Source organism: Acetitomaculum ruminis DSM 5522 (assembly GCF_900112085.1).
GTDB lineage: Bacteria > Bacillota > Clostridia > Lachnospirales > Lachnospiraceae > Acetitomaculum > Acetitomaculum ruminis.
Map to the genome: position 1 here is coordinate 1 of NZ_FOJY01000007.1, position 57,671 is coordinate 57,671.

A 57,671-nucleotide genomic window follows, 5' to 3' on the forward strand; every position below is an offset into this window, starting at 1 on the left:
CGTCGTGAGACAGTTCGGTCCCTATCCGGCGCGGGCGCAGGATATTTGAAGGGGGCTGTCCCTAGTACGAGAGGACCGGGATGGACGGGCCGCTGGTGCACCTGCTGTCATGCCAATGGCACAACAGGGTAGCCAAGCCCGGAAGGGATAAACGCTGAAGGCATCTAAGCGTGAAGCCCGCCTTAAGATGAGATATCCCCTGCGAAGCAGGTAAGACCCCTTGGAGAACACGAGGTAGATAGGACAGAGGTGGAAGCACAGTAATGTGTGGAGCTGACTGCCACTAATAGGTCGAGGGTCTGACCAAGAAAAAGATGTTGACGGTAAGATGATTATATGTATGTGGTTTTTAGGGTATGTAATATAGGGGCTTGGTATAGTGGTAGTACAGCAGTCTCCAAAACTGTTAGTGGGAGTTCGATTCTCTCAGCCCCTGTTAGAGTTTAATTCAAATATTAATAAAAAATATTAATTGTATTTTATTGGTCATAACTTATGGTTATGGCTTTTTTGTTATATTGCTCAAGACATAGTTTATATGAAACTATTAAATAAGGAAAAACATTTATAGATATAGCTAGTATAAAACAAGATAAATAAGTAATATCATATACAGCACAAAAAACAATTTAAAATATAGTTTATCTGAAGCAAGGAAAACATTTAATGACAAAGCTCGAATAAAACAAAAAAATAAAATGACATAGTTCATTTGATACAAAGAAAAATTAAGGATACAGTCAGTATAAAACAAGAAAAAATTTAAGGACATAGCTCGCGTAAAACAATATAAAACAACTACAAAACAAAGTTCATATCAAACAAAAAAATAATGACATAGTTTGTATAAAACAAGATCTAAACATTAAATGACATAGTTTATATTATACAAAAAAACAATTATGGCTAAAGCTTACGTAAAACATGAAAAATCAGTTAAAGGCATAGTTCAAATAAGAATAAGATAAAACAGTTATTACCATAAGAATTGTATTACTTCTAAAATGTATCATTTAGTAAATCTTTAAATCGAGGGTTACATGATTAAGTTGAGATATTTTCTGTATAGGCAAGATTTTTCATGTAGAGAAATTTTGTTATGTTATAATAATTTTGTATTTCCCAGATAAAAATAGTAACTGGATTAGGCTATTAGGGTTATCTGAATTGGAATCGGCAATATTCCCAAAAATTTCAAATATCGTTAAATAACATTGTTTATTCTTGACAAAGATAATGTGCTTATTTATAATAAAAATTGCAAAAGAATTTGACTTGTCAAATAAATTGGAGGGGTTTGTTTGGAATTTGATGCAATTGCAATGTCAGAAATGATAACAATGGTATACAAACAAAAACAAAGATTTAAAATGGAGTTTATGCAAAAGTATAGGCTTTCTTCGTCTTGCTATAGTATTCTGGTTTTACTTTCTCAAAGCGATGGAATAACCCAAAGAATGTTATGTGCTGAATTAAATATTGATGACGGTATGGCAACAAGAAGTATTAGGCTATTAATGGAAAAAGAGTATGTCTATAGGCAGAAAAACTGCAATGATGCAAGGTCTTTCTATATTTATTTAACAGACAAAGGGAGAAATTTTGTTCCATTAATGATTGACGAATATTCCATATGGTGGAAAGAAAAAACAAATAACTGTACAGAAGACGAACTGAAAAATGTGATACACGTTCTTAAAAAAATATCTGAAACAAGTGTACAAAGTTTTTGGTGAAAGCATAATTAAGGATTATTTAGTGAAAAGGATGGAGATGTTATGAGTAAGATTACATTTAAGTTTGAAAATGGAGATGTTAACGAAGTTTTTGCAAACGAAGGAGAGCAGATTTTAGATCTTGCAAAAAAGGCAAACGTCGTTATTGATGCTCCATGTTCGGGTAATGTTTCTTGTGGAAAATGTAAGGTGAAACTACTTGAAGGTTCTGTAAAATCAGAAATTACAAGGCATATTACTGAAGAAGAATATGCAGATGGATGGAGATTAGCGTGTAATAGCGAGGTTGATGGAGATGCTGTTATAGGTGTTCCGGATATTGCATCCGCTTTCAAAAACAGAATGAAAGTTGCAGACTTAAGTACAGGTGAAGAAGTTAAGATCTTTAATAAAACAATTGAAGATATCAAAGCAACCGGTATTAAAGTTGGCAATGATATGGAAATATTGGAAATTGAGCTGGCAGAACCTACTTTAGATGATACTACTCCGGATAATACAAGATTAACTGACGCTATAAGAGAAAAATATCATGTTAGTTTTGTAACTCTTTCATACAATGTTTTAAAAGATTTGTCTAGTGTTTTAAGAGAGAATAATTTTAAAGTAAAGTGTGTTGTGGGATTAAAAAATGACAGAACAGTTGTATATCGTATATGTTCACCAGATGACGATCCGATATTAGGAGGGCTAGCAGTAGATATAGGAACAACAACGGTATCAGCTTTGCTTGTTGATATGAAAGATGGAAAGATATTGTCTAAGGCATCTGCAGGTAATGGACAGATTAGATATGGCGCAGATGTTATCAATAGAATTATTGAAGCAGAAAAACCGGGAGGAAAAGAGAAACTTCAAAGTGCGATTATCGATGAAACAATAAAACCACTGATTCAAAATATGTGTACTCATGCAAACATTGATCCAATAAATATATATAGAATGACTGTTTCTGCTAATACAACCATGAACCATCTTTTTGCTGGTGTTGATGCGGGAAGTATTAGGATGGAACCTTATATTCCAGTTTTCTATACAACAATGGCTTTACATGGCGGTAATTTAAATCTTGGTATACATCCTGACGCAAAAATAATAATAACTCCTAATGTTGGAAGCTATGTAGGAGGAGATATTACTTCTGGAGTTTTAGCTAATACTATGTGGAACAGCGAGGAGCTAACATTATTTGTTGACCTTGGTACAAATGGAGAACTTGTATTTGGCTCATCAGATTTTTTGATGACCTGTGCATGTTCAGCAGGACCGGCTTTTGAGGGTGGAGATATTAGTTGTGGAATGAGGGCAACAGATGGAGCTATAGAGGCTTGTGAAATAGATGAAGAAACAATGGAGCCTACTTTTAAAATAGTAGGTGAAGAAGGAACAAAACCTATTGGTCTTTGTGGTTCAGGTCTTATAGATGTTATAGCGGAGTTGTTTAGATGTAAGATTATAAACCCAAAAGGAAAATTCGTTCGTGAAGGTGAGCGAATTCGTCACGATAAATTTGGAATGGGAAGTTATGTGCTTGCATTTAAAGAAGACGCAGGTTCAGTAAAAGATGTTGAAATAAATGAAGTTGACATTGATAATTTCATAAGAGCAAAAGGAGCAATTTTCTCTGCAATTAATCTTATGCTTAGTTCCCTTGACTTTGATCCTTCCGTTTTAGATAGAGTATTTGTTGCAGGTGGTATTGGAAGTGGTATTAACATGGAGAATACTATTAGAATAGGTATGTTCCCTAATATTCCGGTTGAAAAGTACTTTTATATTGGAAATTCTTCTCTTTCAGGAGCTTATGCAACACTTGTTTCTAATGAGGCTGAGGAAAAAGTATATGAAATAGGAAGAGGAATGACATATATGGAATTAAGCACAAATCCAAGTTATATGGATGAATTTGTGGCAGCTTGTTTTATTCCTCACACAAATAGTGCTTTATTTCAATAAAGTGTTGAAGGCAGTGTAAGTAATTCATTTCCCACTGCTTCAAAAGCGTATGCTTTAAGTAGGGGAAATAAGTTATTTAATTATCTCCCAAATAATTCTTATGTAATGAAGAAAAATTCAATTTTATAATATTTAACAAAAGAAACCATAAATCTCAGACGGCTTATTTATACCGTCTGAGATTTGTGAATTAATACCCTTAATTCACTAAAATATTAATTTTTGTGTTTATCTAAAAAAGACATATCAGGTAATAATTTATCTTCTGTTATGCGCAGACGTGCTGTAGGTTATAAAAATATAACTTTCTTCGTCAACTAAGGAGTTTGTAAGACTATATTTAATAAAAATTTATTTCTATGGATAAATTGAGTGCGAAGGAATATAAAGACAATTTTAATGGAAAAAGTATTTGTTTTGTATTACCTCTTTAGGAGTATCAATTAGACAAAAGCAATGCGATTTGAATTAAGATGAAGTATTTTACATAAAATTCTTATGTCTTATAAAGAGAAAGTTAATATATTATGTAACTGTCAGTCAGACATTAGTTATTTACATTTATTTGGTTAAGCAAGATATTTAGATTGATGGATACAAGATTTTCTTTAGATTTCGAAAATTTTACTTGTATCATATTACTATATTACCAGCAAAATGTATGATATAATGTAAAATAGGGATATGTATTCTTCATTCTATAGAAAAATGAGCGTATCTTGTATTATAATACTTACCGCTAAATGAGTAGTAAATATAATGGCTAATGATTAATGAAAATGATTAATATTTTCCGTTAATTATTAAGATATGGTATAAAGGAGGGATAAACACAAAATTTCTGTTTAGAAAGCTGATTATTCAGAAATGTATTTGTCTGGTGGTAAGGAATTTAAAAAATGATTTATAAAACAGTAATAGAATCAATGCTGATATAAAAGAGCACTGAATATAGTGTGTAAAAGTACATTATTATTTTAAAGCAATATATGGTTAATATGATGCAAACATACCTGATAGAGTTGGGATTTTATGATGACAGGTGGAAATATAAAAGGTAAATATTAATAAATGCATTGAGAGAATTTTTATTAGTTCTCAACACTTAAAAGATATTTAGATTCTAAAAAAGCTCTTATCAGGTCAGTTTACTATCATTTAGTATTATTAAAACAAAAACGTAAATGAAAGGAAAAAAACAATGAATGTAGATGAAAAGAATAACAAGGAGAGATTACCATTTGAACATTATTTAGGATTATATAAGCAGTTAGATCCTTTGGAAGTATCAAAAAGATGCAAGGTTCCTTATGATGAAGAAAAAAAAGAGTTTCATTTAACTATGATTAATCAGGAATATATAATAACTTTTCCAGATTATAAAATAACTGTTGTCAATGACGATGGTTCATATCACGCCCTTACGGAATACAATGCATCTGAGATTTTGATTCTCAGGTATTTTATTGAATCTAAAAATACTGTATCTACCGGTATAAGAAAGGCTTATAGGGATATGCCATGGGGAGAAGTATACTTTAAGCAGTTTAATGGAAGATGTATCTTAAGATTATGTTATGGCTTTGGAAATAAATTAGATGTATTTGCAAAAGTAATGGAAAAAATGGGTGCAGTAAAAAAGGATATGGGTGATTGTTCTTATGAATTGGAATTTTTACCAAATCTGTTTATTGATTATATACTTTGGGCCGGAGATGATGAATTCCCACCATCATCACAAATTTTGTTTTCAGAAAACTTTACAGATGCTTTTCAGGCTGAAGATATGGCTGTAATAGGAGATATTACAATTGGGGCTATGAAAAAAATAGCTGCCAGTTTATAAATATAAAAGGTATTTCTAACGAATGGAGGAATTATAATGAGTCAATTTAATGTAGTTTTTATGCCTCAGAGACTATCCGTTACCGTTGAAGAGGGAACGAATCTCTTAGACGCACAGATTAAAGCGGGACTGATTCCTGATGCTCCTTGTGGAGGAAAAGGGACTTGTGGAAAGTGCCTGGTAAATGTTTTAAAAGGTGGCAACGAAACCGGCGTTGTAAAAGCTTGTCAGACTCTGGTAACTGATGATATGGAAGTAGATATTATTAATGTACCAAAAGGTTATCATCTGTTAACAACAGGTATAGAAAGACAGATAGACTTTTTACCGCTGATAAAAAGCTTTAACATTTCCGTTGAAAAGTGTGAAATGGGAGATAGTCGTTCAGACTGGAAACGATTGAAAAAAGCAGTATCTGAGGTAAGTGGAATAGATGAGAAAGATATTCCACTTAATATAAACCTTGTAAAAGAATTGAATGGACTATTGAAGGAATGCAATTATATTGTCAATGTTGTAATGTACAAAAATGAGATATTACAGATTAGAAAAGAAGATGGTCCTGTTTATATAATGGCCTTTGATATTGGAACTACTTCAGTTGTAGGATATCTTTTAGATGGAAAAAATGGAAAAGAGATAGCTGTTGACAGTATGCTTAATCCACAGTCACAATATGGAGCAGATGTTATCCAAAGATCAAATTATTCAATGGAAAATAGCGTAGAACCATTGACAATTGCTATTAGAAATGCTATGAAAAAGCTTGTTGAAAATAACTGTAAAAAGGCAAAAATAAACCCATGTGATATTTATTTGGTTAATATTGTGGGAAATACATGTATGCATCATTTATTTATGGGAATAGTTCCAAGTGCATTGGTTCTTGCACCATATAATCCATCAGTCAGTGAGCCCGTAATAGATAATGTCAATTCTTATGATTTAGGTGTAAATCCAAATGGAAAATTACAGGTGTTATCAAATATTGCAGGATTTGTGGGTGCTGATACTGTAGGAGTTTTAGTGGCTACAGGTTTTGATAGAATCGATAAGCTTACCCTTGCCATTGATATTGGAACAAATGGAGAAATGGTGCTTGGTAATAAACAAAGAGCAATTACCTGTTCTACTGCAGCAGGACCAGCTTTTGAAGGTGCTAAAATTGAATGCGGTATGAGAGGAAGTGCCGGGGCAATAGATCATTTAAAGGTAGAGGGAAAAAGGATAGTATATTCCGTTATTGGAGATGAGAAGCCTATTGGAATTTGCGGTTCAGGATTAATGGATATTGTTTCGATAATGTTAGAAAACGGAATAGTTGACGAAAGCGGAAGAATATTAGACCAGGATGAAATGGAAACAGATGTTGCTAAGGAAAATGCTTTTCGAATAGTTCCAAACGGAAATAATAAACATTTTGTCCTTGCAACAAAAGAAGAAAGTGGAGAAGGGAAAGCTGTTTATATTAGCCAAAAAGACGTTAGAGAAGTACAACTTGCTAAAGGAGCTATGGCAGCCGGTATAGAATTAATGTCGAAACAACTTGGAATTGATATATCTCAGATAGAACAGGTAATGATAGCAGGGGCATTTGGAAATTATATGTCACCTCACAGTGCGTGTGCTATCGGACTCATCCCGAAAGAATTAGAGAAAAAAATAATTCCTATTGGTAATGCTGCAGGAGAAGGCTCTAAGATTGCATCATTAAATGTTGAGGAATTTAACAGAAGTGTTGCTATGGCAGAAAAGATAGAATTTTTAGAGTTGGCAACAGATCCTGATTTTCAGGATACTTTTGTAGACCAGTTGGAGTTCCCGGAATATTAGGAGGTGTTTTAATTATGGAGGAAGCAGTAAAAATTGCATTAGAAAGTGGTTTTTCCCATGCAGGACCACTAGACTGTTCAACTATTGAATTAAAAGAAGAGGTAAGAAAACTTTGCGAAGTAAATACATGTCAGCAGTATGGAACAAATTGGGCCTGCCCACCGGCATGTGGTTCCCTGGAAAAATGCACAGAGGATATAAGGCAGTATAAAGAAGGAATAATTGTTCAAACTACAGCAGAACTTGAGGATAGTTTAGATTTTGAAGGAATGCAACAACTTGGTATTGACCATGAGGAAAATTTTAAAAGGGCAACAGAGGCACTTCGTGAAAAATATCCTGATATGCTTATTTTAGGTACCGGTGGATGTAATATATGCAAAGAGTGCACATATCCTGATAATCCTTGTAGATTTCCTGATAAAAAAGTATCATCTATGGAAGCATATGGAATGATTGTGAATGATGTCTGCAAAGCAAATAACATCCCATATTACTATGGGTCTAACACTCTAACCTACGTAGGATGTTTTTTACTGAAAAAGTTATAAAAAATGTAGGGAAAAATATATAAAAATTTGGCAAAAATAATATTGTTTAATTTTAGAATAATATTCATTGACACAGATAGAAGAATGTTATACAATGATTAAGCAGAAATGATTATTTAATTGTTGTTTTATAACAAAATTGAAATCATTAATTTACGAATATTCATCAGAATGTATGTTAAATATCACAAGGAGGACTTTTTAGATGATAGTAATTGGTGAGAAGATCAATGGTTCTATTCCTTCAGTAGGAAAAGCAATTGCTGAAAAGAATGAAGAATTGATTAAAGATCTTGCAAGAAAACAAACAGAGGCTAACTCTACTTATATTGATGTCTGTGCATCAGTTGAAGAGGACATTGAAGTTGAGACAATGAAATGGCTTTTAGACTTAGTTCAGGGAGTAACAGATACTCCAATAGCTGTTGATAGCCCAAGTCCTGATGTAATTGTTAAATGTTTACCTTTCTGTAAGAAAGAGGGATTAGTTAACTCTGTTTCTATGGAAGGTGATAAAGTTGACAAGATTTTCCCAGTAATTGCTGACACAAATTGGGAAGTTGTTGCTTTACTTTGCGATGATACAGGAATTCCACAGACAGCTGAGAAACGTCTTTCTGTATTTGCTGATCTTATGAAGAAAGCAGAAGAATACCACATTGATCCAAGCCGTATTCACATTGATCCATTAATTGAGATGCTTTGTACATCAGAAGATGGAATCAAGATGGTTGTTGATGTAATGACAGAAATTAAGAGACAGTATCCTACAATTCACATTACTGGTGCTGTATCAAATATTTCCTTCAACTTACCAGCTCGTAGAATCGTAAATATGGCATTTACAGTACTTGCTATGAACTCAGGTCTTGATAGTGCTATCTTTGATCCACTTAATGCAGACCTTATGGGACTTATTTACGCTACAGAGGCTCTCTTAGGACAGGATGATTATTGTATGGAATACATCAGTGCTTATAGAGAAGGCATTTTTGGTCAAAAGAAATAACTAAAACAATCTAATGTGTAAGAAATCTATGTTACCGATTTTTCGGTAACATAGTTCTTAAATAAAAGGGAAAATAAAAGTAATTAAATCAAAAGGAGGAGACATACTATGTCAAAAATCGAAGAAGTTGCTGCTGCTGTTGAAGCTGGAAAAGCTAAAATTGTTGGAGGTCTTGTACAGGAAGCTATTGATGCTGGATGTGATCCTACACAAATCCTTAACGAAGGTATGATCGGAGCTATGGACGTTGTTGGAGAAAAATTCAAAAAGAATGAAATCTTCGTTCCAGAAATGCTTGTAGCTGCACGTGCTATGAAAAAAGGTGTAGAAGTTCTTAAACCACATCTTGCAGGAGATGGCGGAGCTTCTCATGGAAAATACATCATCGGAACTGTTGCAGGTGACTTACATGATATCGGTAAAAACCTTGTTGGAATGATGATTGAAAGTTCAGGATTCGAATTAATCGACCTTGGTGTAGACGTACCAGCTGAGAAATTCGTAGAAGCTATCAAAGCTAACCCAGATTGCCACGTTGTTGGAGTTTCAGCTTTATTAACAACAACAATGCCAGCTATGAAAGATACTGTTAAAGCTATTATTGATGCTGGACTTCAGAGTCAGGTTAAGATTATGGTTGGTGGAGCTCCTATTACTCAGGAATTCGCTGATGAAATCGGAGCTGATTGCTATACTGCAGATGCTGCTTCAGCTGCATCAAAAGCTAAAGAGCTTGCATAGTTTAACTGTATAGTAACTTGATTTTAATTTAGTTCAAAAATTTAAAACTCATGAAATTACTAATGTGATTTCATGAGTTTTTTGCTGTATAAGAAATTTTATCTATAAATAAAAACATACACCGGTTAAGCTTTTGAATCGGTAAAAGAGGTTTTAGTTTACATAAGGAAGTAATTTTATTTTTTTATCTGTAAAATATAAAGATGATTAAAGAAAAACTATTAATTCTACAATTATTTTTAATAAAGCCCATGCCGAAATTAATTATATATAGTTACAAGCCGTGGATAATGAAGTAAAAATTATTTTGCATAGGAATTTTGATAAAATATCTTGATAAGTAAAAGAGTGAAAATAACTAGAGAAAATAGTAATACTTATAAAATTTATTGTATTGTATTTTTTAAAACTATAATTTATACTTAAATTATAAGATATATTAAACAAGTACTTTTATATTATAATATAGTGATTTAGAAAAAGAGAATATTATTATATCTTTTGTTTACAAGGAAAGTGTCTCAATGGATTGAACGCAGTGTAAGCAATCCCCCGCTTCAAAAGCGTAAGCTTTAAGCGGGGGTATAAGCTTACTAGTGTCAGAAGGGGTTAAAGCCCCTTCTGACAGGTGGCACAAAGTGCCACTGCGTTCATGAGGAAGTAGCGAAGCAGATTCCGAATGTCCGCTTTACACCAGATAATTTAGATTTGAATAATCTGGGGAATAGCAAAGAAGAATAACTAGCATTGGGTTAAATTTTTAAATTAATTCAAAGCTTTTTAAGAAATGAGCTGAATATTGTTTTCTTAAGCAAAATATTAATATAGACAGGATATTTCAAATAAAAAGAAAACGCACATATCATAATATTATTTTGAACACACAGAAATAAAATCATTAAATGAAAAACAAAAATAAAAAACCTTAAATATCTAATATAAATCTCATCGATTCTAATACATTATACTATTAGCCTTGTTTGGCAAAATTTTTAGTGAGAATAATTATCTAATATTTACAAGAATTGTATTCTAAAAAATTACCCTAGTATTAAAATTTACTAAACAATTGTTAATATGACGAATTGTGTAATATATACAAGAAGACTAAAATTTTCTTGGTAATAAGTGAAGAAATATACAAAAACATTTATAAAAAAGTCATATTAAGACAATGTTCGTATAAATACAAATTATAAAACTTGCGTAAAATATCGATAGAAGGCCTACTATAGCTAAAAGACTATAAAAAAATATCAATATAATATGTATAAAAATGATAATATAAGTATATATATGCAAATGCGGTGGATGTTTTTTAAGAAAAAATATATAATATTCATGTGTATTACAGGGAAAATATGTTGAAAACTATTGAAATCTTTACTGCGTTAAATAATGATATTGAAAATAATTTTAAAATATGTGTACCTGGTTTTTGATATTTTATTTAATATTACTAATAATGCAGTTCTTTTTCTGGGATTTTTACATATGATTCGTAATGCATAGAAGGTAAAGTTTAAACAGTTAATTATTGGAGGAAAACAAGAATGGAAAAGAAGAAAGTAAGCGTTGCCGGAACTCTGGCGGTATTCTCATTGTTCCTTTTATCAATGGGTATCACAGTTGTTACACCAGCAATGAATGTTATTATTGAACGTTGGGCAGCAACAGTTTCTGTAACCAACATTTACATGGTAAGTACAATACCAACATTAGTAATGGTTCCAGTAACTATTGTAGCAGGATCATTGGCAGGAAAAAAAGTTAAGTACAGAACACTTGCTGTTTTGGGGGCATTTTTATTCCTGTTAGGTGGATGTGCACCAGCTGTACTTCCGGAAAACTTTATTTTGCTTTTAGCATGTAGAGCAGTATTTGGAGTTGGTGTTGGATTAATGGCACCTCTTGGTAATGCCCTTGTTGTAGGTTTATACGAGCCAGGAAAAGCATCTGCATATCTTGGATATGGTACTTTGCTTATGAACTTTGGTGGAATTATATTCCAGCAATTGGGAGGGTTCTTTGCAGGTATTTCATGGAACGCAACATTTTGGGGACATGCTTTTGGATTAGTAGGTTTTGTGATGGCATTCTTTATTCCTGAACCGGAATTGCCGGCTGAAGACTCGTCTGCAGCGTCTGCTCCAAAGGAAAAAATGCATCCGTTTGCATGGTTTGCAGCAATTACTTTATTTATTTTCAATATAGCAAATTATCCACTTATGATGAATCTTTCAACTTTTATGGCACAGAAAAATGCAGGTGATGCTCAGGCAGCAGCTATTGTATTATCAGTATATACTGTTGGAGGATGTATTTCAGGTTTAATATTTGGAAAAATCTATGGAGTTGTAAAGAGATTTTCAGTTTCACTTGGATTAGCAATTTGTGTTGTTGGTATCTGTGTAGCATATTTTGGTGCTAATGTGGCAACAATAGGAGCAGGAATGTTCCTTGATGGATTTGGATTTTCTATCATGTTCCCAGCTCTTATTGCATTTGTAGGTATGCTTACCCCACCTTCAACTCAGGCATTTGGTATTTCAATTGTTACTGCATTTATGAATTTATCATCATTCTTTAGTGCATATTATTTAGTTGTAATAGAACATTTTAGTGGTAAAGATAATGTAATAGGATCTAGTTATTTCTGGGCAATGGCAATTCTTGGAATTCTTGCTGTATTTTATATTTTCTACAATCCTATTAAAAATGTAAATAATTAGTAAAAATTTAAACAGGTACAAAAATAACTGCCGTGATTTTAAAAGTCGCGGCAGTTTTCTTTTTTTGTATTGCACTAAATATTTTAATGATTGCTTTCAGCAATATCGTAAATAAGTTGTTTTGAGTCCTCCCATCCAAGACATGGATCTGTTATGGACTTTCCATAAATGTGTTCACTGATTTCCTGGCTTCCTTCTTCAATGTAACTTTCAATCATAATACCTTTTACCAGTTTTTTAATGTCATTTGAAAGAATACGGGAATGCATTACTTCTTTGCTGATTCTGATTTGTTCTTTAAATCTTTTTCCGGAATTAGAGTGGTTTGCATCAACTACAACAGCTGGATTTTCAAGCCCTTTTGCGTAATACTTTTCCATAAGATTACTTAAATCTTCATAATGGTAATTTGGTATTGAAGCTCCGTTTTTATCAACTGCACCTCGTAAAATAGCATGAGCAAATTCATTTCCGTTTGTGGATACTTCCCATCCTCTGTAAACAAATTCGTGAGCACCTTGAGCAGCAGTAATAGAATTTAACATTACTGATAAATCTCCACTGGTAGGATTTTTCATTCCGGCAGGTACATCAAATCCACTTACGGTAAGTCTGTGCTGCTGGTCTTCAACACTTCTTGCACCAATGGCAACATAGGAAAGTAAATCCTGTACATAACCCCAATTCTCAGGATAAAGCATTTCATCAGCGGGACTTAATCCTGTTTCAGTCATTGCCCTTATATGCATTGTTCTCATAGCAACGATTCCGGCTAAAAAGTCAGGTTCTTTTTCAGGATCCGGTTGATGAAAAATTCCTTTATAACCATTTCCTGTAGTACGAGGTTTATTTGTATATATACGAGGAATAATGATTAAGGAATCTTTGGTTTCTTCTTGAAGTGGAGCAAGTCGGTTTATATAATCACAAACAGAATCTTCATTATCCGCTGAGCATGGTCCTATAATTACAAGAAATTTATTGCTTTTTCCACTTAATACAGCTCTTATTTCTTCATCTCTTTCTTTCTTTGCTTCCATAGCTTTTTGAGGCACAGGAAATTGTTCTCTTATTAATGATGGTGTAGGTAATTTTTTCTTAAATCTGAAAGTCATGGCTAATCTCCTTATAATTATTAATATTACTATTAATCATTTCCCGAATTTTTGGGGATTATATTTGTTATTGAAAAATACTTATTGCATATAAAAACTATAGTGAATTTAACTAAAATTATTGATAAATACACAAAATTTCTAATTAAAAATTTATATTTCACGCTCTATAAAAATTTGTTTAGACAAATATTCTAAATAATTAATGATTATTATTGCCTTTATTAACATATATGCATGAAAAAAACAAATAACAAATTAATATTGAAAAAAATCGCAACTCATCCGTGAAAAACGAAATTCAAAAATTCTAATTACAATAATGAAATATTTATAGATAATGTATTGACGCTGACAACCTCTTATGAAAATATAGATATTTTTAATGAAACTGCCAGCTTAATAAATCGTGGATAATTAAAGAAAAATCTAATAAAAGATGTAAAAGAAGCGCACAAAAAGAAAAGGCACCAAAAGCCTTGAAAAATATTATTTTGAAATAAAACTGAATCAAAATTCATTTTTGCTCTCCTTTTGTTTACTCCGATTATTTAGAATTCATTCTAAATAAAATCAGAAAGTCTGTCAATGGTGAATTTCACTAATTGATTTTTAAAAATCACTATAGTATCATGAATTTTAATGATTATTAATAAATATAAAAGGATGGTCGTCAAGATGGAAAGATTGGAAAATGGGATTATAAAGGGACCTAATATTGTGATAGGAGAAGGAATACCCAAAATATGTGTCCCGATTACAGCAAAAAAGGAAAAGGATATTATAAACGATGCTGGTCTCATTGCTAAATCCAGAGCAGATTTAATTGAGTGGAGAGTAGATTGCTTTGACGGATGCTCTGAAAAATCAAGAATATTATATGTATTGGCAGGAATAAAAGAATATCTTCCTGACAAACCTTTGATATTTACCTTCAGAACTCAGGCAGAGGGTGGATATAGACAGTTTTCCAGCAATGATTATTGTAAGTTAGTAGAATTGGCAGCTGACTCAATAGAAACTGACATTGTTGATATTGAGCTAAATACAAAAAAGATGATGGCAGAACCTTTAATAAAAATGGCACATGAAAAAGGAAAAATTGTTATTGCATCTAATCATGACTTTCAACAGACTCCAGGTGATGAAATAATTGCAAAGCGTTTGGAAAAAATGGATGAAATAGGAGCAGATATATTAAAAGTGGCCTACATGCCACAAACTAATCTAGATGTTTTAAGATTAATGAATATTACTGCTAAAATTAAAGAAAAAATAAATGATAAGATTCTTGTTTCTATGTCTATGGGAGGATGTGGAGTTATTAGTAGATTAAGCGGTGAGATAACAGGATCAGCTATTACATTTGCAAGTGTCACAGGAACAAGTGCACCTGGGCAGACTTCTATTGAAGAAGCAATTTCAGTTATGAAGCTGGTACATGATAAAATTATTTAATTTAAATAGATTGATAGCTTTACAAATAAGATTTATCTACATGAGTAAGGCTATTAATTTTTTTATTAGGAGGCAATCAGGAAGGTTCATATTTAAAAAATTCATTTTTGGTCTTGCTTTTAAATTTTATCTATGATAATATAAGCAGGCATTTTGAAATACAATTCTTAAAAACTTTTATCATATAAAGTTTTATATTTAATTTTATCCCACGATTTTAAAATTGAATAAGAGAATAATCAAGATGTATATTTTAATCTTTAAAGCGTTCGCTTAAATATTCCGGAATATAATCAGATTTAAAAGATTATCAATTTTACTTTTATGTAAATCTATTATGCCAGATGGCATGTCAAAACTATTTTTCAAGGAGAACAAATGAAATATAATGAATTTTTAGTATGTATTAAAAGAAAGTTAGAGGAGATGTTGGGAAAAGACTATGAGGTTATAATTGCGAAGATAAGAAAAAACAACGGAAAAGTGTTTGAAGGTGTAACAATAAATAAAAAAGGTCTTAATATATCACCGACGATTTATTTGAATACTTATTTTGATGAGTATTCTATGGGAAAAAGAATTGATGTTATTGCAAGAGAAATATATGAAATATATGAAAGAAATTCAATTTCCCATAATATGAATATGGCTTATTTTTCAGAATATGAAAATGTTAAGGAAAAAATAGTATATAAACTTGTTAATTTTGAAAAAAATATAGATTTTTTGAAAGATGTTCCCTATATCAAGTTTTTAGACATGGCAATAATATTTTGCTATTACATTAACAATATTCCTGAGTTTGATAGAGCTTCCATAACAATAAAAAATGATCATTTGAAGCTATGGGATAAAACTACAACCAATCTTTTTGAAGATGCAAAAATCAATACTCCAAGATTATTAGATGTTAAAATTAACAACTTGGAAAGTATTTTGGGGCATAATTTTGCAAGTAAAGATGAGGGTAGTTTTGACTCAGTATTACATGCCAGTGCCAATGATGATTGTCAAATGTATCTGTTAAGTAACAGTACATATGTAAATGGTGCCATTACTATTTTATATCCTAATGTTTTGTCAAAAATATCAGACATTCTTGGAAAGGATTTTTATATAATACCAAGCAGTATTCACGAAGGTGCGACCCGTTTCGCCATATAAATAAACAAAAGGTGAGGGTTACTAAAATTTTTTGCAGTAACAATAACTTATTTTTCGAGAGGTGGAATGATTGGGTAACGCCAAAAACGCCTCCTTTGATACTTCGAATAGCGTCTTTTTTTGCACAAAAAGGGGTTATAAGCTCGATAAAGGCGGCTGAGAGTCACCCTAACGTATAATGGCGAGGAAATGCGAACCAGAGGTGGTCGAGTGAATGATAGGCCGGAAGTCTAAAAAATACCTATGGCGAGAATGCTTCTTTTACAAAGGATAGCTGACGAACTCTTGAAGGAAAGGGTCTAAAGAATGGAAATGTAGAAATGCATTCATGATATTTTCATGGTAAGTGTGGATTAGTAAGATATTCGTTATGAAAATCCATACAGTGTTACAGGCACTGTCAGGCTTACAGGCTTAAAAAGAGCGCCTAAGGGTATATGTAAAGATAGAAAAATAGGAACGGGGAAAGCTGGCGACGGGGAGGAAGTGCAATTCCAATGATTCGGTCTATGGTAACATAAGTTTATGTCAGTGAGAGTAGGGGCAAAATACCTTTGAAGTGGTGATAATAAGCCATGGAGGGACAGCCCCAAGTCAGGTTGTTTCATTAAAACTTATCATTTAAGATAGTATTACAATAAGTAAATAGGAAAAGCCTGATGGAGCGCCGTATGAGGTGAAAGTCTCAAGTACGGTGTGGAGCGGGGGAAAAGATGGAAAGGGAAAATACTCAAATCTTACCTATCGCTATTGATTTTGGTTCCGACACATAAATGTGTGGATTTAAAAGAATTGGTTAAGCTTGTAAAATATGTAAATGAAACATCAGTACCTGAAGAACAGGTGCTGTCGGATAAAGTATATTATTATTCAAGAAAAGATGATATGATAACTTTTTAGAATAGAAACATTAAGCATTATAAGGAAGATGTTTATTATTGAATGTAAGCATAATAAAATAGTTTTACTAAAGGTGTAAGCATCTTCCTGTGCTTTACAAAAGAAAAAGTGTATGATAATATTCTAAAGGTATTTTTGCATCTGTAGCTCAGTGGATAGAGCAGCGGTTTCCGGTACCGCGTGTCGGGGGTTCGATTCCCTTCAGATGTATTACAATCATATAAAAAAATCCACCTGAAGGAAATGATATAGATATTTTAAATACATCAAGAAAACTTATGAGCATGATTTTCTTACATATATTTAAAATACTATTTCAGTTGTTATTCACAGTCACTATTAACAGCAGATGAAAACTTCTCTAATATCTCCGCATTTTCAGATGAAATATCATCAAATACAGCACCATACATGTAATTATCTTTATCAATAACCTGACTTCTGATTATTTTAACTACCGTATAAATAGTTGAACTTACACAGTCTAATTCGATTTCGGCATTAAAATAAAAGTTGTCAGGCAAAACGCATTCTGAAACAAACCCAATACCGTTTTTTGATACATTAATTACTTCTATGTTAGAATCAAGATCTTTTATACTGGAGTTATCTTGATTAAAAAGATCAGAAATAGTAAGGTTAATTTTTACAGGTAGCCTTCTGCTTTTTCTTTTTTCTTTCATTTTACCCTCTCTTTCAAAAAGTAATTTAACAACAGAATAGATGATTACTACACATAACTACTAATAATTATTATACATGATGTAAAAAAATCGTCAACTTTATGAGGGTATATTTTTTTCTTTAAAAAAAATAAACAAATTGCATGATAGTTATTGGGTTAAATTTAAATGAAAAAGACAATTGTCATAAAAATTCAAAAAATACCTGTAAATCGTGCAAAAGATTGCGTTTTAGGTATTGATGTATTATAATTATCAGCGTCAAAAAACTCAAATTCTGAAAGGGTAAGGTGATTAATAATGGAAAAGCTCGACTTGTTGTACGAGGGGAAAGCAAAAAAGGTTTATAAAACAGACAATGAAGATGTGCTGATAGTTGATTATAAGGATGATGCTACAGCTTTTAACGGTGTTAAAAAAGGCACCATAGCAGGTAAAGGTTCTATTAATAACCGAATGACCAATCACATCTTTAAAATTCTTGAAAAAGAAGGAATTCCTACACACTATGTAGAAGAATTAAGCGATAGGGAAACAGCTGTTAAAAAAGTAGAAATTGTACCCCTTGAGGTTATTGTAAGAAATGTGGCAGCAGGAAGTTTTTCAAAGAGACTTGGTATAGAAGAGGGAAAAGAACTCTTATGCCCAACATTAGAATTTAGTTATAAAAATGATGAGTTGGGAGATCCGCTTATTAATTCTTATTTTGCAAAAGCAATTGGAGCTGCAACTCAGGAAGAAATCGATAAAATTACAGAATATACTTTTAAAATTAATGATATACTTAAAAAATTCTTTGCTGAAGTCGGAATCGATCTTATTGACTTCAAAATCGAATATGGTCGTTATAAAGGAGATGTTATCCTTGCTGACGAAATCTCACCAGATACCTGTAGACTCTGGGATTCCAAAACCCATGAAAAACTTGATAAGGATAGATTCAGAAGAGATCTTGGTAATGTAGAAGGTGCATACGAAGAAGTTCTTAAGAGAATTGGATTATAATTTCAATAGAAAGGCCTAAAGAATGAATACAAACTCAAATATTGGCATTAATACTACTGAAAGGGAAAGTGGACTTGGTGAAGAATGTGGGGTTTTCGGTGCATATGATTTTGATGGAGCCGACATTGCTTCCACAGTCTATTATGGACTGTTTGCTTTGCAACACAGAGGCCAGGAAAGCTGTGGTATAGCTGTTAGTGGAACTAGCAGACCAATAGAGAATACAAAGTTAAAAAAAGGGATGGGCCTCGTAAATGAAGTATTTACGGAAGAATCCCTAAATGATTTAAAAGGTGATATTGGAGTAGGTCATGTCAGATATTCCACAGCAGGTAGCAGTACCTATGAAAATGCACAACCACTTGTATTAAATTATATTAAGGGAATATTGGGACTGGCTCATAATGGAAATCTTGTCAATGCTTTGTCATTAAGAAAAGAATTATCAATGACAGGTGCTATTTTTCAAACTACCATTGATTCCGAAGTAATTGCATATTTGATTGCAAGAGAAAGAATTAACAGTGCTACTGTTACCGAGGCAGTAAAAAAAGCTGTACAACGATTGGAAGGTGCATTTTCTCTTATTGTAATGAGTCCAAGAAAATTGATTGGTGTAAGAGATCCTCACGGATTTCGTCCACTGGTTATTGGAAAAAGAGAAAATACTTATATTCTTGCATCTGAAACTTGTGCTTTAGATGCAGTTAACGCAGAGTTTGTCAGAGATGTTTTACCAGGGGAAATAGTTACTATCAGTCCTGAAAATGGTATTGAATCAGATAAGTCTCTTTGCCTTCCGGAAGATAAGGTAGCAAGGTGTATTTTTGAATATATATATTTTGCAAGAACAGACAGTTATATAGATGGAATAAATGTATACGAATCGAGAATCAAAGCAGGAAAATTTTTGGCTATGGATTCGCCAGTTGAGGCAGATCTTGTAGTTGGCGTTCCAGAATCTGGAAACGCAGCTGCTTTAGGATTTTCTTTGGAATCAGGTATTCCATACGGAAATGCATTTGTCAAAAATGGCTATGTAGGAAGAACCTTCATAAAGCCTAAACAATCAAACAGAGAATCCAGTGTACAGGTTAAATTAAACGTATTAAAAGAGGCTGTACGGGGTAAAAGGGTTGTTATGATTGATGATTCAATCGTAAGAGGAACAACCAGTGACAGAATAGTAAACATGATCAAAGAAGCAGGAGCGAAGGAAGTTCATATGAGAGTTAGTTCTCCGCCTTTTTTATGGCCATGCTATTTTGGTACAGATGTTCCGGGAAGAGAAGAATTAATAGCTTATAATCGTTCAATAGAAGATATTCGAAATATTATTGGTGCTGATTCCCTGGCATATCTTAAAATTGACAGACTTCCTCAATTATGTGACGGCTTGTCAATATGTAATGCCTGCTTTAGCGGAAAATATCCAATAGCACCACCAAAAGAAGATATACGCGGTGAGCGTACAGAAGATTAAAATCGGAGGTTTAATATGTCAAACGACAGATACCAGAGTCCTTTATCAGAAAGATACGCAAGTAAAGAAATGCAATACATTTTTTCTCCGGATAAAAAGTTTCGTACCTGGAGAAGGTTGTGGATTGCCCTTGCAGAAACCGAAAAAGAACTGGGACTTGATATTACAGATGAACAGATTGAAGAGTTAAAGGCTCACAAAGATGATATAAATTATGAAGTTGCAAAAGAGCGCGAAGCCCTGGTAAGACATGATGTTATGTCACATGTTTATGCATACGGAGTTCAATGTCCAAAGGCAAAGGGAATTATTCATCTTGGTGCCACCTCCTGTTATGTTGGAGATAATACTGACATTATTCTTATGTCAGAAGCTTTGAAACTTGTTAGGAAAAAACTTATAAATGTTATAGCGAAAATGGCAGATTTTGCTGATAAATATAAAAATCTTCCAACTTTGGCTTTTACACATTTTCAGCCTGCACAGCCGACTACCGTTGGAAAAAGGGCTACCCTGTGGTTACAGGAGTTTTCCATGGATCTTGAAGATTTAGATTATGTTCTTTCTACATTAAAGCTTTTAGGTTCAAAGGGAACTACAGGAACACAGGCAAGTTTTTTGGAACTTTTTGATGGAAATCAGGAACTAATTGATAAAATTGATCCTATGATTGCTAAAAAAATGGGATTTGAAAGCTGTTATCCTGTATCAGGTCAAACCTATTCCAGAAAAGTTGATACAAGAGTTTTAAATGTTTTAGCAGGTATTGCTGCAAGTGCCACAAAGTTTTCAAATGACATAAGACTTTTACAGCACTTAAAAGAAGTAGAAGAACCTTTTGAAAAAAATCAGATAGGTTCATCAGCTATGGCTTATAAGAGAAATCCAATGAGAAGTGAAAGAATTGCTTCCTTATCCAGATATGTAATTTTGGATGCCTTAAATCCTGCCATTACATCTGCTACACAGTGGTTTGAAAGAACTCTTGATGATTCAGCTAATAAAAGACTTAGTGTTCCGGAAGGCTTTTTGGCAATTGATGGAATTCTTGATTTGTGCTTAAATGTTACAGATGGTCTTGTTGTATATGATAAGGTTATAACCAAACATTTAATGGCTGAACTTCCATTTATGGCTACAGAAAATATCATGATGGATGCTGTAAAAAAAGGAGGAGACCGTCAGGAATTACATGAAAAAATCAGACAGCTTTCAATGAAAGCCGGAGAAAATGTTAAAAAGAATGGTCTGGATAATAATCTTTTAGAGCTTATCAGCGAAGATTCCTCCTTTAATTTAACAAGGGAAGAACTTGAAGCTTCAATGAATCCTTCAAAGTATGTGGGAAGAGCAGCAGTACAGGTTGATAATTTTCTTGAAAATGTTATTAATAAGATTATCAATGAAAACAAGGACCTTCTTGGTGAAAAAGCAGAGATTCATGTTTAAAAAAATAATATTTTTTATAAAGGGCAGCGATAGCTGCTCTTTTTAATAGAAAATACAATTTTAACGGGAAATATCAAAGGCTTTAAATCACCATTTTTGATTGTCAGATTTAACCAATAAACCCACAATATGTACTTTTAGCATTATAATATGAAAATGATGATTCTATGGAAATTTGTAAAATGGAAAATATATTGAAATATTATTAAAAAAATACAAAAAAAGACTTGCATTAATAAAAAAATGGTGCTATACTAATCATGTCGTAAGGAGAACGACAGAAAACTTAATATTAAATAGGTACAAGGTGATGTTGCGAAAGCGACACTTAATAGGGAATTTGGTGAGATTCCAAGACAGCCCCCGCTACTGTATTTCAGATGAAAGTTTCTTATATGCCACTGGCTTTGCCGGGAAGGTGGGAACGAGTAAAGTGAAGTTAAGTCAGAAGACCTGCCTTGTATTGATTTACATTAGGATTTATTCCTTATTCATGTTTGAATAAGCTTTCGGTGGGAAAGAAAATGTGATATATCGCATATCTTTACATTCCGAACCTTTCAATGGTTCGTTTTTTTGTGGAGATTTTGTTCTGACGACTGTGTAGTCAAATGTGAATGATGAATTAGGTATTTAGATATTTTACTTTATATAGACTAAGTACAGGATTTCATTAGAAATTCACCTCCTTTTATTTCCTTTTATTTACGCATTAGACACAGTAGCGCAGCTGTGTCTTTTGTGGTTTTATAAGGTTTTTTCGTCCCGGGAAGGGGCTTTTTTATTTTTCCCTAATATGGATAAGTCCCTGCTCAATAATTGTTAAAACATGTGAATCCAATAAAGAATAGTAGACAGTTTTTCCATCCCGTCTGGATTTGATAAGGCGGTTTTTCTTTAAAAGACTGAGTTGATGAGAAATGGCACTATGAGTCATAGATAGTTCATTAGCAATATCAAGTACACATTTTTCCTTTTCATATAACGAATTCATAATTGCTAGGCGTGTGGTATTGCTGAATATTTTAAAAAGTTCTGATAGTTCATTTAATTCATTATTATCTACATTTTTCAATATGATTACCTCTTATAATATATGCTTAAATATGTTTTGCTGTTAAAACATATTTCGTTTTTTTTTCTGATTTAATAAGTAAATATATTCAATCTCACTGAAAAAAAGTTAAACATTTAAAAAACATTTTACCTCTTACCACTTTTAATAGTCAAGAAGGTTGAAAATTAGCAGGAAAGGATTTATAAAGGTCACCTTGATATGCATAAATTTTCTTTGCATTTTAGTTGTGTAAAGTGCTAAATAAATGTAAAATAGGATGAAAAGTGACGCTTATTTATGTGTTGTTATAGAAAGGAAGTAATGGGGAAAATGATATCAGATAAAATGAAAAGATATACCCAGGGAAATTCAGCTATTAGAGCCATGTTTGAAGAGGGTAAACAAATGGCTAAAAAGTTTGGAAAGGAAAATGTTTATGATTTTAGTCTGGGAAATCCAAATGTGCCGGCACCTAAAGAAGTTAATGAAGCTATTTTGGATATTGTAAAAAATGAAAATTCTTTAGAATTACATGGCTATATGAGTAATGCAGGATATGAAAGTGTAAGAAGTGAGATTGCAGATTTTATAAATAAAAAACACGGTACAAATTTTAATGAATCAAATATAATAATGACTGTAGGAGCAGCCGGTGGTCTAAATGTTTTATTTAAAACTCTTTTAAATCCAGGGGAAGAAGTTATAACTTTTGCTCCTTTCTTTAGTGAATACAGAATGTATACAGAAAACTATGACGCAAATTTAGTGGTTATTTCTCCAAATACCGTAGATTTTCAGCCTAATATTAAGGAATTTGAAGAAAAAATTACCGTAAAAACTAAAGTTGTAATTATTAATTCTCCTAATAATCCCACAGGTGTTGTTTATAGTGAAGAAACCTTAATATCTATTGGAAAAATACTGGAGAAAAAAAGCAAGGAATTTGGAACAGATATTTATATTGTTTCTGATGAGCCATATAGAGAATTGGTTTATGGTGATATAGAGGTTCCTTATGTTACAAAGTATTATAAAAATGCTTTAGTAGGTTATTCTTTTAGTAAATCACTTTCATTACCAGGGGAAAGAATCGGATATATTGTTATTCCTGATGAGGCTGATGACAGTGAACTTATTAAAAATGGCGCTATTATTGCTACAAGGATATTGGGCTTTGTAAACTCTCCTTCACTGATTCAAAAGGTAGTTTCCAAATGCTTGAATTGTAAGGCTGATATTGAGTTTTATGATAAAAACAGAAGGATTTTATATGAAGCACTTACAAGCTATGGATTTGAATGTACAAAACCTGACGGTGCATTTTATCTTTTTCTTAAAACTCCTAATAATGATGATGCAGAATTTGTCAAAACTGCAAAAAAATACAATATTTTGTTGGTGGGAGCAGCTTCCTTTGGATGTCCAGGTTATGTAAGGATTGCATATTGTGTATCCAGACAAACGGTTGAAAATTCATTACCTAAATTTAAAGAATTGGCCAAAGAGTATTCACTTTGTTAGTAGTAAATAGTAAAATGGGAATATCTGCTATGATTTACAAAGATACGCAGGCAATAAAGAGGATTGAGAAAACCTTTTTACGAAACATTTTATAATAAATTCCGGGACTTACCATAAGGCCCGGTCATTAGTAGTAATAGAAAGAATGGAAAAATGAAAGAATTTGAAAAAAATATAAGAAAAGTCGTTCCTTATGTTCCGGGTGAGCAGCCAAAGATAAGAAATATTATTAAATTAAACACCAATGAAAATCCATATCCCCCAAGCAATCTGGTTAAAAAAGCCATTGAAAATTTTGATTCTGATACTTTAAAATACTATCCGGATCCGACTATGGAAAAAATTGTAGCAAAACTTGCTGATTATCATAAAGTATCAAAGGATATGGTTTTTGTAGGGGTAGGTTCAGATGATGTACTTGCAATGGCATTTATGACATTTTTTAATTCCCAAAAGCCATTACTGTTTCCTGATATTACTTATTCCTTTTATGATGTATGGGCAGAGCTTTTTAAGATTTACTATAAAAGAATTCCTTTAGATGAGGAATTTAAGATAAAAAAAGAAGATTATTATATAGAAAACGGAGGAATTATTTTTCCAAATCCTAATGCTCCAACAGGAGTTTTTGAAAGCCTTGATACGATAAGGAATATTTTGGATAATAATAAAGATGTGGTTGTTATTATTGATGAGGCATATGTGGATTTTGCAAAAGAAAGTGCTCTTTCACTTATTGATGAGTATGACAATCTTTTAGTTGTGCGTACTTTTTCAAAATCCAGAAGTCTGGCAGGTTTAAGACTTGGATATGCAATCGGTAATCCTCTTTTAATAAAATATTTAAATGATGTGAAATATTCTTTTAATTCATATACATTAAATGCACTTTCCATGGAAATGGCTGCAGCTTCAATTGATGATGAAGAATATTTCAAAGAGACAATTAAAAAAGTTATTAATACAAGGGAAAATGCTAAAAAAACCTTATCAGAGTTAGGATTTGAGTTTGCGGATTCTCAATCTAATTTCATTTTCGCAAAGCATAAATCTTTTAGTGCTTCAATTATATTTGAAAAACTTAAGAAAAACAACATTTTTGTAAGATATTTCAATAAAGAAAGAATAGATAACTATCTTAGAATATCCATAGGTACTGATGAAGAAATGGATAAATTTTTTGAATGTCTTAAAAAGATAATAAATGAATTAGATTAGGAGAGAATAAATTGAGTGAATTAGTAAACAATTTTACAATGACTTTGTCAAATTATGTTTCAAAGGAAATGGTTATTTTTATTATTTCCATGATTCCGATTTTAGAATTAAGGGGAGGTCTTATTGCAGCCTCTCTTTTAAAAGTTTCTATAATAAAAGCCATTCCTATCTGTATAATTGGAAATATTATACCTATTCCTTTTATTTTATTATTTATCAAAAAAATATTTGAGTGGATGAGAAAGGTCAGGTTGTTTGAGCCCATAGTAAGAGCATTGGAAAATAAAGCCATGGGTAAAAGTGAAAAAATACAAAACTATGAATTTTTGGGATTAATGCTGTTTGTGGGGATTCCATTGCCTGGAACAGGAGCATGGACAGGCTCATTAATTGCAGCTCTTTTGGATATAGATTTTAAAAAATCAATAATAGCCGAATTATGTGGTATTGCCATGGCAACTATTATAATGTCAATATTATCTTATGGTTTATTAGGAGCAATTATTAATTAATAAAAATGGAGGAAATAATGCAGTCGTATTCAGCACTTTCTAAATTATATGATGTTTTCATGGATAATGTGCCTTATAATGAATGGGCAGAATTTTTGAAGGAAGAATTGTATAAAGAGGATATTAGAGAGGGATTACTTCTTGATCTTGGATGTGGTACCGGGAAAATGACCAATATTTTTTCGGATATGGGATATGATATGACCGGTATTGACAATTCTACTTATATGTTAGAAGAGGCCATTAGTACAAGGGGTGAAAGAGATATATTATATCTTTGCCAGAATATGCAGGAATTTGAACTTTATGGTACTGTTAAAGCAGTATTTAGTGTTTGTGATTGCATAAATTATATTCTTTCAAAAGATGAACTTGTAAATTGTTTTAAATTAGTAAACAATTATCTTGATCCAAAAGGTTTATTTATTTTTGATTTCAACACGAAATATAAATATAAAGAATTGATAGGAGAACAGACTATTGCTGAAAACAGAGATGAAGGAAGCTTTATCTGGGATAACTATTATTATGAGGATTCAGACATAAATGAATATGAGCTTACTATTTTCTTGAAAAGAGAAGATGGCTTATATGAAAAGTTTGAAGAACTTCATCAGCAAAAAGGATATGATTTTGATGAAATGAAAGCTTTGGTTGAAGAAGCCGGGCTTTTATTTGTTAAGGCCTATGATGGCTACAAAAATGAAGATGTAAATGACAAATCTGAAAGAATTGTAATGATTTGTAGAGAAAATGGAAAAATTGGAGGATAAAATGTCAGATTATATTGTTAGAGCCACTGCAGCAGATGATTCAATAAGAGCATTTGCCATGACAGGAAGAGAAACTGTAGAATTTGCCAGAAAGGCCCATGAAACCAGTCCTGTAGTAACAGCTGCTTTAGGAAGATTATTGTGCGCCGGAGCCATGATGGGAAGCATGATGAAAGGCGAAAAAGATGTTCTTACATTAATGGTAAGAGGCACAGGACCAATAAAGGGAATGACAGTTACTGCAAAATCAAATGGTTTTGTTAAAGGATATCCCCAGGAGCCTGTAGTGCTTTTACCTGCTAGAGAAAGTGATGGAAAACTGGATGTTGGAGCTGCCGTAGGTGGTGGATATTTAACAGTAATAAAGGATTTAGGTTTAAAAGAACCATATTCCGGTCAGGTTCCCCTTAGAACCGGCGAAATTGCAGAGGATCTTACCTATTATTTTGCTGAATCAGAACAGGTTGCTTCATCAGTAGGTTTAGGGGTTTTAATGGAAAAGAACAATACTGTTAAACAGGCCGGGGGATTTATAATACAGCTCATGCCTGATGTAACAGATGAGGTTATTGATGCTTTGGAAAAGAAAATATCAACAATTAGCTCAGTTACCACAATGCTTGATAACGGATATACTCCTGAAAAAATACTAGAGGAAATCCTTGGGGATTTTGATTTACATATTTATGAGGAACGCATTGAAACCGGCTTTAAATGCGACTGTTCAAGACGAAAGGTGGAAAAGGTGCTCCATGGAATTGACAAGCATGAATTACAAAATATGATTGATGATGACATACCTGTAGGGGTGGAATGTCATTTTTGTAATACAAAATATCTGTTTAGTAAAGATGAACTAAGGAGGATATTAGTTGAATGAAAAACGGATTTTTAAAAGTTGCAGCAGCATCACTTTCTTTAAAAGTTGCAGATACCGAATATAACAGCGAAGAAATTATAAAAAATGCAATAGCAGCCGGAAAGATGGGTGCTAAAATTATTGTTTTTCCTGAGCTTTGCATTAGTGGATATACCTGTAATGATTTGTTTTTACAGGAACTTTTGTTAAAAAAATCAATGGATTCATTATTTGATATTGCAAAAAAGACCACTTCAATAGATGCACTTATTTTTCTGGGGCTTCCTTTTAATTATAAGGGAAAGCTTTATAATGTGGCTGCTGCCATAAAAGACGGAAAAATACTGGGTCTTGTTCCAAAACGATTTTTCCCGAACTATTCTGAATATTATGAATTAAGACATTTTACCAAAGGGGATAAAAAGGTTACGATGGTAAAATTAAGTGAAGATGTGGAAGTCCCTTTTGGAAGCAATATTATGTTTGAATGCCGGTCTATGCCGGAATTAAGGGTTGCTGCTGAGATTTGTGAAGATGTCTGGGTAGCTGATTCACCTGGTATTAGCCATGCATTAAATGGTGCAAATGTTATAGTAAATACCTCTGCCAGTGATGAAACTGTTGGAAAAGATACATATAGAAGACAGCTGATTTCAAGCCAGAGTGCAAGACTTATTTGTGCTTATATTTATGCTAATGCCGGTGAAGGAGAATCTACTCAGGATTTGGTATTTGGCGGTCAAAACATAATCTGTGAAAATGGAATAGTTTTATCTGAGGCAGAAAGATTTAAAAATAAAATAATATATGCTGATATAGATATTGAAAGACTTGTCCATGAAAGAAGAAGAATGAATTCTTTTGAGCTTCGGGATGATGATTATGTAAGGGTTGATTTTGATTTGAAAAATGAAGAGACAAAGCTGGAGCGTTTTGTTGATCCAAAACCCTTCGTTCCCGGTGATGTTAAAGAAAGAAGCAAAAGATGCGAAGAAATTCTTAATATTCAATCTATGGGATTAAAGAAAAGAATTGTGCATACAGGTTGTAAATGCCCTGTTGTAGGTATTTCAGGAGGTCTTGACTCTACTTTGGCTTTAATAGTTACTGTAAGGGCTATGGATATGGCAGGTCTTGACAGAAGTAATATTTTAAGCGTAACAATGCCTTGCTTTGGAACTACTAACCGTACCTATAACAATGCTGTTGCTCTTACAAAAAAGCTGGGAGCAACTTTGAAAGAGGTAAATATTAAAGATGCAGTAAATATACATTTCAGAGATATAGGCCATGATGACAGTATTCATGATGTTACCTATGAAAATGGTCAGGCCAGGGAGAGAACCCAGATTCTTATGGATCTTGCTAATAAAAACAATGGAATGGTAATTGGCACGGGAGATATGTCTGAACTGGCTTTGGGCTGGGCAACCTATAATGGCGACCATATGTCTATGTACGGTGTTAATGTTTCAATTCCTAAAACTTTGGTTAGACATCTGGTTAGATATTATGCTGATACCTGTAATGATAAAGAGTTGGCAGATATTTTATATGATGTATTGGATACACCTGTAAGTCCTGAGTTATTGCCACCTAAAGAAGGAGAGATAGCCCAAAAAACAGAAGATTTGGTTGGGCCTTATGAGCTTCATGACTTCTTTTTGTATTATGTTTTGCGTTTCGGATTTTCTCCGAAAAAGATTTACAGACTTGCAAGGATTGCTTTTGAGGAAAAATATGATGCTTCGGTTATTTTTAAATGGTTAAAAACCTTTTATTCAAGATTTTTTGCCCAGCAGTTTAAGCGTTCCTGCTTACCTGACGGGCCAAAGGTTGGTTCTGTGGCAGTTTCTCCAAGGGGTGATTTAAGGATGCCAAGTGATGCAAGTAAAAACATCTGGATGAAAGAATTAGAAGAAATAAAATAATCTAAGGCGGTATTTAACATGGATAAATATTTAATGGCACTGGATCAGGGAACTACCAGTTCCAGATGTATTATTTTTGATAAAAGCGGAAACATTATCAGTGTAGCTCAAAAGGAGTTTCGACAGATATTTCCAAACCCAGGCTGGGTGGAACATGACCCTATGGAAATATATTCTTCTCAAAGGGCAGTTATGGCAGAAGCTATGAGCTTTGCCGACTTGAAAAGTTCGGATATAGATTCCATTGGTATAACAAACCAGAGAGAAACAACGATTCTTTGGGATAAAAACACCGGAAAACCGGTTTATAATGCAATAGTTTGGCAATGCAGAAGAACAGCAGGCATTATAGATTCTTTGAAAAATGATGCAAATAGTATTCAAGAAAAGACCGGACTTATTCCGGATGCATATTTTTCTGCTACAAAGATAAAATGGATACTTGATAATGTAGAGGGAGTAAGACAAAGAGCCCAAAAAGGGGAAATTCTCTTTGGAACCGTTGATACCTGGCTTGTGTGGAACCTTACAGGAAGAAAGGTTCATGTAACGGATTACACCAATGCATCAAGGACGATGCTTTATAATATACACACTTTAGAATGGGATAAGTATATTTTAAATCTTCTTGATATTCCGGAAAACATTCTTCCAAAGGTAATGCCTTCTTCTTATGAATACGGAAGCACAGACCCGGAAATAACAGGTGGAGCCATTAAAATAGCAGGAATGGCAGGCGACCAGCAGGCTGCTTTGTTTGGACAATGCTGTTTTAATGAAGGCGATGTTAAAAACACTTATGGTACAGGTTGCTTTTTGTTAATGAATACGGGAGAAAGGGCTGTATATTCAAAAGAAGGATTATTAACAACAATAGCAATAGGAATGGAAGACAGGATAGAATATGCCCTTGAAGGCAGTGTTTTTGTGGCCGGAGCCACCATTCAATGGCTAAGGGATGAATTAAAGCTTATTGAAACAGCAGCCTAGTCAGAAGAATACTGTAGGCAGGTAGAGGATACTGCTGGGGTATATCTGGTACCGGCATTTACCGGTTTGGGTGCACCATATTGGGATCAGTATGCAAGAGGAAGTATAATTGGTCTTACCAGAGGAAGTAAAAAGGCTCATATTATTAGGGCTGCGGTTGAATCCCTGGCTTATCAGGTTTTGGACTTAATAAAGGCAATGGAAAAAACCTCTTCCATAAAATTATCAGAACTAAAAGTAGACGGGGGAGCCAGTGCAAACGACTTTTTGATGCAGTTTCAGGCAGATATTTTAAATGCAGCAGTGAAAAGACCAAAATGCATTGAAACCACTGCTTTAGGAGCATCATATCTTGCAGGTCTGGCTACAGGTTATTACAAAAGTAAGGAAGATATAAAAAAGAACTGGATGCTACAAAGGGAATTTAAGCCAGAAATGGAAGAAAAAAATAGAGAAAAAATAGTTTCCGGTTGGCATAAGGCTGTAAAAAGAAGCCTTCACTGGGAAGAAGAAGTATAAAAAAAGGGCTGTCGCAAAAAGATGAATAAATCATCCTGGCGATAGCCCGTTTTTTTATGATTAATTTTGTTTTTTATGAAGATTTAAAATGTCATTAATTTCATTTTCATCCATTTTTGTATATTCAGCCAATTCCTTAACAGAAGGAGCGTGTCCATTTTCCTTTTCTAAAAGTCTTGCTGCTTCATTTAAAAGATTGCTTTTAACAAGAATGGAGTTTTCTGCTCCGTTTAATTCATTTTCGGCATCTATAGTCTTAACAATAGCCATTTTAATGGCTTCATCAATGTATTCAATATAATCTTTCGGGTCTTCAATATCAGCTATATTTTTAACTGCATATATGATACCAAGATTAGCTTCGGAAATAAGATCCTCCAAAAATACTCCCTGATTAATGTAATTAATAGCTATGGGATATACTCTTTTTGACATAACTTCAATGAATTTTGAAATTGCATCATTTTCATTGTTTTTTACCTGATAACATAAGGCTTGCATTTCACCATCATTTAAATCAGGAATCTCTTCTAGGTCTTTTAAGTACATATTTATATAGGCTTCATCTTGAGCACCGATAGTATTTTCTTTGGGAGATTGAATTTCTTCTTTGCCTGAAAAGGCATAACCCTTTATTGTAATGTGCTCTTTTGAAAGATATTGAAAAATATATTCAAAATTTTCTTCATTAAGTTCCATAGAAGAAAAAAATTGTCTTATTTCATCAGTAGTGAGAGTGTAGTCATTTGTGGCTGCTATATTTTTCAGGTCATTAAGCAATTCCATAAATTTACCCGGATCAAGCATTATTTTCCTCCTCTGTATTTTCTGTTTCTTTTTGTGATTGAACTTTTTCCTGTGTATTTTCAGCAAGGCGTAAAATCATAAGAGATAGAAGTATGTGTTCTCTCTCGTCAGGATCTTCCATATCTGTGTCCATTATTTCAGTAATTCGTTCGATTCTGTAAAAAAGTGTATTTCTGTGCAGATACATCATTTTTGCAGTTTGAGTAAGTCGCCTTTCATTTCTTAGATAATAATGCAAGGTTTCAAGAAATTTAGTACCGTGCTCATTATCATAATCCAGTAATTTTTTTACTGCCGGATGGCACAAATGCAAATCGAAAAAAGTAGGTGCATAGGTCACGCTGACATGATCCCATATATAATCTATGCAATGACTAATAGTGCCTGCTTCCTGTTTACCAAGGTTTAAGGCAAGCTCTGCCTGTTTGTAGTAAACGGAAACATCATCAAGGTTAGAAAACTGAAAACTTGCACCACAGATAAAGTCACTTTTCATTAGAAGAGCTGATAAATCCTCCTCCAACTTTGAAACATTACACAAGCTACAATTTACAATATAAAAAATATCCTGATCGTATTCAAAAGATATTCCTGAATTCATTATGGATGGAATTCTGTTAGCAAGAGCCCTTGTGGAAACAAGGTCATGAGAACGGTTTTTAATTTTATAAATGATAAAATTAGAATGCAGTTCCCAGCCGATAGGTTTAAGTAATTGAGTTTTTTTTGCATCGGCTACCTCTATACCCTTTAAAATACGGTTGAACATATTTACACCAGGGTTAAATTCCGGAATGTCCAGTTGCATAATCATCAATTTTGATATGGCAGATAAAAATATCTGAGTAAGCTGAATAGTATGCTCCTGAAGAAATGAATCCTTTTCCAAAATTACAAGAACACCTTTCTTTTCATTATTAAAAGAAATGGTGGATGTAAGAGTTTTACATTTAAATACTTCATTATAGTATATTACCGGTTTTTCGGAATTATCAAATATATCAATTAAATGAGGGATTTTTTTGATTTTACCGAGAGTATCCAAAGACATGATACCATTCTTTTTCAAGTAGTCCCATTCATCATTTACCTGTCCCTCATCATATTGTTCTGACATTGCTACGAGATTGGAATAAGAATCTATAACAAATACAGGATTTAAAAAAATACCCTGACTGAAATTTAAGAGTATTTGCGCAGTAATATCCTGTCTGTTATAGGATGTGATAATCTCTTCCCATTTGTTATAGTAATCAAAAGCCTGTAAAATGTCATTAAATATTTGTTCCTTGTCCGTATCTTTTATACGAATCCAATCCGGACCACATACACATATTACCTGATTGCCCATTGAACCAATGAAACCATCGGCACTTCCTACATATATTAAATACGGGTAATAGGACATCTGACTTTCGATTGAAAACAGCCTGGCACCTTCTATAAGCATATCACCATTGGTAACATTGGCAATAATGTCATATTTTGAGAGCCAGTTTTTTAAAATCCACATGCTGAGCTTCATATTTAACCTCCTATACTATGCATTTTACACGAAAAAGTTTCCTATTTCAATAAGAGATACCGTTCAATAATCCCAATAAAAAAACAATTTAAGTAAGGGACCATTGTTATTGGTGCAAAATGCCCGAGAGTTTAAAATAAATTTATTTTCATTTTGTAATCATATCCATTGTATTTGCCGATTATTAAATATATACTATAGAAGAGTCGAAAAGGTATTAAATTTAGTTAAAATTAACTAAAAGAATTTTAATTGGGTATGATTAAATTATTAAATTGGCAGGAGGGAAACAAATATGAGTAATTATCCATTTAGTGCGGAAGAATTATCTGATGTTGGTATGTATCCGGCAGTGCCAGGACCATATGGTATGCCGACATTTCCAGCTAGAAAATTCAAAACACCTATCACACCAAAGGAAAATTTCAAATTGATGTGTGAAAAGAAGAAACCTGTATGGATACCAAATATTCCTACAGACTTCAACTGTATTCAACCGGAGTGTATGCCGGATGCTTATGCCAGAAATCATGGGGGATTTGACTGGTTTGGCATTGATTGGGAGTTTGAACCTCTTACGGCAGCAGCTATGGTTAGACCAGGTACAAGAAGACTATCAGAAATTGATAATTGGGAAGAAGAGTTGTTACCAAAATGGCCGGACTTAAATGTCATTGACTGGCAAAAGAACTATGATGAAATATATAAACCGGTTATCCAGGAAGACAGAGCAACAATGTTCATTATAGTAAACGGTTTGTTTGAAAGAACTGCAGACCTTACAAGCTTTGAAGATACATTCTGTTATCTGTTAGAGGAGCCGGAAGCTCTTAATGCATTATACACGAAACTTACAGATTTTCATCTTGATCTTATGAAAATCGCTAAAGAGGTTTATGGTGCTGATGTTATTACCTTCCACGATGACATGGGTTCACAAAAGAGTTCATTCATGTCACCGGATACTTACAAAGAAATACTGCTTCCACATTATAAGAGAATGAATGATGCAGCTCATGACATGGGGCTTTATGTAAATTATCATTCATGCGGTTCTGTTTCAAATCAGATAGAAAACTTCTGTGATGCAGGATTTGATTTCTGGGAAGGACAGGATGCTTGTAATGACAAACAGGCAATTATGGATAAATATGGCGACAGAATGGGTCAGGTAAGTATATTTATGCCAGATCCTGCTGAAAGTGATGAAGATTTCGTAAAAGAAATTGAAGAAAAAGTATATAAACTTGGTAAAACAGGTCGTTATATCACTTGGTTTGCAAATATGAATCCAAACAGAAGTGTAAACGGTGAAGAATTAATTTATAAATTAAGCCGTGAATTATACAACGCATAAGAATGCAAAGTGAAACATGTTCACATAGCATACAGAAGCATTATTTGAGTTATTATTTTTGCAGAAGAGTCAGATCCGATGACTTATTTGGAGCTATATTAAAATAGACAATTATTAGATACTGAATAACTTTTGCAAAATATGATGAATTCAGATAGCAGTACAAAAAATTAATTTATATTAAGGAGAGGGATTATATATAAAAAGGTATTTGTGCTGTTGCTTCAGAATCTTTAATATTATCTATACAGTTTTATAGGAGGGAAATATTATGGAATATAAGAAAGTTAGTCCATTAGCAACACTTGCCATCTTTTCTATGGCACTAATGGGAATGGGTATCACAGTAGTAACACCGGCAATGCAGACGCTTATTGCTTATTGGGGACCAGGTGGAGCAAGTGGTGCGGAAATTCCACTCACATCAATTTACATGATTTCAACATTACCTACACTTGTAATGGTTCCGGCAACACTTTTGGCAGGTGCTATTGCAGGTAAACAGGTAAAATTCAGAACTTTAGCAATTTTAGGTAGTGCATTATTTGTTATCGGTGGATGTTTGCCGGCAGTTATAACAAATAGTTTTGCGATGGTAATTTTTGGCCGTGTTCTTTTCGGAATCGGTGCCGGCCTTATTTCTCCTTTAGGAAATGCTTTGATTCTTGGGTTATATGAGCCAAAAACAGCAGCTTCATATCTTGGATATGGAACACTTCTTATGAATGCAGGTGGTATTGCATTCCAGTATCTTGGAGGAGTTCTTTCCGGAATGTCATGGAGCATGACTTTCTGGGGACATGGCGTGGCTGTAATCGCATTAATTATGGCATTCTTTATTCCTGAACCACCAAAGGTTGAAGCACCAGCAGGAGCTCAGGAAGTAAAGAAAGAAAAGATGAGTCCATTAATCTGGATAACAGGAGCAGGATTCTTCTTATTCAATATTGGAAACTATCCACTTATGATGAATCTTTCATCTATATTTACCGCTAAAGGAATCGGTGATGGCGTAGCTGCTGCTACAGCACTTTCAATCTATACAGTTGCAGGTTGTGTTGCAGGTTTAATATTTGGTAAAGTTTTTGCAACTATCAACAGATTTGCAGTACCTGTAGGATTTTTACTTGCAGCAGTAGGACAGTTCTTTATATCAATGGGTACAAATGTAGCAATGATGAGTGTTGGAACAGCTTGTATTGGATTTGGTTTCTCATTTGTAATGCCTGCATTCTTTGCTTACATAGGTATGTGGACAGCTCCATCAACAGTAGCACTTGCTACATCAATTAACCTTGGACTTAATAGTGTATCAGGTTTTGTTTGCTCATACTATCTTTCAGGTATCGTTGCAAAATTCTCACCAGAAGCTATTGAAGGTGTAGATGGACTTCAATATCCAGGTTTCCTTTATACAGAAGTGTATTGGGCTATCGCAATTTCAATTGCCATGGCTGTTATCTTCTTAGTATTTAATCCACTTAAGTATGCTAAGAACGCTCCAGCAGCAGCTCCACAGGAAGGCCCAACTGAAGCTTAAAAAGAGTCATACTTGTTTTCCAAATAAGTCTATATAATGTAAGAGCCGCAAGGGTTTTGTCCCGGCGGCTCTTACACTTTTATTATTTTAAAATAAAAAATCAGCTGTCTTAAAGACAGCTGATAAAAATATATTAATTTTCGTCTTCTTCTATTGAAGCAGTATAAACCTGGCGCTTTCTAGCCATGTCATCGCTTTCAAGATATTCATCATAGGTTGTTACCTTGTCAATTAATTTTCCGCCTGGAAGGATTTCCATAATTCTATTGGCAGTAGTCTGTACAATCTGATGGTCGTGAGATGCAAATAACAAAACTCCCGGAAATTTAATAAGACCTTTATTCAAAGCGGTAATTGATTCCATATCAAGGTGGTTGGTAGGCTCATCAAGAATAAGCACATTTGCACCGGAAATCATTAGTTTTGAAAGCTGGCATCTTACTTTTTCACCACCGGAAAGAACTTTAAGTTTTTTTACACCGGCATCACCAGGGAAAAGCATTCTTCCAAGGAAACCACGAACATAAGTTGCGTCTTTGTTTTCGGAAAACTGAGTAAGCCATTCTACAATTGTGTAATCTACATCAAATTCTTCTGTAGAATCCTTAGGGAAATAGGATTGGCTTGTTGTTACTCCCCATTTAAAGGAGCCTGAATCTGCCTCCATTTCTCCAGTAAGGATTTTAAAGAGAGTAGTTTTAGCAATTTCATTGCCACCAACAAATGCGATTTTATCATCATGTCCTACGGTAAAGGTAAGATTATCAAGGACTTTTTCTCCGTCTATGGTCTTTGTAAGTCCCTCTACGAATAATACTTCGTTTCCAATTTCACGATCCGGTCTGAAATCGATATAAGGGTATTTACGGCTTGAAGGTTTGATATCATCAAGCTGTATTTTTTCCAGGGCACGCTTTCTTGAAGTAGCCTGTTTGGATTTTGAAGCATTTGCAGAGAATCTTGAAATAAAGTCCTGTAATTCCTTGATTTTTTCTTCTTTTTTCTTATTTGCCTCTTTCTTTTGTTTAATAAGAAGCTGGCTGGACTCATACCAGAAGTCATAGTTTCCGGTATAAAGCTGGATTTTTCCATAATCAATATCAGCTATGTGGGTACAAACTTTATTTAAAAAATATCTGTCGTGGGATACTACAATTACGGTATTCTCAAAATCAATGAGAAATTCTTCAAGCCAGGTAATTGCATCAAGGTCTAAGTGGTTAGTAGGCTCGTCAAGTAATAATATATCAGGATTTCCAAAAAGTGCCTGAGCTAACAATACTTTTACTTTAAGGCTTCCTACTAAATCTTTCATCATGGAATAATGGAATTCGGTTTCAATACCAAGTCCATTTAAAAGCTGTGCTGCATCTGATTCTGCATTCCAACCGTCCATTTCTGCAAATTCGGCTTCCAGTTCACTGGCACGGATTCCGTCCTCATCTGAAAAATCAGGTTTTGCATAAATGGCATCTTTTTCCTTCATAATGTCGTAAAGACGCTTATTTCCCATTATTACAGTATCTAAAACAGTAAATTCGTCATATTTAAAATGGTCTTGTTGTAAGAATGAAAGTCTTTGTCCAGGAGTAATTGAAACATCACCCTTTGAAGGCTCTAACTGTCCGGAAAGAATACGCAAAAATGTAGATTTTCCTGCACCATTAGCACCGATGATACCATAACAGTTTCCTTCTGAGAACTGAATGTTAACTTCTTCAAAAAGGGCTTTTTTACCGATTCTTAGGGTAACATTATTAGCACTGATCATTATTTATTAACACCTTTCTTTTATTTATTGCTTTTATTTTGGAAAAATGCCCCTATTACAAGAGGACACACTCCTAACTATTTTGACATATAGGATTAAAAAAAGCAAGGATAAACCCTAAATTGCTAATTAATATTACTTTATATAATTTTAATGATAGGTATCATTGTACTTTATATTCGTATGTTAAAATCAAGGTGAATTATGGGAATGTGTTAAAAGAAGGGATAATAATAGAAAAAGTTGCAGGGTGCAGGTGTATCTGTTTTGAAGAAAAGGAGAACGGTATGAAGAAAGTATTAGCTTTATTTTTAACATTGTCTTTAAGTTTACAAATGGCATTTCCTGTGGGAAGTGTAGTGGCTTTGGCCAAATCACAGGGTAATATGGCTTTAGGACATATTAATGATGGAATTGAAGTAAAAAGTGTTCATGAAAAAACTGAAAACAACCGGATAAAAGCAAAAGGAAGTGTTATGACGGAGAATGTAATTTCTTTCAAAGCTTCTGCACTTCCTGATACTTATAACTCACTTGATGAAGGAAAGATTAAAAGTACCATAAACGATCAGGGAAAAAGACAGATTTGCTGGGCGTTTTCTTCAATTGCGGCCATAGAGGCTTCCATGCTTTCAAATTCTGCTGAATTTTCAGGTGTTTCACCAGATTCCATTAATCTGTCAGAGCTTACATTGGCATATCTTGTTTACAACCGAAATGTAAACGATCCATTGGGGCTTACCAAAGGTGATTATAGTACGCTTAATAAAACAAGCTTTTTAGATGTAGGGGGAAACAGTATATATGCAGCCCTGGCTTTATCCACAGGTGAGGGACCTTATAATGAATCAGATGATCCTGTGGATTTTTCTACTATAAAGGATGTGGTAAATTACACCAAAACCGCAGATTATCAAACTTTACTGACTTCTTTGGAAGAGTTTTCAAAGCAGAATGCCTATGTCAATAAGCTTGCAAGAATTAAGGACTCCTATTGGATGTCTGCTGTTGACTGCGACGAGGTAAAAAATGCCATTATGGAATACGGTGCAGTGGATGTGGGAATTTATTATGAGATAACAAATATTTCTAATGTTTATGACAGTGTAAATAACAGTTATTTTTATAAAGGAGATAAAGAAGCAAATCATGAGGTTGTTATTGTAGGATGGGATGATGATTTTCCAAGAGAGAACTTTGTCAATATGCCGGAAGATAACGGAGCCTGGATTTGCAAAAATTCCTGGGGTACTTATAATACCGACGCAGACGGACTTTTCTATGTTTCATATTATGACTCTGCATTTACGAGGGAAAATAATACAGCAGTCTGTTTTTCCATGGAAAGTGCAGATAAATACGACAATGTTTATCAATATGACGGAACAATTAATACTTCATTTCTTTACAAGGATTCAAATGCAAAATTTGCTAATATTTACACAGCTTCAAGTGGTGCAGATTTTGAAAAACTTGAGGCGGTAACTTTTGCTCTTTACAGCACAAATACTGATTATTCAATAGATGTTTATACAAACCTTTTGGGAAATACTCCTGATAGCGGAACACTAGTTGCTTCGGCTAATACAAGCGGGACTGCTACTTTTAAGGGGATACATACCATAACATTAAATAATCCTGTTTCTATAGAGAAGGATAGTAAATACGCAATAGTTATTACTTTATCAAAATCAGGTTATAAAGATAATAAAGTTGGCTTGTATGCAGATAAGTCCCAAAATTCAACAATAATAACAAAAAATACCGTTTCAAAAAATCAAAGCTTTATGTATAACAATGCTCACTGGTATGACCTTTCAACTAATGGCAGCAGCGCTAGAATAAAGGCTCTTACAAATGACGCTAACGCTTCATTAGATAATAAAGCCATTAGTTTTTATTTAAGTGATACGGAAAAGACAATGGAAATTAATAACAGTTTTAACTTGTCCATTATAAATCAGGAGCCGGCTGATGCTTGTGAAACCTATGAGTTTACTTCAAGTGATACAACTGTGGCAAAAGTTGATTCCAATGGAAATGTAAGTGCCGTTGGCCTTGGAGAAGCAATTATTACTGTAAAGGCGGTAAATGGAAATATAGAAAAAGTATGTCATGTTTATGTTGTAAACAGAATTCTTACTGACTTTAAGTTAAATAAAGAAAGCCTTGATATGCTGGCAGGTGAAACCTTTGAACTTAAAGTAAGCTCTAAAACACCTTCAAATGCCGGTGATAATTTTGTATTTTCATCATCAGATACTTCAGTAGCCACGGTAAATGAAAAAAGTGGACTAATAACTGCCGTTACCACGGGAAGTGCCACCATATTCTGTATGGCAAAGGCTAGCGGTTTGGTTAGAAGCTGTCTTGTTACCGTTTCAGAAAATGTAATTACGGACTTTACCTTAAGTGAATCAGATAAAGAAATAGATTTGGGAGAAACCTTTACATTAAGTATAAAGGAGTGGACTCCTTTGGCTGCAAAGGGAAATTACAGCTTTAAATCAGAAGATAATACAGTTGCCACAGTTACAAGCAAAGGTTTAGTTAAAGGAACAGGAGCAGGAACAACTCAGATTACAGTAACAGAAGAAAAATCCGGATTGGAAAAAAGCTGTAATGTAAAAGTTTCCAAAGTTCTTATAACGGAATTTACTTTAAGTAGTGAGTCAAAGGAGATTTATACCAATCAGACTTTTACATTATCAGTGGCTTCAAAAACACCGGCGACAGCTTCTGAAACCTTTAAATTCTCTTCGTCAAATCCTTCAGTAGCTACTGTTGATGAAGATACAGGACTTGTAAAGGGTGTTTCGGCCGGGGATGCAATTATAACTGTAACAGGACAGGATTCCGGTCTTTCAAGAACCTGTAATGTCAAGGTAAATAAGTATGAATTAACTTCTTATGATATAGACCCTACAGAAAAAACAATACAGCCGGGAGAAACATTTAACATCAGTATAATAAACAAAGTACCTACTGATATTAAAGGAGTTACATTTAAATATTCATCATCAGATGAGTCAGTAGCAACAGTCAATGCTAATGGATTGGTAACAGGAGTTTCTAATGGAACAGCAAATATTGAGGTTTTATATGAAACATCCGGTATTCCTAAAAGCTGTAAAGTTATTGTATCAGACCAATTAACGGATTTTAAATTATCTTCTGAGAGTCTTTTAATAAAAGAAGGCAATAAAGAGACCTTAAGCATTATAGAAAAAATTCCCAAGGGAATAGATGAAACCTTTACATTTGAATCAGGAGATGAAAGTATTGCCACAGTTACATCACAAGGAGTTATTGAGGCAATATCCATTGGAACTACTACTATAACTGTAACAGCTGGTACATCTGGTATTCCTAGGAGTTGTGAAGTAACAGTAATAGATTCCGGAAAATTTAAAACATTGATACTGGATAAAACTGAGTGTCTTTTAGCAATAGGCAAAGCAGTATTATTAAATGCTACAGTTACGCCGGAATATGACACAATAAGCCAAAATAAACTGATTTGGGAAAGTTCTAACAGAAATATTGCGGTAGTTACCAAAAATACTGATACAAAATCTGCTCGTGTGAAGGGAAAAAGTGCAGGAAGGGCAACAATTTTTTGTAAAACCTCAGACGGAAGTAAATTAGTAGCAAAATGCGTTATAACTATACCATATAAAATAACTTATAAATTAAACGGAGGAAAAAATAGTAATTCAAATCCTTCCACCTACACTGGTGATGAAGAGGTGAAATTGTTTAATCCTACAAAGAAAGGCTACAATTTCGGAGGATGGTTTACTTCAAGCAGTTACAAATCCTCTACAAAGAAAAACTGTATAGCAAAGGGAAGCAAAAAGAACATAATTTTATATGCCAAGTGGTCTAAAGTGACTATAAATGCGGCTTCCATTAAATCCGCAAAAAAAGCCACAAAAACCTCTATTGACCTGGTTTTAAAGAATCTGGGAGGTAAGGTGAATTATCAGATAATGTATTCAACCAATGCCAAATTCAAATCATATAAGTCACTGGTTACAACCAAAACAAGCTATACTTTAACAGGTTTAACGAGAAATTCCATTTATTATATTAAAGTAAGAGGTATTGCAAAGGACTCTACAAATAAATCCGTATATGGAGATTACAGTGCGGTAAGAAAAGTAAGTTTAAAATAAGATAAGTATTTAATTTAAACGCAGGTGGCACAAAGTGCCACTGCGTTCATGATAAAGTAGCGAAGCGGATTACGAATGTCCGCTTTACTGCCGGTTGCGCGGAAATTTATGCAATCGGCATTTTTTTGGGTAATTTTTAGATAAAAAACGAAGCTTTAAGGACATTTTGTATAAAATATGTTAAAATAAGCTGGTGATATACAACAAATTAATAGCATTTTAAGGTAAAAAGGAAAAAAATGGGAGAAAAAGTAACAAAAATAGATTTGTCATTATATAAAGAATTGTTGGAAAGTATCAGGATTCCCTTGTATGTAATAAGACAAAAAGACTATGAAATGCTTTTTATAAACAGTTATGGAAAAAAATACTGGGGAAAATATGATGATTATCAGGGAAAAAAATGTTACCACTTTATGGTGGAACAAGATGCACCCTGTGATTTTTGCGATTTTTTATCGGAAGAGGTTTCTCACATAAAAATGGAAGAGTTTTACTTAGATGATAAAAAAGCCTGGATGCAGGGAAATATACATAAGATAATCTGGGATAATGAAGATGCCGTATTGTTTTATTATTTTGATGTTACAGAATTCAAAATGAAAAAAATATATGACTATTTGGATCTTGATACTTTAGATGTTCTTGTTCAAAATGTTCCATCTGGAATGGCTATAGGTTATGTAGAAAATCATATTATAAAAAAACTGTCTATAAATGATATCATAGAAGAATATCTGGGTATTCCAAAGGGAATACTTTATATGAATGATCATTCTTTGATTTCAACGCGTATTCATAAAAACGATATTCCAAATGTAAGAAAATCCATGTTGGGTTTAAAGGAAAATCACCGTATACATTCAGTTAAATTCAGGTATTCCAAAAATAATAATGGATGTTATATATGGTATAGAATAGATGTAAGCTGTATTGACATATTAAATGGTTATTTTTTATTTATCTCTATGCATGACATAGATGATGAAAAGAAAAAAGAAGAAGAATTATGGCTTGCAAATCATACTTTGGAAGATACTTTAAAGATTTATAGCGCTATAGCTGCAAAAAACGAAAGCATTGTTTATGAATTTGATTTAAAAAGTCGCACATTAAAGGCCATTGATAATGAATATGCCAGAAAGAGATTTAAAGAGCTGGGTTATCCTATGGTTTTGAAAAATGTTCCTGAAGTTTTTGAAGGAATTTTAGATAAGAAAAACTATGATTTGATAAAAAAAATTTATGCTGAATTTGAATCAGGGGAAAAAAATAATTCAGTTTTGATTGAAGCTAAAGAAAAAGACGGAAAAAAGAGAATAGCAAAGCTTGATTATACATGTATTTATAATTCAGAGGGAAAGCCGGTTAAATACTATGGAACAGTTCAAAACATTACTGAAAAATGGGAAAAGAATATAGAATATAAGGAAAAACTGGAAGCTTTTAACAATTATGATGAAAAATATTTACTGGCAAAAGTTCATGTTAATTTAAGTGATAATTATATTATCAGCAGTGCTGACGGACAACATAAAAGTTTAGCGTTGGTGGGCGCTGACGGAAAAAATTATAGTGAGATACTAGATGAAGTATCCCAAAAAGCACTTCAAAAAGAAGATGTAGATAAAATAAAAGAAATGTATCCGGATAAACTTATTAAACTGTACGAAAAAGGAAAAACAAATTACGAATTTTACTACAGAAGAGGTTGTCGTGTTAAATTTTATCTCTGGATGAAATTAGATATACAGATTTTTGAAAATCCATATAAAAATAATCTGGAAGCTTTTGTGTATATTTATGACAGCACAAAATATTCTCTTTCAAGGATGCTGATTTCTAAAATTACTGAAATAGGCTTTGAATTAATAGGAATTATAGATACTGTTTCTGGATTAATTTCAACCTATGAAAATGATGAAGGGATGGAAAATTTTGTTGAAAAAACTGCTCATTTGGATTATGATAGTTTTTTTGAATCAGAAGTGGGAACCTCTCTTTATTTAGAAAACGGTGAAAGAATCAAAAAATATTTTAAATTAGAGAATGTAGTTAAAGAAATTGAGGAAAAATCAACAGTTTCTTTTCGCTTCAATTTCAGGGATGCAGATGGAAATTTAAAATATAAAAGTATAGAATTATGTTTTTTGGATGATTCTAAAAGATATATCTATTTTTGCGAATATGATATTACAAAGCAATATCTTGAGGAAAAAGAACAGTATAGAAAAATGGAAGAGGCTGCTAAGATAGCAAAAATGGCCAATGATTCCAAAACTGAATTTATTTCAAGAATAAGCCATGACATTCGAACACCTATTAGTATAATTAAAAATATGGTGGATTTTGCCATGGAAGATATATATGAACCTGAAAAGTTAAAAAGCGATTTAAGAAAAATAGAGGCTGCCAATGGATTTTTGCTTAGTCTTATTAATGATGTTTTAGATATATCAAAAATCGACAGCGGAAAAATGGAGCTTAACGAAGCCCCTTATACTGCCAAAGAACATATTGAAAATGTTGAAAGCATATTAAAAACCATGTGCGATGAAAAGCATCTTAAGTACGAGATAAAAGATTATACGGGACAGGGAGTAATTGTTGTAGACAAAATCAGAATAAACCAGATTATTTTAAACCTTATCTCCAACGCGGTTAAATACACTCCTTCCGGAGGAACTGTGAAGTATACTTCCCTTACAAAACAGTTAAAAGAAGAAGGAAAAATGCTCTTTGGATTTGAAATAGAAGACAATGGAATTGGAATGAGTAAAGAATTTCAAAAGAAGTTGTTTGAACCTTTTACTCAGGAGTATAATAATCCTTTTAGAAAAAAAACTTCCAGCGGTACAGGACTTGGTATGTCCATTGTTAAAAAAATCATTGATTTAATGGACGGAGAGATAGAAGTTTATTCAAAGCTTGGAAGGGGAACAAAGATAAGAGTAAGTGTGGTTACAGACGATGCTTCTGATAATTTAAAATACAGAGATTATTTTGTTAAAAAGATGGTTAAGGATGATAAAGCCCAAATAGAAGGGAAAATTCTTTTAGTTGAAGATAATGAAATAAATATGGAAATTGTCAAACGAATCATGGACAGCTATAATATAGAGTACGATTCAGCCATAAACGGCAAAGAGGCAGTTGACATTTTTGAAAAATCTTCTATCGGTGAATTTAGTGCTATTCTTATGGATATTCAGCTTCCTATTATGAATGGTTACGAAGCTACCAAAGCAATTAGGTCTCTGCCAAGAACTGATGCAGAAGAAGTTGTTGTTATAGCAATGACAGCAGATGCATTTTCTGATGCCATAAAAAAGGGTAAGGAATCCGGTATGGATGAATATGTTATAAAACCTTTAAATCCAAAGATTTTGTATAATACCCTGGTTAAACGAATAGGAGCAAAAAATGGTTAAATATATAATGTTTGATTTAGATGGTACCCTTACAGATTCAAGAGAAGGTATAATTAATTCTATCATATATGCCCTTGAATATTTTGGTATAAAGGCTCCAGGGGATAGAAGTTTACTGGAGTGCTTTATCGGGCCACCTTTAGATTATTCATTTCAGAAACATTATGGTTTTAGCGAGGAAAAAAGCTGGGAAGCAGTTGAAATTTACAGAAAAAGATATGATCCCATAGGCAAGTTTGAAAACAAACCCTATGAAGGTATAGAAGAACTTTTAAAAATCCTTAAAAAAAATGGGAAAAAGCTTATAGTGGCTTCTTCAAAGCCTCATCAAATGTGCATAGATATTATAGAGCATTTTGGACTTGATAAATATTTTGATCATATTCAAGGGGGTGCCGATAAAGGACAGTTACATTCAAAAACAGGTGTTATGAAAGAAGCTTTAAATGTAATGAACATTACAGAAGAAAAGAAGAAAGAAACTGTGATGGTTGGGGATACCATGTTCGATATCGAAGGAGCAAAAGCCCTTAACTTAAAAAGCATAGGGGTGTGCTATGGATTTGGAAGTAAAAAAGAATTAGAAGAGCATGGTGCAGATTTTATTGTAAAAGACATAGAACAGTTAAAAAAAGTATTATTGTCTTAAAAATAAAAAAATACGAAAGTGGACTTTTTATGAATAAGAAAAATGTTTTTTTAGATATATTAAATATAATATGGCCTGTAGCCCTTTATTTATTAATAAAGGCGTTTTTTGTGACGGCAGTTACTACCTTTATTTCCTATGCAAAAAATGCCAGATTAATAATAGGAAATCTTGATTTTTCTACCTTGGCTTCCAGTGCCGATGTTTCAGAAATGTTAAGAGTATTAAGTTATTACACCACAATAATTGTAACTTTAGTTTGTATTCCGGTATTTTATGTGATTTATAAAAGGGATAAAATGAGAAGAAACGAGAATGGAAAAAAAGTAAGGCTCTCACAAAATGCAGTAGGTCTGATAGTTCTTTTGGGTGTTTCTTTAAATGTATCTCTTAATAATCTAATATATTTAAGTGGTATAGCCTTTGATTCAGAGGCCTTTAATGAAACAACGGCTAGTCTGTATTCATCAGGCTTGATTTGGGAATTATTGGGGGCAGTGATTCTGGCACCGGTAGCGGAAGAACTTATCTTTAGAGGGGTTTTATATGCAAGATTAAAGAAAGTATTTCCTCCTATAGTTTCTGCTGTAATATCCGGACTTGTTTTTGGAGCGATTCACGGAAATATTGTACAATTTATTTATGCCGGAATTATTGGAATAATTTTTGCAGTATTGGTAGAAAAATATAAAACAATAAAGGTTAGCATTTTAGCTCATGCCACAGCAAATTTTGTTTCCATTATTTCAGTGGAATCCACTATGTTTGATTTTATGTATAAAAATAATGCAACTTATGTGGCAATTACCATTGCCAGCTGTTGCGTAGCAGCATTTATTATAGGAAATTTAAGTCAATCGGAAAAATCATCACGCTCAGGATTTTAAAGAAAAAATCACATTGTGAAAAATAGTCCTTTACAAATGATAAAAAGTGGTGTATATTTCCTTTAACACATCAATTCGATAAAGAATTTTTAATTAAGCCAAAGGCGGCTTACTCTTATTTGAGTATTCGTCTTTGGCTTTTTTTATTCTTTTTGTAAGTGAAAGGGACAATCAGAATTTAAGAATTTATCGAAAATTGATTGTAAATAAAAGAGTTGTTGGCACAAGTTAAGCTGTTACCAATTAAAAATCGGAGGTCTACTAATGGATAAATTTGGTATTAATAACAAAATGAAAACGCCTCCTCTTTATAATGAAGCTTTTGAGCATGACAATTGTGGTATAGGTGCAGTTGTTAATATAAAGGGGTTAAAAACTCACAAGGCTGTTGTGGATGCCTTAAAGGTTGTTGAAAACTTAGAACACAGGGCAGGAAAAGATGCTGAAGGAAAAACCGGAGACGGTGTAGGAATTCATCTTCAGATATCTCATGATTTTTTTAAAAAAACCTGTAAAACTTGCAGTATTGAATTAGGTGAACCGGGAACCTACGGTATTGGAATGTTCTTCTTTCCACAGGATGAATTAAAAAGAAACAGTGCAAAGAAAATGTTTGAGATTATTGTGGATAGAGAAGGTATGGAATTTTTAGGATGGAGGAAAGTTCCTACAAAACCTGAAATCTTAGGACACAGTGCTGTAGAATGTATGCCTTATATTATGCAGGCTTTCATCAAAAAACCTAAAAATGTAAATAAGGGAATTGATTTTGACAGATTATTATATATAGTAAGAAGAATTTTTGAGCAAAGTAACGAAGATACCTATGTGGTTTCCCTCTCAAGCAGAACAATAGTATATAAGGGAATGTTTCTGGTAAACCAGCTTAGAATGTTTTTTGACGATTTAAGAGATGAAGATTATAAATCTGCAATCGCCATGGTACATTCTCGTTTTTCTACCAATACAACTCCAAGCTGGGAAAGAGCCCATCCATACAGATTTATTGTTCATAATGGAGAAATCAATACCATAAAAGGTAATGCTGATAAAATGTTAGCCCGTGAAGAAAATATGAATTCAAAATATCTTCATGATGAATTATCCAAAATACTGCCGGCTATTTCAGCTTCAGGTTCAGATTCAGCCATGCTTGATAATACTTTGGAATTTCTGGTAATGAGTGGAATGGATTTGCCTCATGCAGTAATGATTACCATTCCGGAGCCATGGGACAATAACAGAATTATGTCTCAAAAGAAAAAGGATTTTTATCAATATTATGCAACTATGATGGAACCTTGGGATGGACCTGCATCAATTTTATTTTCAGATGGAGATATAATGGGAGCTGTTCTTGACAGAAACGGTCTGCGTCCTTCCAGATATTATATTACAGATGATGATTATCTTGTTTTATCATCTGAAGTAGGTGTTTTGGATATTGCACCTGAGCATATTGTAGTTAAAGAAAGACTTCATCCGGGAAAAATGCTTCTTGTTGATACAGTTGCCGGAAGAATAATTGATGATGATGAACTAAAGGAAAATTATGCAAGACGCGCTCCATACGGAGAATGGCTTGATGCAAATCTTATAGAATTAAAAGATATAAAAATACCTAATAAAAATGTACCTCAGTTGGATAAGGTTACAAGAAGAAAGCTTCAAAAAGCTTTTGGATATACCTATGAAGAACTTACAAATGAAATTCTTCCTATGGCCTATAAAGGTTCAGAGGCTATTGTTGCCATGGGAATAGACTCTCCATTGGCAGTATTATCAAAGGGACACCAACCTTTGTTTAACTATTTTAAACAATTATTTGCCCAGGTTACAAATCCACCGATAGATGCCATTAGGGAAAAGGTTGTTACTTCAACAACTGTTTATATAGGTGCAGATGGAAATCTTTTGGAGGAAAAACCGGTTAACTGTAATGTAATAAAAGTACATAATCCGATACTTACAAACACGGATCTATTAAAGCTTAAGGAAATGAAAGTTCCGGGATTTACGGTAAGAGTGATTCCAATTACATATTACAAGGGAACCAGTCTTGAGAAAGCAATTGACAGATTATTCATTGAAACAGACAGAGCTTACAGGGATGGTGCCAATATAATTATTCTTTCAGACAGAGGAATAGATGAAAACCATGAAGCAATTCCTTCATTACTGGCAGTTTCAGCACTTCAGCAATATCTGGTAAGAACCAAAATGCGTACCCAGCTTTCTCTTATCTTAGAAAGCGGTGAGCCAAGAGAAGTACATCATTTTGCTACACTTTTAGGCTACGGCGCATCTGCAATAAATCCATATCTTGCACTTGACAGTGTAAAAGAGCTTATTGAAGACGGAATGCTTGATAAGGATTATTATGCAGCTATGGAAGACTATAATAAGGCTGTCCTTGACGGAATAGTAAAAATTGCCTCCAAAATGGGTATTTCCACAATTCAGTCCTATGAAGGTTCTAAGATATTTGAGGCCATAGGAATTGATAAGGAAGTAATTGATAAATACTTTACAAATACAGTATGCAGAGTGGAAGGACTGGGACTTTCTGATATTCAGCAGGATGTTGAAACATTACATAATGCAGCTTTTGATCCTTTGGGATTAAATTCAAATTTGGAATTAAATACCGTAGGAAGACAAAGATTTAGAAGCGGTGATGAAAGGCATTTATATAATCCAAAGACAATTCATTTGTTGCAATTATCCACAAGGACCAACGATTATAAGCTTTTCAAGGAGTATTCAAAGGAAATCAATGAAGAATTAGGTCTGATAAATTTAAGAGGACTTATTGATTTTAATTATCCAAAAAAATCAGTACCTTTAGAAGAAGTAGAGGGAGTTGACTCCATTGTAAAAAGATTTAAAACTGGGGCGATGTCTTATGGTTCAATATCCCAGGAAGCTCATGAAGCATTGGCAGTTGCCATGAATACCTTAAAGGGAAAATCAAATTCAGGTGAAGGTGGAGAAAGCCCTGAAAGACTCACAATAGGAGAAGATGGTTTAAATAAATGCTCAGCTATAAAACAGGTGGCATCTGGAAGATTTGGTGTTACCATTGAATATCTGGTGAGTGCAAAAGAAATACAGATAAAAATGGCACAGGGAGCAAAACCTGGAGAAGGAGGACATCTTCCTGCCGGAAAAGTATATCCTTGGATAGCTAAAACCAGACATTCAACTCCGGGAGTGGGACTTATTTCACCGCCTCCTCATCATGATATTTATTCAATAGAAGATTTGGCACAGCTTATTTATGACCTTAAAAATGCCAATAAAAATGCCAAAATATCCGTAAAACTGGTATCTGAGGCAGGAGTGGGAACAGTTGCGGCAGGTGTTGCCAAGGCAGGTGCCCAGGTTATACTGATTTCCGGATTTGATGGAGGTACCGGAGCTGCGCCTAGAAATTCAATTCAAAATGCAGGTCTTCCATGGGAATTAGGACTGGCTGAAACTCACCAGACCCTCATTAAAAACGGCCTTAGAAATAAAGTAAGAATAGAAACAGATGGAAAATTAATGACAGGAAGAGATGTGGCTATAGCAGCTATTTTAGGTGCAGAAGAGTTTGGATTTGCAACAGCACCTCTTATCACTTTGGGCTGTGTAATGATGAGAGTCTGCAACCTGGATACCTGCCCTGTAGGAGTGGCTACACAAAATCCGGAACTTAGAAAGAGATTTACGGGAAAACCAGAATATGTTATTAATTTCATGAAATTTATAGCAGAAGAATTAAGAGAATACATGGCAAAATTAGGTGTCAGAAGTCTTGATGAGCTGGTGGGACGTACTGATTTACTTAAAAAGAAAGAAAATCTGGAAGAGCGTCCTGCAAAAATTGATTTATCAAAGATTCTTGATAATCCTTATTCAAAGATGAAAAAAGTGATTTTTGATTCAAAACAGGTATATGATTTTGAACTGGAAAAAACAGCCGATGAAAAAGTTCTAATAAACAAGTTATTGCCACATATAAAAAATAATGAAAAAGGCAGTGTTGAAATAAATGTTGGAAACACAGACAGAACTTTTGGTACAATGCTTGGTTCTGTTATTGCAAAAAATTTCGGAGAAAATACTTTAGAGGACGACACCTATATTGTAAAATGCCATGGTGCCGGAGGACAAAGTTTTGGAGCATTTATTCCAAAGGGACTGACTTTGGAATTGGAAGGAGACAGTAACGATTACTTTGGAAAAGGACTTTCAGGTGGAAAACTCATGGTTTATCCTCCAAAGGGATCAAAATTCAAAGAGGATGAAAATATTATTATAGGAAATGTTGCATTATATGGTGCAACTAGCGGAAAAGCCTTTATAAACGGTGTAGCAGGAGAAAGATTTGCAGTTAGAAACTCAGGAGTAAAGGCAGTAGTAGAAGGCGTGGGAGATCATGCTTGCGAATATATGACTGGAGGCTGTGTAGTGGTACTTGGTAAAACCGGAAAGAATTTCGCAGCCGGAATGAGCGGTGGTATTGCCTATGTACTTGATGAAGACAGTGATTTATATACCAGAGTAAATAAATCCATGGTATTTAGCGAATCACTTAATTCAAAATATGATGTAGTTAAATTAAATGAAATGATTAGAGAGCATGTTAAAAATACAGATTCAAAAATCGGAAAGAAAATTCTTGATAATTTTGAAACATATCTTCCTAAATTCAAGAAAATTATTCCATATGACTACGATAAAATGTTAAATACCATTGTAGCCATGGAAGAAAAGGGTCTTAGCAGAAAACAGGCTCAGATAGAAGCATTTTATGCCATAAAAGGAGGTATGAAATAATGGGAAAAGCAACAGGTTTTTTAGAATATGAAAGACAGGGCGGAGTACTTGTTCAAGAAAAGCAGCGTATAAAAAACTATAATGAATTCCACGAATACCTCTCAGAAGAAGAACAACAGATTCAGGCATCAAGATGCATGAATTGCGGTGTACCTTTTTGCCAGTTTGGAATGGAAATAATGGGAATGGCATCAGGTTGTCCTTTGCACAATCTCATTCCGGAATGGAATGATTTGATATATAAAGGAAACTGGGAATTGGCCTATAACAGACTTAAGAAAACCAATAGTTTCCCTGAATTTACCTCAAGAGTGTGTCCGGCTTTATGTGAGGCTGCCTGCACCTGCGGTTTAAATGGGGACTCAGTAAGTGTAAGGGAAAATGAACATGCTATTATAGAAAAAGCCTATAAAGAAGGTTTTGCAAAGGTAAATATTCCTAATATAAAAACTGGTAAAAAAATAGCGATTATAGGTTCAGGACCTGCAGGACTTGCTGCGGCAGACCAGTTAAATCAAAGAGGTCATAGTGTAACTGTATTTGAAAGAGATGATCGTCCTGGTGGATTATTAATGTATGGAATACCTAATATGAAACTGGAGAAGGACATCATATACAGGAAAATTGATATTATGAAAGAAGAAGGGGTGGAGTTTAAACTTTCACAAAATATTGGAAAGGATAAAAAAGCCTCTGAAATATTAAAGGAATTTGATAGTGTTATATTAGCCTGTGGGGCTAAAAATCCAAGGGATATAAAAGCCGCCGGAAGAGATGCCAAGGGAATATACTTTGCTGTGGATTTTTTAACTTCCAGCACAAAAGCATTGTTAAAGGTAAGGCAAAAAGATAAAAAGACAGATAATTTAGCAAAAGCAGATGGATTTATTGACTCTAAAGGAAAGAAAGTAATTGTAATAGGTGGCGGAGATACAGGAAATGACTGTGTGGCAACCTGTATTCGTCATGGTGCAAAATCAGTTACTCAGTTAGAGATGATGCCTAAGGCACCGGAAAAAAGAGCTCAAGACAATCCATGGCCACAATGGCCTAAAGTCTGCAAAACCGACTATGGTCAGGAAGAAGCAAAAGCAGTATTTGGAAGCGACCCAAGAGTATATCAGACAACCGTAAAAGAATTTATTAAAAATGAAAAAGGTGAATTAAAGGCTGTAAAATGCGTAAATCTGGAGTTTTCAAAAGATGAAAAAACAGGCAAAAATCTAATGAAAGAAGTTGCAGGTAGCGAAAAGATATTAGATTGTGACCTGTTACTTATAGCAGCCGGATTTTTGGGAAGTGAAGAATATGTGGCAAAGGCTTTTGGTGTAGAACTTGATGAGAAAACCAATGTATCAACTCAAAAAGGCAGATATGCCACAAATGTAAAAAAAGTATTCACAGCAGGAGATATGCATAGAGGACAGTCTTTAGTGGTATGGGCAATTCTTGAAGGAAGAGAATGTGCCAGACAGGTAGATGAATACTTAATGGGATATACAAATTTATCCCCACAATAATCGCCCTTTCGTAGTTATTAATATATTTATCCAACAAAAAGCCGGGAAGTTTTTATGCTCCCGGCTTTTTTCCTTTAAATATTAAATTAAATAAGCTCGTAATGAACCAAAGCCTTATAAAGACCATCTTCCCACATGTCATCTGTAATGTATTCGGCGGCTTCTTTGGCATCCTTTGTCCCATTTCCCATACATATGGCATGTTCTACCATGTTAAACATATCAAGGTCATTACTGCTGTCTCCAAAGCCATAGCTGTCTTTAATATCCACGTCAAGCATTTCACAAACCTGCTTGATACCGGTTCCTTTGTTACATCCCTTAGGAACAAGCTCAAGATAAATATTTCCGTGAGCTATTCCATCAAAAACATCCTTTAAAGGTTCCATAACATCTTCATTTTTAAAATCAGGTCCAACTCTTAAAGTCATTTTATTAATATCAATTTTTTCCACATCATCGTATATTGGAAATATTTTTTCTTTAAAAGCTGTATTAAATATACCGTTTTCAGAACTTATATCATGCAGCGCATCAAAATCAAAATATAATCTTTCCCAACCTTCTAAAACAGGTACAGAGTTTGTTTTATTAATAACATTCAGGGCTCTTTCAATATCAGAATGGGGTACTTTGATGTTTTGCTTTACTTCTCCCTGATAGGAAATATAGGTTCCACATCCGGCGCTGATTCCGTCAAAGCCCAATTTAAGAATAGTATCATCGTCGATAAAGGCTCTTGTTCTTCCGGTGGAAAGAAAAGAGTATATGCCATTTTCCCTAAGTTTTTTTAGGCCTTCTTTTGTACTTTCTGGAATCCCCTTTTTAAAATCATATATAGTTCCATCAACATCAAAAAATGCAATTTTTTTCTTCATTGATTGTTTCCTTTCTGAAATCGGTTAAAAGGGACATATATTCCTTAGATGGGAACTATCCCTTTCCTTTACAATTAATCCTTATAAAATTTAATCACATTAAGACATACTAACATAAAATAACAAGTTCATCCAGTAGGGGACAAAAAGGTTGGGGGTAAATTAATATTTTACTTTAGAAAATATTAATTTTTTAAAGGAGATTAAGAAAGAATTCGTTTAAAAAAAGCAGCCCAAATCTTTCTAAAAGCCCGAAAAATAGCGAAAAATGTTAAAATTGAGTAAATGAAAGAAAAAAAGAGAAAATAAGAGAAAAAATATATTTAATTAATACTAAATTAATATAAATTTGTTTGCACAAATCCAAGTGAAAAATTATTATATGACTATCGGTAGCACTCAAAGGGTGTGAGTGCTAATAATAAATGAAAGTATATTAATTTAGACATATAATTGTCATTAATTTAAGGAGGAATACGAAATGAAATTAGTACCATTAGGAGACAGAGTTGTAATTAAACAGTTGGTTGCTGAAGAAACTACAAAATCAGGTATCGTTTTACCAGGTAATTCCCAGGAAAAACCACAGCAGGCTGAAGTAATTGCAGTTGGTCCTGGAAAAGTAGTAGATGGTGAAAAAGTTGAAATGCAGGTAAAACCTGGTGATCAGGTTATCTTTTCTAAATATGCAGGAACAGAAGTTAAAATCGACGGAGAAGAATTAATGATTGTAAGACAGGAAGACATTCTTGCAGTAGTAGAGTAATAATAGTCCATAAAAGGAGGAACATTAATAATGGCAAAAGAGATTAAATACGGAAAAGAAGCAAGAGAAGCACTTAGTGCCGGAGTAAATAAATTAGCAAATACAGTAAGAGTAACAATCGGACCTAAAGGAAGAAATGTAGCAATTGAAAAATCCTATGGTGCACCACTTATTACAAATGACGGTGTTACAATTGCTAAAGAAATCGAGCTTGAAGATGCATTCGAAAACATGGGTGCTCAACTTGTTAAAGAAGTTGCTACGAAGACAAATGATGTAGCAGGTGATGGTACTACAACAGCTACAGTACTTGCACAGGCAATGATTAATGAGGGAACAAAGAATCTTGCAGCAGGAGCTAACCCAATTTTCCTTAGAAAAGGTATGCAAAAAGCTACAGAAAAAGCTGTTGAAAGCTTAAAGGAAATGAGCTCTCCTGTATCAGGAAAAGAGCATATTGCTAAGGTTGCTTCAATTTCAGCAGGTGATGAAGAAGTTGGAAACCTTGTAGCAGATGCTATGGAAAAAGTTTCTAAAGATGGTGTTATCACTATTGAAGAATCAAAAACAATGCAGACAGAGCTTGACCTTGTAGAAGGTATGCAGTTTGATAGAGGGTATGTATCAGCTTACATGTCAACAGATATGGAAAAGATGGAAGCAAATCTTGACAATCCATATATCCTTCTTACAGACAAGAAAATTTCAAATATTCAGGAAATTCTTCCTGTTCTTGAGCAAATCGTTAAAACAGGTGCAAGCCTTTTAATCATTGCAGAAGACATTGAAGGTGAAGCATTAACAACTCTTATCGTAAACAAATTAAGAGGAACATTTAAAGTTTGTGCTGTTAAAGCTCCTGGATATGGTGACAGAAGAAAAGCTATGCTTCAGGATATCGCTGTATTAACAGGTGGACAGGTTATCTCAGAAGAATTAGGACTTGACCTTAAAGATACAACATTAGAGCAGTTAGGACGTTGTAAATCAGTTAAAGTTCAAAAAGACCTTACAACAATAGTTGATGGTGCCGGAGAAAAGAACGAAATAAAAGGAAGAATCGAGCAGATTAAGGCTGAGATGGAAGTTAATACTTCTAAGTTTGATACAGAAAAATTACAGGAGCGTCTTGCTAAATTAGCTGGTGGTGTTGCAGTTATTCGTGTTGGAGCAGCTACAGAAGTTGAGATGAAAGAAGCTAAACTTCGTATGGAGGATGCTTTAAATGCAACAAGAGCAGCAGTAGAAGAAGGAATAATCGCAGGTGGTGGATCAGCATATATTCATGCAGCAAAAGAAGTTGCTAAATTAGCTGAAACTCTTGAAGGTGATGAAAAGACAGGTGCAAAAGTTGTACTTGCAGCTTTAAGAGCTCCATTATTCTACATTGCTGAAAATGCTGGTCTTGAAGGAGCAGTTATCGTAAATAAAGTTAGTGAGTTAGAGCCTGGCTTCGGTTTTGATGCTAAGAATGAAAAATATGTTAACATGGTAGAAGAAGGAATCCTTGATCCAGTTAAAGTATCAAGAAGTGCACTTCAAAATGCTACATCTGTTGCATCTACAGTTCTTACAACAGAATCTTCAATCGTTTCTATTAAAGAGCCAGAAATCGCAGCTCCAGCTGCAAATCCTGGAATGGGAATGATGTAATAAAAAAATCAAAAAAGCTATTCAAAGAGTTCCACAATTATAGTTGGAACTCTTTTTTTGCGAAAAATAGATAAAAATCTTGAATTTTGTGGAAATCTTTTTTGCATCTTTCACATTGACAAGAAAAATTATTTTTGCTAAACTTTTGTGAAAATATAGATAAATTGTATACAAAATTGGAAAGTGAGGAAATAAAATGGGTACAATTATAGGCGAAGGTATCACATTTGATGATGTATTGCTTGTTCCTACATATTCTGAGGTCATTCCGAATCAGGTAGACCTTTCAACAAATCTTACAAACAAAATCAGGTTAAATATTCCACTTATGAGTGCCTGTATGGATACGGTTACAGAGCATAGAATGGCGATTGCCATGGCAAGGCAGGGTGGTATCGGTATTATCCATAAAAACATGACAATTGAACAGCAGGCAGATGAAGTTGATAAGGTTAAACGTTCTGAAAACGGAGTAATTTCAGATCCATTTTATTTGTCTCCTGAGCATACACTTCAGGATGCAGATGAGTTAATGGCAAAATTCAGAATTTCAGGTGTTCCTATTACTGAAGGAAGAAAATTAGTGGGAATTATAACAAACCGTGACTTGAAATTTGAATCTGATTATACAAAAAAAATCAGAGATTGTATGACTTCCGAAGGACTTATTACGGCAAAGGAAGGAATTAGTTTAGAAGAAGCCAAAAGCATTCTTGCAAAAGCAAGAAAAGAAAAACTTCCAATTGTAGATGATGATTATAATTTAAAGGGACTTATTACAATAAAGGACATCGAAAAGCAGATTAAATATCCAAATTCAGCCAAGGATTCCCAGGGAAGACTT

The 57,671-nt window shown here is 33.6% G+C and carries 38 protein-coding genes, 2 tRNA genes, 1 rRNA gene, 1 pseudogene and 1 riboswitch (1 of these 43 running past the window's edge); of the genes and pseudogenes, 35 read left to right on the forward strand and 7 right to left on the reverse strand.

The window, feature by feature from the left end; genetic code table 11:
• The 10 genes from BM153_RS05705 to BM153_RS05750 all read left to right on the forward strand — a co-directional run.
• Window positions 1-307 (forward strand): 23S ribosomal RNA (locus tag BM153_RS05705); the annotation flags it as partial.
• A 58-nt stretch (window positions 308-365) separates the two neighbouring features.
• Window positions 366-436: transfer RNA gene (locus BM153_RS05710), tRNA-Trp, on the forward strand.
• 865 nt (window positions 437-1,301) lie between these two features.
• Complete coding sequence (locus tag BM153_RS05715) at window positions 1,302-1,736, forward strand: MarR family winged helix-turn-helix transcriptional regulator (protein ID WP_092871641.1); 435 nt, start codon at window positions 1,302-1,304, stop codon at window positions 1,734-1,736.
• A gap of 42 nt (window positions 1,737-1,778) precedes the next feature.
• Window positions 1,779-3,692 carry a corrinoid activation/regeneration protein AcsV gene (gene acsV, locus BM153_RS05720; RefSeq protein WP_092871643.1) on the forward strand — a complete coding sequence of 638 codons (1,914 nt, stop codon included), beginning with the start codon at window positions 1,779-1,781 and terminating at the stop codon, window positions 3,690-3,692.
• A 1,201-nt stretch (window positions 3,693-4,893) separates the two neighbouring features.
• Window positions 4,894-5,538, forward strand: coding sequence for a DUF3786 domain-containing protein (locus BM153_RS05725; protein ID WP_092871645.1), 645 nt, complete (start codon window positions 4,894-4,896; stop codon window positions 5,536-5,538).
• A gap of 36 nt (window positions 5,539-5,574) precedes the next feature.
• Window positions 5,575-7,371 (forward strand): ASKHA domain-containing protein, encoded by a 1,797-nt coding sequence (locus BM153_RS05730; protein WP_092871647.1) that lies wholly within the window; start codon window positions 5,575-5,577, stop codon window positions 7,369-7,371.
• A gap of 14 nt (window positions 7,372-7,385) precedes the next feature.
• Window positions 7,386-7,922: a DUF2284 domain-containing protein gene (locus BM153_RS05735; RefSeq protein ID WP_092871649.1), complete on the forward strand. Its 537-nt coding sequence runs from the start codon at window positions 7,386-7,388 to the stop codon at window positions 7,920-7,922.
• Between the two features lie 205 nt (window positions 7,923-8,127).
• Window positions 8,128-8,931, forward strand: coding sequence for a methyltetrahydrofolate cobalamin methyltransferase (locus BM153_RS05740; RefSeq protein ID WP_092871651.1), 804 nt, complete (start codon window positions 8,128-8,130; stop codon window positions 8,929-8,931).
• A 108-nt stretch (window positions 8,932-9,039) separates the two neighbouring features.
• Window positions 9,040-9,672: a corrinoid protein gene (locus tag BM153_RS05745; protein WP_092871653.1), complete on the forward strand. Its 633-nt coding sequence runs from the start codon at window positions 9,040-9,042 to the stop codon at window positions 9,670-9,672.
• Window positions 9,673-11,225: 1,553 nt separating this feature from the next.
• A complete protein-coding gene (locus BM153_RS05750) occupies window positions 11,226-12,404 on the forward strand; it encodes an MFS transporter (RefSeq protein WP_092871655.1) in 1,179 nt (392 codons plus the stop codon).
• Between the two features lie 83 nt (window positions 12,405-12,487).
• Here BM153_RS05750 and BM153_RS05755 read toward each other — a convergent pair whose 3' ends face one another.
• The gene (locus tag BM153_RS05755; RefSeq protein ID WP_092871657.1) at window positions 12,488-13,519 is read right to left on the reverse strand and encodes a 3-deoxy-7-phosphoheptulonate synthase; all 1,032 of its coding nucleotides are present in this window, start codon (window positions 13,517-13,519) and stop codon (window positions 12,488-12,490) included.
• Window positions 13,520-14,197: 678 nt separating this feature from the next.
• Here BM153_RS05755 and aroD point away from each other — a divergent pair.
• From aroD to BM153_RS05770, 4 genes are all read left to right on the forward strand, one after another.
• A complete protein-coding gene (aroD, locus tag BM153_RS05760) occupies window positions 14,198-14,977 on the forward strand; it encodes a type I 3-dehydroquinate dehydratase (protein ID WP_177205588.1) in 780 nt (259 codons plus the stop codon).
• A gap of 378 nt (window positions 14,978-15,355) precedes the next feature.
• Window positions 15,356-16,141: a DUF5688 family protein gene (locus BM153_RS05765; RefSeq protein ID WP_092871661.1), complete on the forward strand. Its 786-nt coding sequence runs from the start codon at window positions 15,356-15,358 to the stop codon at window positions 16,139-16,141.
• A gap of 696 nt (window positions 16,142-16,837) precedes the next feature.
• Entirely contained in the window at window positions 16,838-17,041 is a 204-nt protein-coding gene (locus BM153_RS14125) for a DUF5688 family protein (protein WP_278278327.1), read from the forward strand.
• 137 nt (window positions 17,042-17,178) lie between these two features.
• Window positions 17,179-17,251 (forward strand) — tRNA-Arg (locus BM153_RS05770).
• 113 nt (window positions 17,252-17,364) lie between these two features.
• On the opposite strand, the gene BM153_RS05775 is transcribed toward BM153_RS05770, so the two are convergent.
• Window positions 17,365-17,724, reverse strand: coding sequence for a PilZ domain-containing protein (locus tag BM153_RS05775; protein ID WP_143088273.1), 360 nt, complete (start codon window positions 17,722-17,724; stop codon window positions 17,365-17,367).
• A gap of 300 nt (window positions 17,725-18,024) precedes the next feature.
• Here BM153_RS05775 and purC point away from each other — a divergent pair, with 300 nt between their 5' ends.
• The 3 genes from purC to purB are packed head-to-tail and all read left to right on the forward strand — an operon-like array spanning window position 18,025 to window position 21,661.
• The gene (gene purC, locus BM153_RS05780) at window positions 18,025-18,729 is read left to right on the forward strand and encodes a phosphoribosylaminoimidazolesuccinocarboxamide synthase (RefSeq protein WP_092871663.1); all 705 of its coding nucleotides are present in this window, start codon (window positions 18,025-18,027) and stop codon (window positions 18,727-18,729) included.
• 22 nt (window positions 18,730-18,751) lie between these two features.
• Window positions 18,752-20,212 carry an amidophosphoribosyltransferase gene (gene purF / locus BM153_RS05785; protein ID WP_092871665.1) on the forward strand — a complete coding sequence of 487 codons (1,461 nt, stop codon included), beginning with the start codon at window positions 18,752-18,754 and terminating at the stop codon, window positions 20,210-20,212.
• Window positions 20,213-20,227: 15 nt separating this feature from the next.
• Window positions 20,228-21,661, forward strand: coding sequence for an adenylosuccinate lyase (purB, locus tag BM153_RS05790; RefSeq protein WP_092871667.1), 1,434 nt, complete (start codon window positions 20,228-20,230; stop codon window positions 21,659-21,661).
• A gap of 288 nt (window positions 21,662-21,949) precedes the next feature.
• A riboswitch (cobalamin riboswitch) is annotated at window positions 21,950-22,136 on the forward strand.
• Window positions 22,137-22,442: 306 nt separating this feature from the next.
• Here purB and BM153_RS05795 read toward each other — a convergent pair.
• Window positions 22,443-22,736 carry an ArsR/SmtB family transcription factor gene (locus BM153_RS05795; protein WP_242949085.1) on the reverse strand — a complete coding sequence of 98 codons (294 nt, stop codon included), beginning with the start codon at window positions 22,734-22,736 and terminating at the stop codon, window positions 22,443-22,445.
• 312 nt (window positions 22,737-23,048) lie between these two features.
• Here BM153_RS05795 and BM153_RS05800 point away from each other — a divergent pair, with 312 nt between their 5' ends.
• The 7 genes and pseudogenes from BM153_RS05800 to glpK all read left to right on the forward strand — a co-directional run bounded on the left by BM153_RS05800 (window position 23,049) and on the right by glpK (window position 31,041).
• The gene (locus BM153_RS05800) at window positions 23,049-24,239 is read left to right on the forward strand and encodes a pyridoxal phosphate-dependent aminotransferase (protein ID WP_092871669.1); all 1,191 of its coding nucleotides are present in this window, start codon (window positions 23,049-23,051) and stop codon (window positions 24,237-24,239) included.
• A 153-nt stretch (window positions 24,240-24,392) separates the two neighbouring features.
• A complete protein-coding gene (hisC, locus tag BM153_RS05805; RefSeq protein ID WP_092871671.1) occupies window positions 24,393-25,457 on the forward strand; it encodes a histidinol-phosphate transaminase in 1,065 nt (354 codons plus the stop codon).
• Between the two features lie 11 nt (window positions 25,458-25,468).
• The gene (locus BM153_RS05810; RefSeq protein WP_092871673.1) at window positions 25,469-25,969 is read left to right on the forward strand and encodes a COG2426 family protein; all 501 of its coding nucleotides are present in this window, start codon (window positions 25,469-25,471) and stop codon (window positions 25,967-25,969) included.
• Between the two features lie 17 nt (window positions 25,970-25,986).
• A complete protein-coding gene (locus tag BM153_RS05815; protein ID WP_092871675.1) occupies window positions 25,987-26,742 on the forward strand; it encodes a class I SAM-dependent DNA methyltransferase in 756 nt (251 codons plus the stop codon).
• A 1-nt stretch (window position 26,743) separates the two neighbouring features.
• The gene (hslO, locus tag BM153_RS05820) at window positions 26,744-27,622 is read left to right on the forward strand and encodes an Hsp33 family molecular chaperone HslO (protein WP_092871677.1); all 879 of its coding nucleotides are present in this window, start codon (window positions 26,744-26,746) and stop codon (window positions 27,620-27,622) included.
• A complete protein-coding gene (locus BM153_RS05825; RefSeq protein ID WP_092871679.1) occupies window positions 27,619-29,532 on the forward strand; it encodes an NAD(+) synthase in 1,914 nt (637 codons plus the stop codon). The genes hslO and BM153_RS05825 overlap by 4 nt, the downstream gene beginning before the upstream one ends.
• 18 nt (window positions 29,533-29,550) lie before the next feature.
• Window positions 29,551-31,041 (forward strand): annotated as a pseudogene (gene glpK, locus BM153_RS05830) (glycerol kinase GlpK).
• Window positions 31,042-31,101: 60 nt separating this feature from the next.
• On the opposite strand, the gene BM153_RS05835 reads toward glpK, so the two are convergent.
• Both BM153_RS05835 and BM153_RS05840 read right to left on the reverse strand, forming a co-directional pair.
• Window positions 31,102-31,848 (reverse strand): sigma-70 domain-containing protein, encoded by a 747-nt coding sequence (locus BM153_RS05835; RefSeq protein WP_092871681.1) that lies wholly within the window; start codon window positions 31,846-31,848, stop codon window positions 31,102-31,104.
• The gene (locus BM153_RS05840) at window positions 31,841-33,373 is read right to left on the reverse strand and encodes a helix-turn-helix domain-containing protein (protein ID WP_092871683.1); all 1,533 of its coding nucleotides are present in this window, start codon (window positions 33,371-33,373) and stop codon (window positions 31,841-31,843) included. The genes BM153_RS05835 and BM153_RS05840 overlap by 8 nt, the downstream gene beginning before the upstream one ends.
• Window positions 33,374-33,668: 295 nt before the next feature.
• Between BM153_RS05840 and BM153_RS05845 the strand changes: the two genes are divergently transcribed.
• Both BM153_RS05845 and BM153_RS05850 read left to right on the forward strand, forming a co-directional pair.
• Window positions 33,669-34,730 carry a uroporphyrinogen decarboxylase family protein gene (locus tag BM153_RS05845; protein WP_092871685.1) on the forward strand — a complete coding sequence of 354 codons (1,062 nt, stop codon included), beginning with the start codon at window positions 33,669-33,671 and terminating at the stop codon, window positions 34,728-34,730.
• Between the two features lie 271 nt (window positions 34,731-35,001).
• Window positions 35,002-36,270 (forward strand): MFS transporter, encoded by a 1,269-nt coding sequence (locus BM153_RS05850; protein WP_092871687.1) that lies wholly within the window; start codon window positions 35,002-35,004, stop codon window positions 36,268-36,270.
• A gap of 133 nt (window positions 36,271-36,403) precedes the next feature.
• On the opposite strand, the gene BM153_RS05855 is transcribed toward BM153_RS05850, so the two are convergent.
• On the reverse strand, window positions 36,404-38,041 hold the full coding sequence (locus BM153_RS05855) for an ABC-F family ATP-binding cassette domain-containing protein (protein ID WP_092871689.1): 1,638 nt from the start codon (window positions 38,039-38,041) through the stop codon (window positions 36,404-36,406).
• A gap of 287 nt (window positions 38,042-38,328) precedes the next feature.
• Here BM153_RS05855 and BM153_RS05860 point away from each other — a divergent pair, with 287 nt between their 5' ends.
• From BM153_RS05860 to BM153_RS05885, 6 genes are all read left to right on the forward strand, one after another.
• Window positions 38,329-42,219: an Ig-like domain-containing protein gene (locus tag BM153_RS05860; protein ID WP_143088274.1), complete on the forward strand. Its 3,891-nt coding sequence runs from the start codon at window positions 38,329-38,331 to the stop codon at window positions 42,217-42,219.
• A gap of 239 nt (window positions 42,220-42,458) precedes the next feature.
• Complete coding sequence (locus BM153_RS05865; RefSeq protein WP_092871693.1) at window positions 42,459-45,650, forward strand: PAS domain-containing sensor histidine kinase; 3,192 nt, start codon at window positions 42,459-42,461, stop codon at window positions 45,648-45,650.
• Complete coding sequence (locus BM153_RS05870; RefSeq protein ID WP_092871695.1) at window positions 45,643-46,299, forward strand: HAD hydrolase-like protein; 657 nt, start codon at window positions 45,643-45,645, stop codon at window positions 46,297-46,299. The genes BM153_RS05865 and BM153_RS05870 overlap by 8 nt, the downstream gene beginning before the upstream one ends.
• Window positions 46,300-46,328: 29 nt before the next feature.
• On the forward strand, window positions 46,329-47,186 hold the full coding sequence (locus BM153_RS05875) for a CPBP family intramembrane glutamic endopeptidase (RefSeq protein WP_092871697.1): 858 nt from the start codon (window positions 46,329-46,331) through the stop codon (window positions 47,184-47,186).
• Window positions 47,187-47,450: 264 nt separating this feature from the next.
• The gene (gene gltB / locus BM153_RS05880; protein WP_092871699.1) at window positions 47,451-52,010 is read left to right on the forward strand and encodes a glutamate synthase large subunit; all 4,560 of its coding nucleotides are present in this window, start codon (window positions 47,451-47,453) and stop codon (window positions 52,008-52,010) included.
• Window positions 52,010-53,530 (forward strand): glutamate synthase subunit beta, encoded by a 1,521-nt coding sequence (locus BM153_RS05885; RefSeq protein ID WP_092871701.1) that lies wholly within the window; start codon window positions 52,010-52,012, stop codon window positions 53,528-53,530. The genes gltB and BM153_RS05885 overlap by 1 nt, the downstream gene beginning before the upstream one ends.
• An 86-nt stretch (window positions 53,531-53,616) precedes the next feature.
• Here BM153_RS05885 and BM153_RS05890 read toward each other — a convergent pair whose 3' ends face one another.
• A complete protein-coding gene (locus tag BM153_RS05890; RefSeq protein ID WP_092871703.1) occupies window positions 53,617-54,408 on the reverse strand; it encodes an HAD-IIB family hydrolase in 792 nt (263 codons plus the stop codon).
• Between the two features lie 481 nt (window positions 54,409-54,889).
• Here BM153_RS05890 and groES point away from each other — a divergent pair, with 481 nt between their 5' ends.
• The 3 genes from groES to guaB all read left to right on the forward strand — a co-directional run.
• On the forward strand, window positions 54,890-55,174 hold the full coding sequence (groES, locus tag BM153_RS05895) for a co-chaperone GroES (protein ID WP_092871705.1): 285 nt from the start codon (window positions 54,890-54,892) through the stop codon (window positions 55,172-55,174).
• A 30-nt stretch (window positions 55,175-55,204) separates the two neighbouring features.
• A complete protein-coding gene (gene groL, locus BM153_RS05900) occupies window positions 55,205-56,827 on the forward strand; it encodes a chaperonin GroEL (RefSeq protein ID WP_092871707.1) in 1,623 nt (540 codons plus the stop codon).
• A gap of 196 nt (window positions 56,828-57,023) precedes the next feature.
• Window positions 57,024-57,671 carry the beginning of an IMP dehydrogenase gene (gene guaB, locus BM153_RS05905; RefSeq protein WP_092871709.1) on the forward strand. 807 nt of this gene lie beyond the right edge of the window, so 648 of the gene's 1,455 nt are visible here — the first part of the coding sequence; it begins with the start codon at window positions 57,024-57,026; the stop codon falls past the right edge of the window.

Coding starts and splice junctions, on each gene's coding strand:
- acsV (WP_092871643.1), top strand. CDS start 1,779: ATGAGTAAGATTACATTTAAGTTTGAAAATGGAGATGTTAACGAAGTT.
- BM153_RS05725 (WP_092871645.1), top strand. CDS start 4,894: ATGAATGTAGATGAAAAGAATAACAAGGAGAGATTACCATTTGAACAT.
- BM153_RS05730 (WP_092871647.1), top strand. CDS start 5,575: ATGAGTCAATTTAATGTAGTTTTTATGCCTCAGAGACTATCCGTTACC.
- BM153_RS05735 (WP_092871649.1), top strand. CDS start 7,386: ATGGAGGAAGCAGTAAAAATTGCATTAGAAAGTGGTTTTTCCCATGCA.
- BM153_RS05740 (WP_092871651.1), top strand. CDS start 8,128: ATGATAGTAATTGGTGAGAAGATCAATGGTTCTATTCCTTCAGTAGGA.
- BM153_RS05745 (WP_092871653.1), top strand. CDS start 9,040: ATGTCAAAAATCGAAGAAGTTGCTGCTGCTGTTGAAGCTGGAAAAGCT.
- BM153_RS05750 (WP_092871655.1), top strand. CDS start 11,226: ATGGAAAAGAAGAAAGTAAGCGTTGCCGGAACTCTGGCGGTATTCTCA.
- BM153_RS05755 (WP_092871657.1), bottom strand. CDS start 13,519: ATGACTTTCAGATTTAAGAAAAAATTACCTACACCATCATTAATAAGA.
- aroD (WP_177205588.1), top strand. CDS start 14,198: ATGGAAAGATTGGAAAATGGGATTATAAAGGGACCTAATATTGTGATA.
- BM153_RS05765 (WP_092871661.1), top strand. CDS start 15,356: ATGAAATATAATGAATTTTTAGTATGTATTAAAAGAAAGTTAGAGGAG.
- BM153_RS05775 (WP_143088273.1), bottom strand. CDS start 17,724: ATGAAAGAAAAAAGAAAAAGCAGAAGGCTACCTGTAAAAATTAACCTT.
- purC (WP_092871663.1), top strand. CDS start 18,025: ATGGAAAAGCTCGACTTGTTGTACGAGGGGAAAGCAAAAAAGGTTTAT.
- purF (WP_092871665.1), top strand. CDS start 18,752: ATGAATACAAACTCAAATATTGGCATTAATACTACTGAAAGGGAAAGT.
- purB (WP_092871667.1), top strand. CDS start 20,228: ATGTCAAACGACAGATACCAGAGTCCTTTATCAGAAAGATACGCAAGT.
- BM153_RS05800 (WP_092871669.1), top strand. CDS start 23,049: ATGATATCAGATAAAATGAAAAGATATACCCAGGGAAATTCAGCTATT.
- hisC (WP_092871671.1), top strand. CDS start 24,393: ATGAAAGAATTTGAAAAAAATATAAGAAAAGTCGTTCCTTATGTTCCG.
- BM153_RS05815 (WP_092871675.1), top strand. CDS start 25,987: ATGCAGTCGTATTCAGCACTTTCTAAATTATATGATGTTTTCATGGAT.
- hslO (WP_092871677.1), top strand. CDS start 26,744: ATGTCAGATTATATTGTTAGAGCCACTGCAGCAGATGATTCAATAAGA.
- BM153_RS05825 (WP_092871679.1), top strand. CDS start 27,619: ATGAAAAACGGATTTTTAAAAGTTGCAGCAGCATCACTTTCTTTAAAA.
- BM153_RS05835 (WP_092871681.1), bottom strand. CDS start 31,848: ATGCTTGATCCGGGTAAATTTATGGAATTGCTTAATGACCTGAAAAAT.
- BM153_RS05840 (WP_092871683.1), bottom strand. CDS start 33,373: ATGAAGCTCAGCATGTGGATTTTAAAAAACTGGCTCTCAAAATATGAC.
- BM153_RS05845 (WP_092871685.1), top strand. CDS start 33,669: ATGAGTAATTATCCATTTAGTGCGGAAGAATTATCTGATGTTGGTATG.
- BM153_RS05850 (WP_092871687.1), top strand. CDS start 35,002: ATGGAATATAAGAAAGTTAGTCCATTAGCAACACTTGCCATCTTTTCT.
- BM153_RS05855 (WP_092871689.1), bottom strand. CDS start 38,041: ATGATCAGTGCTAATAATGTTACCCTAAGAATCGGTAAAAAAGCCCTT.
- BM153_RS05860 (WP_143088274.1), top strand. CDS start 38,329: ATGAAGAAAGTATTAGCTTTATTTTTAACATTGTCTTTAAGTTTACAA.
- BM153_RS05865 (WP_092871693.1), top strand. CDS start 42,459: ATGGGAGAAAAAGTAACAAAAATAGATTTGTCATTATATAAAGAATTG.
- BM153_RS05870 (WP_092871695.1), top strand. CDS start 45,643: ATGGTTAAATATATAATGTTTGATTTAGATGGTACCCTTACAGATTCA.
- BM153_RS05875 (WP_092871697.1), top strand. CDS start 46,329: ATGAATAAGAAAAATGTTTTTTTAGATATATTAAATATAATATGGCCT.
- gltB (WP_092871699.1), top strand. CDS start 47,451: ATGGATAAATTTGGTATTAATAACAAAATGAAAACGCCTCCTCTTTAT.
- BM153_RS05885 (WP_092871701.1), top strand. CDS start 52,010: ATGGGAAAAGCAACAGGTTTTTTAGAATATGAAAGACAGGGCGGAGTA.
- BM153_RS05890 (WP_092871703.1), bottom strand. CDS start 54,408: ATGAAGAAAAAAATTGCATTTTTTGATGTTGATGGAACTATATATGAT.
- groES (WP_092871705.1), top strand. CDS start 54,890: ATGAAATTAGTACCATTAGGAGACAGAGTTGTAATTAAACAGTTGGTT.
- groL (WP_092871707.1), top strand. CDS start 55,205: ATGGCAAAAGAGATTAAATACGGAAAAGAAGCAAGAGAAGCACTTAGT.